General features: G+C 68.8%; 48 protein-coding genes and 1 pseudogene (2 of these 49 only partly in view). 16 read left to right on the forward strand and 33 right to left on the reverse strand.

Features of this window, described 5'->3' with window-relative positions; translation table 11 throughout:
• The 5 genes from purH to WJ12_RS03105 form a co-directional block, all read right to left on the reverse strand.
• Positions 1–566: the beginning of a bifunctional phosphoribosylaminoimidazolecarboxamide formyltransferase/IMP cyclohydrolase gene (gene purH / locus WJ12_RS03085; RefSeq protein ID WP_034187122.1), read on the reverse strand. The gene continues 1000 nt to the left of window position 1, outside the view; 566 of the gene's 1566 nt are visible here — the first part of the coding sequence; it begins with the start codon at positions 564–566; its stop codon lies off the left edge, out of view.
• A 44-nt stretch (positions 567–610) separates the two neighbouring features.
• Positions 611–844, reverse strand: coding sequence for a Fis family transcriptional regulator (locus WJ12_RS03090; protein ID WP_006476892.1), 234 nt, complete (start codon positions 842–844; stop codon positions 611–613).
• The gene (gene dusB, locus WJ12_RS03095; RefSeq protein ID WP_059557346.1) at positions 841–1908 is read right to left on the reverse strand and encodes a tRNA dihydrouridine synthase DusB; all 1068 of its coding nucleotides are present in this window, start codon (positions 1906–1908) and stop codon (positions 841–843) included. Before dusB ends, WJ12_RS03090 begins: the two co-directional genes overlap by 4 nt.
• Positions 1909–2046: 138 nt before the next feature.
• A complete protein-coding gene (locus tag WJ12_RS03100) occupies positions 2047–3234 on the reverse strand; it encodes a UbiH/UbiF/VisC/COQ6 family ubiquinone biosynthesis hydroxylase (protein ID WP_059557344.1) in 1188 nt (395 codons plus the stop codon).
• A gap of 37 nt (positions 3235–3271) precedes the next feature.
• Positions 3272–4657, reverse strand: coding sequence for an aminopeptidase P N-terminal domain-containing protein (locus WJ12_RS03105; protein ID WP_034187124.1), 1386 nt, complete (start codon positions 4655–4657; stop codon positions 3272–3274).
• Between the two features lie 181 nt (positions 4658–4838).
• On the opposite strand from WJ12_RS03105, the gene WJ12_RS03110 reads away from it, so the two are divergent.
• Positions 4839–5453 carry a glutathione S-transferase family protein gene (locus WJ12_RS03110; protein ID WP_034187125.1) on the forward strand — a complete coding sequence of 205 codons (615 nt, stop codon included), beginning with the start codon at positions 4839–4841 and terminating at the stop codon, positions 5451–5453.
• A 107-nt stretch (positions 5454–5560) separates the two neighbouring features.
• Here the strand turns inward: WJ12_RS03110 and WJ12_RS03115 are convergent, their stop codons facing one another.
• From WJ12_RS03115 to WJ12_RS03130, 4 genes are all read right to left on the reverse strand, one after another.
• A complete protein-coding gene (locus tag WJ12_RS03115) occupies positions 5561–7180 on the reverse strand; it encodes an FMN-binding glutamate synthase family protein (RefSeq protein ID WP_034187126.1) in 1620 nt (539 codons plus the stop codon).
• A 118-nt stretch (positions 7181–7298) separates the two neighbouring features.
• Positions 7299–8462 carry a tRNA 2-thiouridine(34) synthase MnmA gene (gene mnmA / locus WJ12_RS03120; protein ID WP_034187127.1) on the reverse strand — a complete coding sequence of 388 codons (1164 nt, stop codon included), beginning with the start codon at positions 8460–8462 and terminating at the stop codon, positions 7299–7301.
• The gene (locus WJ12_RS03125; RefSeq protein WP_049030822.1) at positions 8459–8968 is read right to left on the reverse strand and encodes an NUDIX hydrolase; all 510 of its coding nucleotides are present in this window, start codon (positions 8966–8968) and stop codon (positions 8459–8461) included. The genes mnmA and WJ12_RS03125 overlap by 4 nt, the downstream gene beginning before the upstream one ends.
• A gap of 247 nt (positions 8969–9215) precedes the next feature.
• Complete coding sequence (locus WJ12_RS03130) at positions 9216–10136, reverse strand: LysR family transcriptional regulator (protein ID WP_034187129.1); 921 nt, start codon at positions 10134–10136, stop codon at positions 9216–9218.
• A gap of 80 nt (positions 10137–10216) precedes the next feature.
• Between WJ12_RS03130 and WJ12_RS03135 the strand changes: the two genes are divergently transcribed.
• Positions 10217–11140, forward strand: coding sequence for a carbon-nitrogen hydrolase family protein (locus tag WJ12_RS03135; protein WP_059557342.1), 924 nt, complete (start codon positions 10217–10219; stop codon positions 11138–11140).
• Positions 11141–11242: 102 nt separating this feature from the next.
• Here the strand turns inward: WJ12_RS03135 and WJ12_RS03140 are convergent, their stop codons facing one another.
• Both WJ12_RS03140 and WJ12_RS03145 read right to left on the reverse strand, forming a co-directional pair.
• Positions 11243–11929: a helix-turn-helix transcriptional regulator gene (locus WJ12_RS03140; RefSeq protein WP_034187131.1), complete on the reverse strand. Its 687-nt coding sequence runs from the start codon at positions 11927–11929 to the stop codon at positions 11243–11245.
• Positions 11930–12002: 73 nt separating this feature from the next.
• Positions 12003–12407: a VOC family protein gene (locus WJ12_RS03145; protein WP_034187132.1), complete on the reverse strand. Its 405-nt coding sequence runs from the start codon at positions 12405–12407 to the stop codon at positions 12003–12005.
• Between the two features lie 130 nt (positions 12408–12537).
• On the opposite strand from WJ12_RS03145, the pseudogene WJ12_RS36705 reads away from it, so the two are divergent.
• Positions 12538–12931: pseudogene (locus WJ12_RS36705) on the forward strand (SRPBCC domain-containing protein).
• Between the two features lie 88 nt (positions 12932–13019).
• On the opposite strand, the gene WJ12_RS03155 reads toward WJ12_RS36705, so the two are convergent.
• The 6 genes from WJ12_RS03155 to WJ12_RS03180 all read right to left on the reverse strand — a co-directional run bounded on the left by WJ12_RS03155 (position 13020) and on the right by WJ12_RS03180 (position 20673).
• Positions 13020–14324, reverse strand: a complete 1305-nt coding sequence (locus WJ12_RS03155; RefSeq protein ID WP_034187133.1) for a THUMP domain-containing class I SAM-dependent RNA methyltransferase — start codon at positions 14322–14324, stop codon at positions 13020–13022.
• A 153-nt stretch (positions 14325–14477) separates the two neighbouring features.
• Positions 14478–16592 (reverse strand): site-specific recombinase, encoded by a 2115-nt coding sequence (locus tag WJ12_RS03160; protein WP_059557339.1) that lies wholly within the window; start codon positions 16590–16592, stop codon positions 14478–14480.
• 455 nt (positions 16593–17047) lie between these two features.
• On the reverse strand, positions 17048–17773 hold the full coding sequence (locus tag WJ12_RS03165; RefSeq protein WP_034187135.1) for a PqiC family protein: 726 nt from the start codon (positions 17771–17773) through the stop codon (positions 17048–17050).
• Positions 17770–19389 (reverse strand): PqiB family protein, encoded by a 1620-nt coding sequence (locus tag WJ12_RS03170; protein WP_034187136.1) that lies wholly within the window; start codon positions 19387–19389, stop codon positions 17770–17772. Before WJ12_RS03170 ends, WJ12_RS03165 begins: the two co-directional genes overlap by 4 nt.
• Entirely contained in the window at positions 19382–20011 is a 630-nt protein-coding gene (locus WJ12_RS03175; protein WP_049028430.1) for a paraquat-inducible protein A, read from the reverse strand. The genes WJ12_RS03170 and WJ12_RS03175 overlap by 8 nt, the downstream gene beginning before the upstream one ends.
• Positions 20008–20673 carry a paraquat-inducible protein A gene (locus tag WJ12_RS03180; RefSeq protein ID WP_034187138.1) on the reverse strand — a complete coding sequence of 222 codons (666 nt, stop codon included), beginning with the start codon at positions 20671–20673 and terminating at the stop codon, positions 20008–20010. Before WJ12_RS03180 ends, WJ12_RS03175 begins: the two co-directional genes overlap by 4 nt.
• 259 nt (positions 20674–20932) lie before the next feature.
• On the opposite strand from WJ12_RS03180, the gene WJ12_RS03185 reads away from it, so the two are divergent.
• From WJ12_RS03185 to WJ12_RS03200, 4 genes are all read left to right on the forward strand, one after another.
• Positions 20933–21493 carry a cytochrome b gene (locus WJ12_RS03185; RefSeq protein WP_034187139.1) on the forward strand — a complete coding sequence of 187 codons (561 nt, stop codon included), beginning with the start codon at positions 20933–20935 and terminating at the stop codon, positions 21491–21493.
• Positions 21494–21501: 8 nt separating this feature from the next.
• Positions 21502–22062 carry a YceI family protein gene (locus WJ12_RS03190; protein WP_034187440.1) on the forward strand — a complete coding sequence of 187 codons (561 nt, stop codon included), beginning with the start codon at positions 21502–21504 and terminating at the stop codon, positions 22060–22062.
• 65 nt (positions 22063–22127) lie between these two features.
• Entirely contained in the window at positions 22128–22709 is a 582-nt protein-coding gene (locus WJ12_RS03195; protein ID WP_034187441.1) for a YceI family protein, read from the forward strand.
• A gap of 187 nt (positions 22710–22896) precedes the next feature.
• On the forward strand, positions 22897–24174 hold the full coding sequence (locus WJ12_RS03200; protein ID WP_059557337.1) for an MFS transporter: 1278 nt from the start codon (positions 22897–22899) through the stop codon (positions 24172–24174).
• 12 nt (positions 24175–24186) lie between these two features.
• Here the strand turns inward: WJ12_RS03200 and WJ12_RS03205 are convergent, their stop codons facing one another.
• From WJ12_RS03205 to queA, 6 genes are all read right to left on the reverse strand, one after another.
• Positions 24187–25701 carry a S41 family peptidase gene (locus WJ12_RS03205; RefSeq protein WP_034187141.1) on the reverse strand — a complete coding sequence of 505 codons (1515 nt, stop codon included), beginning with the start codon at positions 25699–25701 and terminating at the stop codon, positions 24187–24189.
• A 220-nt stretch (positions 25702–25921) separates the two neighbouring features.
• A complete protein-coding gene (secF, locus tag WJ12_RS03210; RefSeq protein WP_034187142.1) occupies positions 25922–26872 on the reverse strand; it encodes a protein translocase subunit SecF in 951 nt (316 codons plus the stop codon).
• Positions 26873–26890: 18 nt separating this feature from the next.
• Positions 26891–28912 (reverse strand): protein translocase subunit SecD, encoded by a 2022-nt coding sequence (gene secD / locus WJ12_RS03215; protein WP_049028476.1) that lies wholly within the window; start codon positions 28910–28912, stop codon positions 26891–26893.
• 106 nt (positions 28913–29018) lie between these two features.
• The gene (yajC, locus tag WJ12_RS03220; protein WP_006476868.1) at positions 29019–29342 is read right to left on the reverse strand and encodes a preprotein translocase subunit YajC; all 324 of its coding nucleotides are present in this window, start codon (positions 29340–29342) and stop codon (positions 29019–29021) included.
• A gap of 232 nt (positions 29343–29574) precedes the next feature.
• On the reverse strand, positions 29575–30762 hold the full coding sequence (gene tgt / locus WJ12_RS03225; RefSeq protein WP_049028475.1) for a tRNA guanosine(34) transglycosylase Tgt: 1188 nt from the start codon (positions 30760–30762) through the stop codon (positions 29575–29577).
• A 261-nt stretch (positions 30763–31023) separates the two neighbouring features.
• Complete coding sequence (gene queA / locus WJ12_RS03230) at positions 31024–32091, reverse strand: tRNA preQ1(34) S-adenosylmethionine ribosyltransferase-isomerase QueA (protein WP_059557336.1); 1068 nt, start codon at positions 32089–32091, stop codon at positions 31024–31026.
• A 167-nt stretch (positions 32092–32258) separates the two neighbouring features.
• Between queA and recG the strand changes: the two genes are divergently transcribed.
• The 7 genes from recG to ubiA all read left to right on the forward strand — a co-directional run bounded on the left by recG (position 32259) and on the right by ubiA (position 40501).
• Positions 32259–34589, forward strand: coding sequence for an ATP-dependent DNA helicase RecG (gene recG / locus WJ12_RS03235; RefSeq protein ID WP_059557334.1), 2331 nt, complete (start codon positions 32259–32261; stop codon positions 34587–34589).
• 126 nt (positions 34590–34715) lie between these two features.
• Complete coding sequence (locus WJ12_RS03240) at positions 34716–35675, forward strand: hydrogen peroxide-inducible genes activator (protein ID WP_034187146.1); 960 nt, start codon at positions 34716–34718, stop codon at positions 35673–35675.
• A 396-nt stretch (positions 35676–36071) separates the two neighbouring features.
• On the forward strand, positions 36072–36200 hold the full coding sequence (locus WJ12_RS37015; RefSeq protein ID WP_257786210.1) for a hypothetical protein: 129 nt from the start codon (positions 36072–36074) through the stop codon (positions 36198–36200).
• Positions 36201–36301: 101 nt separating this feature from the next.
• Positions 36302–38488 (forward strand): catalase/peroxidase HPI, encoded by a 2187-nt coding sequence (katG, locus tag WJ12_RS03245; RefSeq protein ID WP_059557332.1) that lies wholly within the window; start codon positions 36302–36304, stop codon positions 38486–38488.
• A gap of 158 nt (positions 38489–38646) precedes the next feature.
• Positions 38647–38808, forward strand: coding sequence for a hypothetical protein (locus WJ12_RS36290; protein WP_167361864.1), 162 nt, complete (start codon positions 38647–38649; stop codon positions 38806–38808).
• 129 nt (positions 38809–38937) lie between these two features.
• Complete coding sequence (dpsA, locus tag WJ12_RS03250; protein WP_034187148.1) at positions 38938–39426, forward strand: non-specific DNA-binding protein DpsA; 489 nt, start codon at positions 38938–38940, stop codon at positions 39424–39426.
• A 211-nt stretch (positions 39427–39637) separates the two neighbouring features.
• Positions 39638–40501 carry a 4-hydroxybenzoate octaprenyltransferase gene (ubiA, locus tag WJ12_RS03255; RefSeq protein WP_034187149.1) on the forward strand — a complete coding sequence of 288 codons (864 nt, stop codon included), beginning with the start codon at positions 39638–39640 and terminating at the stop codon, positions 40499–40501.
• Positions 40502–40602: 101 nt separating this feature from the next.
• Here ubiA and proC read toward each other — a convergent pair whose 3' ends face one another.
• From proC to WJ12_RS03285, 6 genes are all read right to left on the reverse strand, one after another.
• Positions 40603–41415: a pyrroline-5-carboxylate reductase gene (gene proC, locus WJ12_RS03260; RefSeq protein ID WP_034187150.1), complete on the reverse strand. Its 813-nt coding sequence runs from the start codon at positions 41413–41415 to the stop codon at positions 40603–40605.
• Between the two features lie 52 nt (positions 41416–41467).
• A complete protein-coding gene (locus WJ12_RS03265; protein WP_034187443.1) occupies positions 41468–42166 on the reverse strand; it encodes a YggS family pyridoxal phosphate-dependent enzyme in 699 nt (232 codons plus the stop codon).
• Positions 42167–42286: 120 nt separating this feature from the next.
• On the reverse strand, positions 42287–43513 hold the full coding sequence (glcF, locus tag WJ12_RS03270) for a glycolate oxidase subunit GlcF (RefSeq protein ID WP_034187151.1): 1227 nt from the start codon (positions 43511–43513) through the stop codon (positions 42287–42289).
• A gap of 7 nt (positions 43514–43520) precedes the next feature.
• Positions 43521–44609 carry a glycolate oxidase subunit GlcE gene (glcE, locus tag WJ12_RS03275; RefSeq protein WP_034187152.1) on the reverse strand — a complete coding sequence of 363 codons (1089 nt, stop codon included), beginning with the start codon at positions 44607–44609 and terminating at the stop codon, positions 43521–43523.
• Between the two features lie 140 nt (positions 44610–44749).
• Positions 44750–46243, reverse strand: coding sequence for an FAD-linked oxidase C-terminal domain-containing protein (locus tag WJ12_RS03280; protein WP_059557330.1), 1494 nt, complete (start codon positions 46241–46243; stop codon positions 44750–44752).
• A gap of 41 nt (positions 46244–46284) precedes the next feature.
• Positions 46285–47694 (reverse strand): FAD-binding oxidoreductase, encoded by a 1410-nt coding sequence (locus WJ12_RS03285; RefSeq protein ID WP_049035160.1) that lies wholly within the window; start codon positions 47692–47694, stop codon positions 46285–46287.
• A gap of 136 nt (positions 47695–47830) precedes the next feature.
• On the opposite strand from WJ12_RS03285, the gene WJ12_RS03290 reads away from it, so the two are divergent.
• Both WJ12_RS03290 and hmpA read left to right on the forward strand, forming a co-directional pair.
• Complete coding sequence (locus tag WJ12_RS03290; RefSeq protein WP_034187155.1) at positions 47831–48382, forward strand: cob(I)yrinic acid a,c-diamide adenosyltransferase; 552 nt, start codon at positions 47831–47833, stop codon at positions 48380–48382.
• Between the two features lie 95 nt (positions 48383–48477).
• Positions 48478–49686, forward strand: a complete 1209-nt coding sequence (gene hmpA, locus WJ12_RS03295; RefSeq protein WP_059557328.1) for an NO-inducible flavohemoprotein — start codon at positions 48478–48480, stop codon at positions 49684–49686.
• A 248-nt stretch (positions 49687–49934) separates the two neighbouring features.
• Here hmpA and aroG read toward each other — a convergent pair whose 3' ends face one another.
• The 4 genes from aroG to WJ12_RS03315 all read right to left on the reverse strand — a co-directional run.
• Entirely contained in the window at positions 49935–51008 is a 1074-nt protein-coding gene (aroG, locus tag WJ12_RS03300; protein WP_034187157.1) for a 3-deoxy-7-phosphoheptulonate synthase AroG, read from the reverse strand.
• A 397-nt stretch (positions 51009–51405) separates the two neighbouring features.
• Entirely contained in the window at positions 51406–52872 is a 1467-nt protein-coding gene (gene tldD / locus WJ12_RS03305; RefSeq protein ID WP_034187158.1) for a metalloprotease TldD, read from the reverse strand.
• A gap of 85 nt (positions 52873–52957) precedes the next feature.
• A complete protein-coding gene (locus WJ12_RS03310) occupies positions 52958–53785 on the reverse strand; it encodes a carbon-nitrogen hydrolase family protein (RefSeq protein WP_059557327.1) in 828 nt (275 codons plus the stop codon).
• Positions 53786–53833: 48 nt separating this feature from the next.
• Positions 53834–57431, reverse strand: the 3' portion of a protein-coding gene (locus tag WJ12_RS03315) for a YhdP family phospholipid transporter (protein ID WP_059557325.1). The gene runs 608 nt beyond the window's last position; the window shows 3598 of its 4206 coding nt (coding positions 609–4206); the start codon falls outside the window, past its right edge — the gene reads right to left on this strand; its stop codon occupies positions 53834–53836.

Below are 57431 nucleotides of genomic sequence, written 5' to 3' on the forward strand. Positions count from 1 at the left end.
TTCGTGATCGCGCCGTCGTATTGCGCGGTGTGCGCGAACACCTTCGTCGCGAGGCGGAAGTTGGTCGGGTAGCCGACCGTATTGCCGTTCGCCTTCATTTCATCGAGCACGACCGCGTAGTCGGCCGGATCGACGACGACCGTCACGTCGCGGTGGTTCTTCGCGGCCGAGCGCAGCATCGTCGGGCCGCCGATGTCGATGTTCTCGATCGCGTCGGCGAGCGTGCAATCGTCCTTCGCGATCGTCGCGACGAACGGGTACAGGTTCACGACGAGCAGGTCGATCGTCGGGATGCCGTGCTGCTCCAGCGCCTGCATGTGCTCGGGCAGGTCGCGGCGCGCGAGGATGCCGCCGTGCACCTTCGGGTGAAGCGTCTTCACGCGCCCATCGAGCATTTCCGGGAAGCCCGTGTAGTCGGCCACTTCGGTAACGGGCAGGCCGGCGTCGGCGAGGAGTTTCGCGGTACCGCCCGTCGACAGCAGCTTGACGCCGAGGTCGGACAGCGACTTCGCGAAGTCGACGATGCCGGTCTTGTCGGAAACGGAAATGAGCGCTTGCTTGATCATGATGGAACCACCAATAGCCAGGGAAACGGGGACGGGACGGCCGGCTACAGCAGGCCGTGCTGCTGCAGCTTCTTGCGCAGCGTGTTGCGGTTGATGCCGAGGTACTCCGCGGCGAGCGACTGGTTGCCGCCCGCCTGTACGAGCACGACCTCGAGCATCGGCTTTTCGACGCAGGACATCACCATTTCATAGACGTCGTGCGGATTGGAGCCGTCTAGATCCCGGAAATACACGTCCAGGCTCTCGCGGACACATTGTTCGATGTTGTGCTTGCTCATGCTGCTAACTGGTTATGGTCGTCCGACTCGCCCTGGCTGTTTTCCTCTTCGTCATCGACGTAGACGAGGTGGTCCGACAGCGCCTTTTGCGCCTCGAAGAAGGCATTGACGGCGGCGAGCTGCTCGCGGGTGGAATCGAGCGTGTTCATCCTGTGCCGGAACCCGTTGGCGCCGGAAAGGCCGCGAGTGTACCAGCCGATGTGCTTGCGCGCAGTACGGACGCCCGTGAATTCACCATAGAAAGCGTAGTGGTCTTCCAGGTGTTCGTTCATCACGTGCTGGATCTCGTCGATCCGCGGCGGGGGCAGCAGCTCGCCGGTTTGCAGGAAATGATCGATTTCGCGGAACAGCCACGGCCGGCCTTGCGCGGCACGACCGATCATCAGCGCGTCGGCGCCCGTTGCATCGAGCACGGCCTTCGCCTTCGCGGGCGACGTGATGTCGCCGTTTGCGACGACCGGAATCCGAACGGCCGCCTTCACGGCCGCGATGGTGTCGTATTCGGCGTCGCCGCGGTACAGGTCGGCGCGCGTGCGGCCGTGCACGGTGAGCATCGAGATGCCGGCCGCTTCGGCGAGGCGCGCGACCGTGATCGCGTTCTTGTGCTCGCGGTCCCAGCCGGTGCGGATCTTCAGCGTGACGGGCACCGCATCGGGCCCCGTGCCGACCGCCGCGACGACGGCCTCGACGATCCGCTGCACGAGCGGCTCGTTCTGCAGCAGCGCGGAGCCGGCCGCGACGTTGCAGACCTTTTTCGCCGGGCAGCCCATGTTGATGTCGATGATCTGCGCGCCGTTGTCGACGTTGTAGCGGGCCGCCTCGGCCATCATCGCCGGATCGGCGCCGGCGATCTGCACCGCGATCGGTTCGACCTCGCCTTCGTGGTTCGCGCGCCGCATCGTCTTCGCGCTTTTCCACAGCTGCGCGTTGGACGCGACCATCTCGGACACGGCGTAACCGGCCCCCAGCCGCTTGCACAGCTGGCGGAACGGACGATCCGTCACGCCGGCCATCGGGGCGACGAACAGGTTGTTACGCAATACGTGAGGGCCGATAACGGGCATCGCAATGGCACCGCCCGCGACTGGCGCGGGCAGGGGAAGGGAAGACGGAAAACGAGCATTTTACCGTATTCCCATGCCCCGCCGATTTGACCCGGTTTGCCTGGCGTGGCCGCGCGCAACCGCGCGGTGCTGGGCGCGTCAGTTGCGCTGGCCGAACATCATCTGGCGCGCGATCGCCTTCTTGAGCGGCGGCACGAATTCGAGCGCGGTGAGGGCCGCGCCGCGCAGCAGCGGAAGCGGGCCCGAATCGATCGTAAACAGCCGCGCCAGCGTGTCGGTCGCGCCGATCGTGAAGCGCCGGTCGAGCGCGCGGCGCGCGTTGAAGGCCGCGAGCGCGGTTGCTTCGAAGCCTTGCGCGGACAGCACGTCGACGAGCGTATGCGCATCGCGCAGCCCGAGGTTGAGCCCCTGGCCCGCGACGGGGTGCAGGGTTTGCGCGGCGTTGCCGACGAACGCGACGCGGCCGCTGACCAGGGTCTGCGCGGCGTTCAGCCCGAGCGGGAACGACGCGCGTCCGGCGATCGCGACGAAGTCGCCCATGCGTTCGCCGAACACGCTGCCGAGCTCGCGCAGGAACGCGTCGTCGGGCAGCGCGGCACGTCGTGCCGCTTCGTCGGGCGTGCAGCACCAGACGAGCGAGTAGTCGGCCTGGCGTGGGCCGCCGAGCGGCAGCAGCGCGAGCGGACCTTCGTGCGTGAAGCGTTCCCACGCGACGTTCGGGCGCGGTGCCGATACCGTGACCGTGCCGACGAGCGCCGTCTGTCCGTAGTCGCGGCGGTGCTTGGCCGTATCGGCCTGCTGTTCGTGGAACAGCCCGCCTTCGGCATTGATCACGATGCGCGCGCGCAGCGTGCGCTCGCCCTGCGGGCCGTCGAGCGTCAGCGTGACGCCGTCGGCGTCCTGTTGCGGCGCGCGTGCGGTGGTCGACGTGAGCCAGTCGATCCGCGTGCCGCGCACGGCGCCGGCGAGCGCCTGCACGATCGAGCCGTAGCGCACGACATAGCCGAGCGCGGCGACATCGTGTTCGTCGCGGTCGATCAGCGTGCGGCCGAAATGGCCGCGCTGCGACACGTGGATATGTTCGATCGGTGTCGCATCGGCGGGCCACGCGAGCGTGTCGAGCAGCACGCGGCTGCCGTGCGACACGGCGATCGCGCGCGGGTCGTTCGCGGTCGCGGCCGGTTCGCGCGCATCGATCAGCGCGATCGATGCGCGCTGCGTCGCGCTGCGGCGCGCGAGCCAGCCGGCGAGCGCGAGCCCGACGGGGCCCGCGCCGACGATGGCGAGGTCGTAGTCCGGCGTGGCCGGGGGGGAAGCGGTCGTCATCTTGATTCGTGAAACGGTGGTATCGGTCGGCGGCCGGTCATGCGCCCGCGCGCATCAGCGCTTCGATCTCGTCGGCGTCGACCGGCACGCCGCGCGTGATCAGTTCGCAGCCGTGCTCGCGCACGATCGCGTCGTCCTCGATGCGGATGCCGATGTTCCAGTACTCGGGCGGCACGTCGTCGGCCGCGCGCACGTACAGGCCGGGCTCGACCGTCAGCGTCATGCCGGGCTTCAGCGTGCGCCACGGCAGCGCGCCGTTGGCGTCACGCGCGGCGAGCCGCTCGCGGTAGTCGCCGCAGTCGTGCACGTCCATCCCGAGCCAGTGGCCCGTGCGGTGCATGTAGAAGCGCGTGTACGCGCGCTCGGCGATCACGTCGTCGACGCTCGAGAAGCGGGCCTTCGGGATGATGCCGGTGTCGAGCAACCCCTGCGCGAGCACGCGCACGGCCGCATCGTGCGGCGCCTCGAACGGCACGCCCGCGCGCGTCGCATCGATCGCGGCCTGCTGCGCGGCGAGCACGATGTCGTACAGCGTGCGCTGCGCGGGCGAGAAGCGCCCGTTGGCCGGGAACGTGCGCGTGATGTCCGACGCATAGCCGTCGAGTTCGCACGCGGCGTCGATCAGGATCAGGTCGCCGTCCCGCGCGGCCGCGTTGCCGGCCGGGTAGTGCAGCACGCACGCGTTCGCGCCGGCCGCGACGATCGAGCCGTACGCGGGCGACTGCGCGCCGTGCTTGCGGAACAGGTACAGCAGCTCGGCCTCGAGTTCGTATTCGCGGATGCCGGGGCGGCACGCCTGCATCGCGCGGCGGTGCGCGAGCGCGGAGATGTGCGCGGCGCGCATCATGATCGCGAGTTCGTGTTCGTCCTTCACGAGCCGCATGTCGTCGAGCAGCGGCGTGAGGTCGAGCAGCGCGTCCGGCGCGGCGACGCCCGTGCGCGCCAGCGCGCGCACCGCGTCGATCCAGCCGGCGAGCTGGCGGTCGAAGTCGGCCGATGCGCCGAACCGGTAGTGCACGGTGCCCGCGTCGGCGAGCAGGCGTGGCATCTCGGTGTCGATCACGTCGACCGCGAATGCCGCATCGAAGCCGAACGCGTCGCGCGCGGCCTCGGGGCCGTAGTGAAAGCCTTCCCAGATCTCGCGGTCGATGTTCTTGCCGCGGCAGAACAGGATCGACTCCGGCGCGCCGTGCGGCGCGGCCGCGTTCAGCACGAGCACGGCATCCGGCTCGGTGAAGCCGGTCAGGTAATGGAAGTAGCTGTCGAACCGGTACGGGTAGGCCGTATCGCGGTTGCGCAGCAGTTCCGGCGCGGTGGGAACGATGGCGACGCCGCCGCCCGCGGCACGCAGTGCGGCAAGCACGCGTTCACGGCGCTGGCGGTAGACGTCGACGGCGATGGCGGTATCGATGGGCGCATTCATCGTGCGATTGTAGCGCCGCGCGACGCGGTGCGTGAGAGGGGCGCCCGAAGCCGCGCCGGAAGGCCGCGCGGCGGTTGTTGCAAACCATCCACAGGCCGGGCCGGCGATTTTCTACCCGGCCGCGCCGGCCGGTTATGATCGGCGACAACGTATACTCTCGGCGGTTCCCCAAAAAAGGCAGATGATGAAATTAATCGGTTCGCTCGGCAGCCCGTACGTCCGCAAGGCGCGGATCGTGCTCGCTGAAAAGAAGATCGACTACAAGCTGGAGCTCGAGAACGTGTGGGCGCCGGACACGAATATTCATGCATCGAACCCGCTCGGCAAGGTGCCGTGCCTCGTGATGGAGGATGGTGCCGCGGTGTTCGATTCCCGCGTGATCTGCGAATACGTCGACACGCTGTCGCCGGTCGGCAAGCTGATTCCGCCGTCGGGCCGCGAGCGCGTCGAGGTGCGCTGCTGGGAAGCGCTGGGCGACGGCGTGCTCGACGCGGCGGTCGCGATTCGCGTCGAACACACGATGCGCGACGAGGCGCAGCGCAGCGCGAGCTGGATCGCCCGCCAGCAGCGCAAGATCGACGACGGTCTCGTCGCGATGTCGCAGGGCCTCGGCGGCAAGACCTGGTGCGTCGGCAATCATTACACGCTGGCCGACATCGCACTCGGCTGCGCGCTCGGCTACCTCGATTTCCGGATGCCCGAGCTCAACTGGCGCGATCGCCACCCGAACCTCGACAAGCATTTCGTGAAGCTGCAGCAGCGGCAATCGTTCGCCGACACGCTGCCGCAGAGCTGAGCGGCCGGCCACGCAGTCACGCATTCGGCAGACAAAAGAAAAGCGCCCCGCGGGGCGCTTTTCTTTTTGCCGCGCCGGTCGCCGGCGGAACGGGGCGGCCGCGCGCGTCACTCGATCGACGCGTACACGGCCTCGCCGAGCGTGAACGAATCGCTGCGCGCGATCGGCCACCACTTGTCGTACAGCGTGAAGCCGCAGGTCCGGCCGTCGAGCAGCGCGCCGGGCTTCAGGTACTTCAGCAACTGCGACATCAGCCGCACCTCGTGCGGCGCGACCCGCTGCACGATGTGATGCGCGCGCAGCTCGGACGGATGGCCGAGGCCGGCCGCCTGCACGAGTTCCTGCAGCGCATGCAGCGTATTGCGGTGGAAGTTGTACACGCGCTCGGCCTTGTCGGGCACGACGAGCGCGCGCTGGCGCACCGGGTCCTGCGTCGCGACGCCGGTCGGGCAACGGTCGGTGTGGCAGTGCTGCGCCTGGATACAGCCGACCGCGAACATGAAGCCGCGCGCCGAGTTCACCCAGTCCGCGCCGATCGCGAGCGTGCGGGCGATGTCGAACGCGGTGATGATCTTGCCGCTCGCGCCGATCTTCACGCGGTCGCGCACGCCGATCCCGACGAGCGTGTTGTGCACGAGCAGCAGCCCTTCCTGCAGCGGCACGCCGACGTGGTCGGTGAATTCGAGCGGCGCCGCGCCGGTGCCGCCTTCCGCGCCGTCGACGACGATGAAGTCGGGCACGATGCCGGTCTCGATCATCGCCTTCGCGATGCCGAAGAATTCCCACGGATGGCCGATGCACAGCTTGAAGCCGGTCGGCTTGCCGCCCGACAGCGTGCGCAGCCGTTCGACGAATTCGAGCAGCCCGCGCGGCGTGGAGAACTCCGAGTGCGTCGCGGGCGAGATGCAGTCCTTGCCCATCGGCACGCCGCGCGTCTCGGCGATTTCCGGCGTGATCTTCGCGGCCGGCAGCACGCCGCCGTGGCCGGGCTTCGCGCCCTGCGACAGCTTCACCTCGATCATCTTGACCTGCGGATCGGCGGCCTGCTTCGCGAACTTGTCGGGGTTGAACGTGCCGTCTTCGTTGCGGCAGCCGAAATAGCCGGACGCGATTTCCCAGATGATGTCGCCGCCGTTCTCGCGGTGGTACTTGGACAGCGAACCTTCGCCGGTATCGTGCGCGAACCCGCCTTTCTTCGCGCCGAGGTTCAGCGAGCGGATCGCGTTCGCGGACAGCGAGCCGAAGCTCATCGCCGAGATGTTGAAGATCGAAATGTCGTACGGTTGCGCGCGATTCGCGCCGACGCGGATGCGGAAATCGTGGTTCGGCAGTTTCGTCGGCGCGAGCGAGTGGCTGATCCATTCGTGCGCGACGGCCTTCACGTTCAGCTCGGTGCCGTACGGGCGGTTGTCGGCGACGTTCTTCGCGCGCTGGTACACGAGGCTGCGCTGCGCACGCGAGAACGGTTTCTCGTCGGTGTCGTCCTCGACGAAGTACTGGCGGATTTCAGGTCGGATGAATTCGAACAGGAAGCGGAAGTGGCCCCAGAGCGGGTAGTTGCGCAGGATCGCGTGACGGTCCTGCTTCAGGTCGTACAGGCCGAGCGCGACGAGGGCGACGGGGATGATGATCCACAACCAGGACAGCACGTGGGCCGACGCGAGCGCGGCCGCCGCGACGAGCAACAGGACGGCACACCACATCGCCAGATAGCGTCGTGAAAGCATGGGGACTCCATAAGAATCTTGAAATGCCGCCATGCGTGCGCTGCGCGGCGGCGCGCCGGCCGCGGCGGAATCGTGTTCCGCCGGGCGCGGCGTGCCGCAAGTCTAAACCGAATACGTGTCAGCGTGCGTCGGCGAGCGCCGGTGCGTGGCCTTCCGCCGGTGCGGCCCGACCGGGCGCGTCGGTTGCCGCGAGCTCGATGATGCCGCCGCCGAGGCAGATCTCGCCGTCGTACAGCACGGCCGACTGGCCGGGCGTGACGGCCCACTGCGCGTCGTCGAACGCGAGCGAGAAGCGCGCTTCGCCTGCCGGGCCGGGCGCGGCCGCGCCGAACGCGCAGGCGGCGTCGGCCTGCCGGTAGCGCGTTTTCGCGCCGCACGCGAAGCCGTCGGCCGGCGGCTCGCCGGCGACCCAGCTCACGTTGCCGGCGACGAGCTGGCGCGACAGCAGCCACGGATGATCGTGGCCCTGCACGACGTACAGCGTGTTCGACGCGATGTCCTTCGCGGCGACGAACCACGGTTCGCCGCTGCCGCTCTTGCTGCCGCCCAGGCCGATGCCCTTGCGCTGGCCGAACGTGTAGAACGCGAGGCCGATGTGCTCGCCGACCACCTTGCCGTCGGGCGTCTTCATCGGGCCGGGCTTCGTCGGCAGGTAGCGGTTCAGGAAATCGCGGAACGGCCGTTCGCCGATGAAGCAGATGCCGGTCGAATCCTTCTTCTTCGCGTTCGGCAGCCCGATCTGCGCGGCGATCTCGCGCACCTTCGTCTTCGGGATCTCGCCGAGCGGGAACATCGTCTTCGACAGTTGCGCCTGGTTCAGCCGGTGCAGGAAGTACGACTGGTCCTTCGTATGATCGAAGGCCTTCAGCAGTTCGAAGCGTCCGTCGCGCTCGCGCACGCGTGCATAGTGGCCGGTCGCGATCATTTCCGCGTCGAGCGACATCGCGTGGTCGAGGAACGCCTTGAACTTGATCTCGGCGTTGCACAGCACGTCGGGGTTCGGCGTGCGGCCGGCCGAGTATTCGCGCAGGAACTCGGCGAACACGCGGTCCTTGTATTCGGCGGCGAAGTTGACGGCCTCCACGTCGATGCCGATCAGGTCGGCCACCGACACGACGTCGATCCAGTCCTGGCGCGTCGAGCAGTATTCGCCGTCGTCGTCGTCTTCCCAGTTCTTCATGAACAGGCCGACCACGTCGTAGCCCTGTTCCTTCAACAGCCACGCGGTCACCGACGAATCGACGCCGCCCGACATGCCCACTACTACACGGCGCTTGCTCATTTGTTGACCGCCTGACGTTCGAATGCTTCGGGGCGCGGCGCGACCGAATGCGTGTGCACGAAATCGAGCGGAATGCGCCGCCCGGCGAGATAGTCGTCGACGCAGCGCATCACGGCGGGCGAGCGATGACGCTCGCTGCACGCGCGCAGTTCGTCGGCCGTCATCCACAGCGTGCGGACGATGCCGTCGTCGAGCACGTGGCCCGCGACCGGTTCGCCGGCCGTGCCGCAGAACGTGAAGCGCAGGTAGGTCGCGCCGGCGGTGCCGGGGCGGTCGTAGTGCGCGAGATAGACGCCGACGAGCGCGTCGGGCGTGAACGGGTGCGCGGTTTCCTCGAGCGTTTCGCGGATCACGGCGTCGGCCAGCGTTTCGCCGGCCTCGAGATGGCCTGCCGGCTGGTTGATGCGCAGGCCCGTCGAGGTTTCTTCCTCGATCACGAGAAAGCGGCCGGCGTGCTCGACGAGCGCGGCGACCGTCACATGCGGGGTCCAGATTTCGGGTTTCATGGATCGGCATTTTACCGGTTGCGCCCGAACGCTGCCGGCCGTCTGGTCTGGCGAATCCGACCCCGTAAGCCGCGCGTCTTGCCGTCGAGGGGCGATGCGGTGCCGGCGGGCGCCGCGGCCGTGCGCGATCGATCGTGCGGAAGGTGCGGGCACGGCCGTCGTCCGGGTGGAAAGCGGCGCCAGCGCGGTTGCGGGTGGTGTGCGGCACGCGCCGGCGGCGCGGCCGGCAATCCCGACGCACGTGCATTCACGGCGCGACGAGGCGCGTGACGCACGCGGCGATCGTGTCGCGGACGCGCACGATCGCCGGGTCGCGCTGCGTGCTCGTGCGCCAGCCGATTTCGACCGGATAGCGCGGCAGGTCGACCGGGCAGGCAAGCGCGCGCAGCGGCGTGGAATGGGCGATCGCGCGCGCCGCGTGCGCGGGAATCGTCGCGACCGCGTCGGAGCCGGCGAGCAGGTACGGCAACGCGGCGAAATGCGTGGTCGACGCCGCGACGCGCCGCTTGTGGCCGAGCGCGGCCAGCGCCTCGTCGACGATCCCGATCACGCCGCCCGACGACACGAGCAGGTGGTCGCGCCGCAGGAAATCGGCGAGCGTCAGCGCGCGCGGCGGCTGCGCGCGGGCGGCCGGATCGATCAGGCAGGCGTACCCGCCCGTCGCGACCGCACGCCGGCTCAGCCCGTTCGCCGAGAACCCGCCCGACGCGATCGCGAGATCGACGCCGTGCCGCAGCAGCGCGTCGCCGGCGATGCCGCTGTGGGTCTGCCGGAAGATCAGCCGGATGCCCGCGGCTTCCCGCGCGACCGCATCGATCAACGCGCGGCCGAGCGCGATCTCGAAGTCGTCCGACAGCCCGACCGAGATCGTGCGGCCGACGCGGTCGCCGCTGTCGGCCGCGATCGCGAGGCTTTCGCGGCAGCGGTCGAGCGCGTCGGACAGGATCGGCTTCAGTTCGTCCGCGCGCGGCGTCGGCGCGAGCCCGCGGCCGGTGCGCACGAACAGCGGATCGGCGTAGATCACGCGCAGCCGCGCAAGCGCCGCGCTGACGGCCGACTGCGTGAGGTCGAGCCGCAGCGCCGCACGGCTCGCGCCGCCTTCCTCGTACAGCGCCTCGAACACCTTCAGCAGGTTCAGGTCGAGGCCGGCGATATCATCTGCATTCATGTCAGTTATCGTTGTATCGATTTGATCGATGAAATGATATCGATAAAGATGGCGTCACCTCATTCACCGGAGACGCCTTCATGTCCACGTCAGTCATCGCCGCGCTGCAGATCGGCGCATCGCCCGCCGGCACGCGCGCCACGCTCGACACGATCCTCGGCTACGAAACCGCGATCCGCGACAGCGGCGCGTCGCTCGTCGTGCTGCCCGAGGCCGTGCTCGGCGGTTATCCGAAAGGCGAGATCTTCGGCACGCGCCTCGGCTACCGGCTGCCCGAGGGCCGCGATGCGTATGCGCGCTACGCCGCGCAGGCGATCGACGTGCCGGGTCCGGAAACCGACGAGCTGGCCGCGCTGTCGCAGCGCACGGGCGCGAGCCTCGTGGTCGGCGTGATCGAGCGCGGCGGCAGCACGCTGTACTGCACGGCGCTGTTCTTCGATCCGCGCGACGGGCTCGTCGCGAAACACCGCAAGTTGATGCCGACCGGCACCGAACGGCTGATCTGGGGGCAGGGCGACGGCTCGACGCTGCCCGTCGTCGAGACGGCAGCCGGCCGCGCGGGCGCGGCGATCTGCTGGGAGAACCACATGCCGCTGCTGCGCTGCGCGATGTACGCGAAAGGCGTGCAGATCTGGTGTGCGCCGACCGTCGACGAGCGCGATCTGTGGCAGAACTCGATGCGGCACATCGCGCACGAAGGGCGCTGCTTCGTCGTGAGCGCGTGCCAGGTGCAGCCGTCGCCGCGCGCGCTCGGTATCGACGTGCCGGGCTGGGATCCCGAGCGGCCGCTGATCCGCGGCGGCAGCGTGATCGTCGGGCCGCTCGGCGACCTGCTGACCGAGCCGCTGATCGGCGAGGCCGGGCTCGTGACCGCGCGTATCGATACCGACGAACTCGTGCGGGCGCGTTACGACTTCGACGTCGTCGGCCACTACGCGCGGGCGGACGTGTTTTCGCTGCACGTGGACGAGCGGCCGAAGCGGCCGGTGGTGTTCGGCGGCTAATCGGCGAGTAATGAAGGCCGGACCGGGCGCCGGATGGCGCCCCGGGAAACGCGGGCGGCGGCGTGCGCCCCTTGCGCGGTGGACGCCCGCTGCCGTGCCGCGTCAGCGCATCGGCGCTTCCGCGATCCGCATGTAGTCGGCGATCCGCCGCCCTTCCATGTCCGGAAACTGCTCGTGCACGGTGATGTCGCCCATGCGCGCGATGTCGAAGGTGCGGAAATCGCCGCGCAGCTCGCACCACGCGCCGATCGTCCAGCGCCCGCCCCAGTACACGAGCCCGAGCGGCCAGACGCGGCGTTGCGAATGCGCGCCGAGCCGGTCGCGATAGTCGAAACCGACGACGTGGCGCGTGTCGATGGCCTGGTGGATCGCGTCGACCTTGGCGCAGAACGTCTCGTCGATGTGGAACGACGGCGCGAACACCGGCAGGCGGTCGAGCGCCGTGCGCTTGTCGGCCGGCATCGCCGACGCGATCTTCGCGAGCGCCGAGCGCGCGCCGCTCGCGAAACGCGCGCCGCCCCAGGTTTCGAGCATCCGCGCGCCGGTGGCGAGCGCCGCCAGCTCCTCGGCCGTGAACGTGAGCGGCGGCAGGCTCGCGTTGCGGTTCAGCCGGTAGCCGATGCCGGCCTCGCCTTCGATCGGCACCCCCGACAGTTGCAGGTCGCGCACGTCGCGATAGACCGTGCGCGGCGACACCGACAGCCAGTCGGCCAGCTGTTGCGCGGTCGTGAGACGACGCCCGCGCAACAGCTCGGCGATCTGGAACAGGCGGTCGGCACGGCGGGTCATGACAGCACCTCGATTCCTCTGGCTACGGGGATTTCGCGATGATAGCGCTGCGCCGGGCCGCCGGCCGGTGCGCTCAGTGGCATTTCGGCGCGTGCAGGCCGACGCGGTTGCCTTCGGTGTCGATCAGGTAGCCGACGTAGCCGTAGTTGTTCGGCAGCTCGACGACCGAGCCTTGCACGACGCCGCCCGCGCGCTTCGCGCGTTCGAGCGCCGCGACGACCGATTCGCCGGCGTTCAGGTAGACGAGCACGCCGTTCGCGCTCGGCTTGATCTGCTGCGGATCGAACACGATGCTGCCGCCGGTGCTCGACGCTTCGTGATCGAACGTGGCCATCGGCACGCCGCCGATGATCGCGCGCTGCAACGTGGTTTGCAGCACGGTTTCGTAAAAGCGGATCGCCCGTTCGAAATCGAGGGACGGGATGTCGAACCACGCGATTGCGCGTTCCAGGGTGGCGGTGGCCGTTGCGGACGTCATGACGAGCTCCTTGTTGCGTTGTTATTCGGGTTCGGTGTGGAAACCAGCCTGCATTGCGCCGGGATTGAAGTGTGAGCGCGGGCTGCTGACACCGTATTGTCAGTAGAGTTGTCACCCTTGACATGCAACCATGGGGTTGCGCAACGACGCCATTGACCCGGGAGCGGCATGGACCTCGTTTTGTTGGCGGCCGGGCTCGCGCTGGGAACGTCAGGACGACGACGATCCGTCGCGGGTCGACATCGTCGGCGAGGTAATCGAGAAAGGTCCGCCGCGCCGGCTGGTCGTCACATGGCGCACGCCGTCGGGGGGAGGGTGAAGAATCGCGCGTGATCTACCTCGTCGAGCCGCAGGCCGGCGTCGTGAAGCGGATCGTCACGCACGACGGGCTCGTGCCCGGTTCGGAGAGGGATCGCGGGATTCGCGGCGGTTGGCCGGTCGTGCTGTCGAGCCTGAAGACGCTGCTCGAGACCGGGCGTGCACTGCCATTCAGGATGGCGCGCGGGTCGGAGTCGAAGCGCTGAAACGAAACGCCGCCGTTGCCGCGGGTGCGGTAACGGCGGCGTTTGTCGGTGCCGCGGCGGCCGCACGGGCGGCCCCGATGGACGCGGATTACGCGTCGCCGCCTTCCGGCGCGGCCGGACGCGCCTTCACGCTGCCGGCGATCAGGTCGAAGCGGAACAGCCGGCATTCGAGCGCGCCGTTGAACAGCGGGGTCTTTGCCGATTCGCGCAGCCGCAGCTGGCCCGGCAGCGAACGGTCGGATGTCAGCAGGAACGCCTGCCAGCCCGTGAAGCGCTGCTTCAGCGCATCGCCCAGCACGTTGAAGAACTCGCTGTCCGGTGCGTCGGTGTGCGTGCGTCGGAACGCATCGTCGTTGCCGCGGTTGCGGCCGGTTTCGCGCACCTCGCCGCGCGCGCTGCGGCCGCGCACTTCGATCCGCTCGCCGTACGGCGGGTTCGCGAGGATGATGCCCGGCGCGTCGCACGGCGGCGTCATCCCGCGCGCGTCGACCTGCTTGAGCCACACCGACGGCACGCCCGCGCGCTCGAGGTTCGCGCGCGCCTTCTCGAGCATGTCGCCGGAGATGTCGCTGCCGTACACGCCGAGCGCTTCGTTGCGCTTGCCGCGCGCCGCGCGCTTCGCGTCCAGCGCCGGGACCTTCAGGCCCTGCCACGCGGTGATGTCGTACTGCTTGAGCTTTTCGAAGCCGAACCGGCGTTCGACGCCGGGCGCGACGCCGAGCGCGATCTGCGCGGCTTCCGCGAGGAACGTGCCGCTGCCGCACATCGGGTCGTACAGCGCGGTGCCGGGCGTCCAGCCCGTCAGGCGCAGGATGCCGGCCGCGAGGTTCTCGCGCAGCGGTGCCGCGCCCTTGTCGAGGCGCCAGCCGCGCTTGAACAGCGGCTCGCCCGACGTGTCGAGGTACAGCGTGCATTCGTTGGCCGTCAGGAACGCGAACACGCGCACGTCCGGCGCACCGGTGTCGATGCTCGGGCGCGCGCCGGTCTTGTCGCGCATCCGGTCGCAGATCGCGTCCTTCACGCGCAGCGTCGCGAACTCGAGGCTCTTCAGCGGCGACTTGATCGCGGTGATGTCGACGCGCAGCGTCTGCGTGGCGGCGAACCAGCGCTCCCACGGCTGCTCGAGCGCGAGCGCATAGACGTCCTGCTCGTTGCGGTACGCGCGGTGCGCGATCTTCAGCAGGATCCGGCTCGCGATCCGCGAATGGAGGTTCGCGGCCATGCCGGCGGCCCAGCCGCCGCTGAAATGGACGCCGCCCGGCACCTGCGCGCCCGCGGTGAACGGCGCACCGTTCAGGTGGCGGCCGGCGATTTCGGCCAGCTCGGCGGCAAGCGCCGCTTCGAGGCCGCGCGGGCAGGGGGCGAAGAATTCAAACAGGGTGGGCGAGGACATAAGGCGGTGAGGACGTGCAAAAGTCCACTATTGTACGCGGCGCGGGCGGCCGGGGCCGGCGTTTCGGCGCCGCACCGCCCGCGCGACGGCCGCGGGCGCGCACCGGGAGACCGGTGCGGCGCGGCCTGACGCGCCCGCCGCGGGTTCAGTGGGTCAGTGCGAGCCCGTGTGGCCGGCGCGCGCGGCCTGGCCGCCGGCCGGCCAGAACAGCGCGAGCGGATTCGACAGCATCGTGCGGACGATCGCGGCGACGAGCGCGCGCACCTTGGTCGGGCGCAGGCTGCGCGAGCGCACGGCCATCGTGAACGCGAGCGCGAAGCTCACGAGCACGTTGAGGATCGCCATGCTGAGCACGCCGGCGGCGGCCCACCACAGTTCGGGCGTGCTCAGCGCACCCTTGCCCAGCACGCCGAGCGCGACCCCGATCGAGCCGGCCGACAGCGTCACGTGACGCACCTCGAACGGGAACATGAACACGCTGACGATCGCCGGGATCAGGCCGAGCATCAGGCCGAGGCCGACGTTCGCGACCACGCCGGCGACGTTCGACCGGCAGAAATGCGCGAGCTTCGCGGCACCGGCCGCGCCGAGCGTGAGGCGCAGCCGGCGGTTGTAGGTGAGCGCGTCGCCGACGCGGTGCAGCACGAACCAGTTGTCGGCCCAGCCCGCGAGCAGGCTCGACGCCCACAGCAGCACGCCCGTGAGCGCCGCGTAGAACGGCGTCGGGCCGAGCAGCGAGAACGAGTGCAGCGTCGCATGCGCCTTCTCCGGCGAGATCACGTTCGTGTGCAGCACGTTGCCCGCGAACAGCTGCACGAGCAGGCAGACGGGCAGCACGACGAGCACGTTGCCGGAAATCGCGGCCGCCTGCGTGCGGATCAGTGCGATCACCGACGACACGAACGCCTTCACGCCTTCGTCGTGGCCGGTGTCGTCGAGTTCGCGCGCCAGCGTCGGCGCGGTCATCGCGGGCTGCTTGGTCGCGAGCGTGAAGTGCAGGAAGTGCATCAGCATGAAGCTGGCCGCGTAGTTGATGCCCGCGAGCAGCCCTTCGAGCATCGACTGCAGGTGCGCGCCCGTGATCGCGAACTTCACGCACACGGTCACGACGGTGACGAGGCCGCCGCCCGCGGCCATCCGCAGCATCTTCAGGTATTCGGCGCGGCCGCGCGAGATGTAGTGCTCGCCCGTGTCCGCGTTGGTCTCGACGAGCTTGCGCGCGAACAGCGAGAAGTTGCTGCGCACGAGGTGCGTGACGCTCTGGCTGTTCTGGTTCGCGTCGACCAGCTCGGCCGTCAGGCGGGCCATTCCGTGCAGGTCGTCGCGGGCCATCCACGCGTTCAGCAGCGTCTCCGCGCGCAGGATGCGCATGCGCATCCGCTCGACCTGGAACACGATGTCGACCGACACGCCGTTGCGGTACAGGTGCGAGAACACGTCGTCGACGGCGATCCGGCATTCGTCGAGCAGCACGCGCAGGTAGTTCACCTCGTGCAGCAGCTTGCTCGGGTCGCCGCCGTCCTCGACGGCCGCGTGCGCGGTCTCGACCGCGAGCATCGCGCGCGTGAGGCGGTAGAACGGCTGTGATTCGAGCGGCTTGCGCGCATCGTCGTCGGACAGCCGGCTGCGCACCGTCTGCGACAGGCCGGTCGAGCTGATCTGGCAGGTCAGGTTATGCAGCGCGGCCAGCAGGTCGCGCGAGAACGAGCCGGGCTCGTGGCGTTCCTCCTCGGTGACGTCGAACGAGATCAGCTCGGCGAGGCGCGCGAGCAGGTCGTCGGGCAGCGCGTCGATCCATTTCGCGTCCTCCGGTGCCGGGAACATCAGCGTGAACAGCGCCGACAGCTCGCGGCGGTTCGGCGCGGGCGGGATCAGCGACGAGTCGATCCGCTCGAACAGCGCGCCGAAGAAGCCCGAGTGCACGGGCATGCCGGCGTCGCACAGCAGCGAGATGCCGTCGCATTCGCGCAGGATGCCGCGCAGGATGCGCGCGGCGTGCGCTTTCCAGGCGGGGTTGCGATCGAGCACGTGGAACAGGTAGCGCAGCCGCGCATGGGCCGGATACGCGCGCGTGTCGGCGTCGCGCTCGGCCGGGGTCTCCTGCATCGTGCCGTTGCGGCGCAGCCAGTGCGCGAGCTCGATCAGCCATTCGCTGCGCTCGGCATACGATGCATCGGCGTCGGCGTGCGCGAGCAGCGCATCGAGCTGGTGACCGGCATTGCGCGACGCGCGCCACTTCTTGATCAGGGTCGTCAGGGAACGAAACATAAACGGAATAGCGAAAGCCCTGGACGGGCGGGTTCGGGATGCCGGCCGGGGAAGCGGCACGGCGCCGGGGAGAACGGGTGAGACGGGGCGGTGGCCGGACGATGCGCGGCAACCCGCGATGCGGCTGCCCCGCTGCGCTGCACGCCGATCGCGTGCGGGCGCCGGGAGGCACGGCGGTCGGGCCGAACGCGGCCCGGCGCCGCTGGCTGGCGCGCACGACGAACGGCGCGAGCCGGAAAGTGCGTAGGATCGTCAATCGGGCCGGAAAACGCAAGCCGACCGCGTTGGCCGGCGCCGGTTCCGGCCGATTTGACAAACAATGCAAACTCGCGGTTCGGCGCGATGCGCGGGGCCGGTCGCGGCGGCGTGATGCCGGCCGGTAACGGGCGGCGATCGCTATCGGATGCGCCGCGCGGGCCAGCGTCGCATCGAACGCTCGCCTGCGCGGCGCCCGCTCAGGCGCCGGACTTGCCCGTCGCGCCGGCGTCGCCGCCCGAGGTCGGGTTGGCCGGGCACGGCACGACCGGCGCGGCGGCCGTCTTGCTGCCGGACGCAGGCGCCGGCGTGGCCGCCGTGCCGCGGCGTGCGGCCATCGCGCGTACGCCGGCCGCGGCTTGCGTCGCAATCACGTCGAGCGCGCGCCGGTGGCCGGCGACGAGCGCGTCGTAGCCGTCGGCGACCGGTTCCGCGACGCTCGTGCGGCACGTCATCACGGCCTGCGTGGCGAGCGAGCGCACGCTCCACACCGCGTCGACCGCCGCGCGCTTGCCCGGCCACGACTCGAAGCGCTGCACGTTCACGCTGATGCGATACACGGGCACACCGGGCGGCGTCGCGGAATTTGCGACGTCGATCGTGCCGAGCTGCGCGGCGAGATCGTCCGACAGCGCGCGGCGGATCTCGTCGGCGGGCGGCGACGCCCAGCGCTCCTGCTCGAGCACGTCGACCTGCGCGGCGTTCTTCTGCACGACCAGCTGGTTCTTCGCGACCTGCTCGGGCACGCCGACGGACGGCACCTCGATCAGGAACGCCGGGTTGGCCGGCGCGGTGCGCAGCGGCGCCGCGGCGTCGGCCGGGCTGAGCGTGTAGAACCGGGCGGGCGGCGAGCTGCACGCGGCGAGCGCGAGGGCGGCGAGGGCCGCCGCCGCGCTGCGCGCGAAACCGTTCACGCGTGTCGTCATTGCTTGTCTCCTGGCTTGCCCTTGAGCAGCGATTCGGGGTGACGCTCGAGATAGTCGGCGAGCGCGTTCAGCGATTGCAGCGTGCGCGTGAGTTCCTTCAGCGCGCCGCGCACGTCGGACTGCAGCGGCGAATCCTGCTGCAGCGTCGCCTCGGCGGTCGAGAAGGTCTGCTTGGCGGCCGACAGCGTGTCGCGCGCTTCCGGCGCGACCTGCGTGTCGAGCTGCTTGAACAGCTTGTCGGCGTTTGACAGCGCGCTGTTCAGGTTCGCGCCGATCTGGTCGAACGGCACCTTGTCGAGCTTCTTCGCGATGTCGGCGACCTGCAGCTGCAGTTCATCGAGCGTATTCGGCACGGTCGGCAGCTCGAGCGGCTGGCGTGCCGTGTCGATCTTCACGACCGGCGCCTTCGGGAAGAAGTCGAGCGCGACGTACAGCTGGCTCGTCAGCAGGTTGCCGGTGCGCAGCTGGCCGCGCAGCCCGTGCTGGACGAGCCGCTCGACGATCTCGCGGCGGGCCGGTTCGCCCTTGCTCTCGATCGATTCGCGGAAGCGGCGGCCGAGGCGTTCCGGATACACGTTCATCGTCACCGGCATCAGGAAGTTCTTCGTCTTCGGATCGAAGTCGATGCCGATGTTCGTCACTTCGCCGAGCACGATGCCGCGGAAGTCGACCGGCGCGCCGACGGCGAGCCCGCGCAGCGACTGGTTGAAGTTCATCACGACCTGCAGCGGCTGGCCGTCCGGGTCGCGCATCGCGTCGCCTTCGTCGGAGCCGAGGCGGAACGTCGTGTTGTTCGGCGCCGTCGCGCCGCTGCCCTGGTTCGGCGGCGTCTGGAACGCGATGCCGCCGAGGATCACCGTCGCGAGCGACTGCGTGTTCAGCTTCAGGCCGCTCGAATCGAGCCGCAGGTCGACGCCGCTCGCCTGCCACCAGCGCGAGTTGACGCCGACGTACTGGTCGTACGGCGCATTGACGAACACGTTGAACGTGACGCCCGTGCCGTCCTTGTCGAGCGAGAACCCGACCACCTGGCCGACCTGCACGCGGCGGTAATAGACCGGCGAGCCGATGTCGACCGAGCCGAGCGAATCGCCGCGCAGCACGTACTGCGTGCCTTTCTGGTCGCCCGTGACGGCGGGCGGCGTCTCGAGGCCCGTGAAGTCGGTCAGCGTATCCTGCCCGTGGCCGGCGTCGACGCCGATGTACGCGCCGGACAGCAGCGTACCGAGCCCCGACACGCCGGTCGCGCCGACGCGCGGCCGCACGATCCAGAAGCGCGAGCCCTTGACCGCGAAGTCCTCGGCTTCCTTCTTCAGCTGCACCTGGACGAGCACGCGCGACAGGTCCTTCGACAGCTTGATCGTCTTGACCGTGCCGATCTCGACGTCCTTGTACTTGACCTGGGTCTTGCCGGGCTCGAGCCCTTCGGCGCTGTGGAAGCTGATCGTGATTTCCGGGCCGCGTTCGCGCACGGACTTGATCACGAGGCCGATGCCGATCAGCGCGGCGATCAGCGGCACGAGCCAGACGAGCGACGGCAGCCAGCCGCTTTTCGTCGAGATCGTCGGATCGGGCGGCCGGGGCGCGTCGTGCTGCGGGCCTTGTGGACTATTCATGGTGATTCCCTGAGTTTTCGACTGGATCCCAGATCAGGCGGGGATCGAACTGCATCGACGCGAGCATCGTCAGGATCACGACGGAACCGAACGCGAGCGCGCCGGGGCCGGCCGTGATGACGGCGAGCGAACGGAAATGGACGAGCGCGACGGTCAGCGTCACGACGAAGATGTCGAGCATCGACCAGCGGCCGATGCGCTCGACGATCCGGAACAGCCGCGTGCGCTGCTGCGGCCGCCACGCGGTGCGGCGCTGCGCGCTGATCACGAGGATCAGCAGCACGCCGAGCTTGAGCATCGGCACGAGGATGCTCGCGACGAACACGACGACGGCGAGCGGCCAGTCGCCCGACACCCAGAAATAGATGACGCCGCTCATGATCGTGTCTTCCTGCGAGCCGACGATCGACGCGGTGCGCATGATCGGCAGCAGGTTCGCGGGAATGTAGAGGATCGCGGCCGCGAGCAGCAGCGCCCAGGTGCGCATGATGCTGTTCGGGGTACGGAAGTGCAGTGCGGTGCCGCAGCGCGCGCAGTGCGCGTGCGGCCGGTCGAGCGTCTGTACGAGCCCGCACGTGTGGCAGCTCGCGTAGCCTTCGCGTGCGGCGGTCGGTGTCGTCATCGGCGGGCGGCTTCCGGCAGCGGGGCGGCCGAGTCGGGTTGCCCGGGCGAGCGCCCGGCGCGCAGGTCGTCGGCGATGTCCCACAGCGTGCGCGGATCGAACATCAGCACGACCGCGATCATCAGCGTGAGTGCGGCGAACGCGAACAGCGCGGCGTCGGGCACGACGCGCGCGAGGCTCACCATCTTCACGATCGTGACCAGAATGCCGAGCATGAACACCTCGATCATGCCCCACGGCCGCACGAGCTCGATCGCGCGCAGGACCAGGTTGAAACCGGGCGGCACGACGCCGCGGCGGATCGGCAGCAGCAGGTACAGCAGCGCGGCCATCTCGACGAGCGGGAACAGCACGGTCGAGCAGAACACCATCACGCCGACGATCGCCATGTCCTGGTGCCACAGCGAATCGATCGCGCCGATCAGCGTGGTCTGCACGCGGTTGCCGTTCACGTCCATTTCGAGGATCGGGAACGCCTGCGCGATCGTGAACGTGATCAGCGCGGCGAGCGCGAGCGCGCAGATCCGCTCGATCTGCGCGGCGCTGTTGCGGTACAGCAGCGCGTCGCAGCGCGGGCAGCGCGCGATTTCGCGGCCGCTCAGGCGTGGTTTGTGCAACAGTGCGTCGCACTCGTGACAGGCAATCAGGTCGTTTCGTTGCATGGAAAAGGCAGTTGTGCGACGGCTGGGGGAACGCGTCGACGGGGCCGGAACCCGCGCCAATCTTACCAAAAGGCCTTTTTCGGTGTGTCAAGGATCGTGCGCGTCGTGACCGATCGGTAACATGGCGGGAAGCCGTCAGCCGGCTGGCACGCCTGTCCTCAGAGTCCGCGCGCGTCAAAAGGTTGCGGTAGCATGGCGCCCTTGACAAGCGTCGGACTCCTGGCCGGCGCGGCCGTTCGCTGAACTGAGGAACTCCAAGATGGCATCGAATTCGCTGCCGGCCCGGCCGGTGCGCTACACGCAGACCGCAATCGCGCTGCACTGGCTGATCGCGCTGCTGATCGTCTGCGGCTTCGCGCTCGGCTGGGTGATGACCGACATCCCCGGCTTCACGCCGACGAAGCTGAAGTACTTCTCGTGGCACAAGTGGATCGGCGTGACGGTGTTCGCGCTGGCGGTGATCCGCGTGCTGTGGCGGGCGACCCACCTGCCGCCGTCGCTGCCCGGCGATACGCCCGCGTGGCAGCGCGCGGCGTCGCACGGCGTGCACATGCTGCTCTACGCGCTGATGATCGTGATCCCGGTGACGGGCTACCTGTACAGCTCGGCATCGAACATCCCGGTCGTGTACCTCGGCATCGTGCCGCTGCCGCGGCTGATCGACCCCGATCCGGCGCTCAAGGAAACCTTCAAGACGCTGCACGTGTCTTTGAATTACATTCTGCTTGCACTCGTCGCGATGCACGTGCTCGCGGCGCTCAAGCACCAGGTGTTGGACCGCGACGGCCTGCTGTCGCGAATGCTTCCCTTTGCCAAATGAAGGATCCCATGAAAGTGTCTTTCTCCCGCTCCATGCTGACCGCGTTCGCCGCGGCGGCACTTGTCGCGTCGGGCGCGGCGCACGCCGATGTCGATCTCGCGAAGAGCAAGGTGTCCGCCGTGTCGAAGCAGATGAACGTGCCGACCGAAGGCGCGTTCAAGAAGTTTTCCGCGCAGGTGAAGTTCGATCCGGCGAAGGCCGCGCAGGGCAGCGCGCAAATGACCATCGACATCGCGAGCTTCGACCTCGGCGACAAGATGTACAACGACCAGGTCGCCGGCAAGGACTGGTTCGACGCGAAGGCGTATCCGCAGGCGACGTTCGTGTCGTCGGCGATCGCGCCGGCGGGCGGCAACAAGTACAACGTGACCGGCAAGCTGACGATCAAGGGCAAGTCCGAGACCGTCACGGTGCCCGTCACGGTCGCGCAAAGCGGCGCGACGCAGACGTTCGACGGCGTGCTGCCGATCAAGCGTTCGGCCTTCAACGTCGGCACCGGCGAGTGGAAGGACACGTCGATCGTCGCCGACGAAGTGCAGATCAAGTTCCATCTCGTCGCCACGAAGTAAGCGGCGGGCTGTCGCTTCACCCGAATGCCGCGCGAGGGCGCGGCGCCGTTCCAAGGAGAATGAGTTTGAAAAAGCATCTGATCATCGCCGCGGGCGCGCTGGCTGCGTCCCTGTCGTTCTCGGCCTTCGCCGAAAGCGCGACGTACCAGTTCGACCCGAGCCACACGTACCCGAGCTTCGAGGCCGACCACTTCGGCGGCCTGTCGGTCTGGCGCGGCAAGTTCGACAAGTCGAGCGGCACCGTGACGCTCGACCGCGCGGCGAAGACCGGTACGGTTGACGTGACGACCGACATCGCGTCGATCCACACGGGCAGCGCGAAGCTCGACGAGCACCTGCAGACGGCCGAATTCTTCGACGTGGCGAAGTTCCCGCAGGCGAACTACAAGGGCACGATCAAGTTCGACGGCGACAAGCCGGTGTCGGTGGTCGGCAACCTGACGCTGCACGGCGTCACGAAGCCGCTCACGCTGAAGATCGACTCGTTCAAGTGCATGCCGCACCCGATGCTCAAGCGTGAAGTGTGCGGCGTCGACGCGGTCGGCGAATTCAGCCGCGACGACTTCGGCCTCGACTACGGCAAGCAGTACGGCTTCAAGATGAAGACGAAGCTGCTGATCACGGCCGAAGCGGTCAAGCAGCAGTAAGGCTTCCGGCGAGGCCGGCCGCCGTGCCGGCCTGCCGCGGGCCCGACCGCCGCGCTCCCGTTACCGGGGGCGCGGCGGTTTTTTTTGCGCGCCTATAATCGCCCGAGCGCCGCGTGCGGCGCCGGGCAGGCCGACGGCGCGACAGCGGCTGCCTCGAACAGAACGTACAACGACAAGGAGATCGCCGATGCATGCCGTCACGCCGTCCCGTTCCATTGCCTCGTCGCCGCGCGTATGGCGCGCGGTGGTCGCCGCGTCGATCGGCAATGCGCTCGAGTGGTTCGATCTCGTCGTCTACGGCTTCTTCGCGGTGACGATCGCGAAACTGTTCTTCCCGGCCGGCAACGACACCGTGTCGCTGCTGCTCACGCTCGGCACGTTCGGCGTGTCGTTCTTCATGCGGCCGCTCGGCGCGATCGTGCTCGGCGCGTATGCCGACCGCGCGGGCCGCAAGGCCGCGCTCACGCTGTCGATCCTGCTGATGATGGCCGGCACGCTGATCATCGCGGTGCTGCCGACCTACGAGACGATCGGCGTCGCCGCGCCGGTGATCCTCGTCGCCGCGCGGTTGATGCAGGGCTTCTCGGCCGGCGGCGAGTTCGGCAGCGCGACCGCGTTCCTCGCCGAACACGTGCCGGGCCGGCGCGGCTTCTTCGCGAGCTGGCAGGTCGCGAGCCAGGGGCTCACGACGCTGCTCGCCGCCGGCTTCGGCACCGTGCTGAATGCGCAGCTCTCGGCCGCGCAGATGGCGTCGTGGGGCTGGCGCGTGCCGTTCTTCTTCGGGCTGCTGCTCGGGCCCGTCGCGTACTACATCCGCACGAAGGTCGACGAGACGCCCGAATTCCTCGCGGCCGAAGGCACCGCGAACCCGCTGCGCGACACGTTCGCCTCGCACAAGGCGCGCCTGGTTGCCGCGATGGGCGTGGTCGTGCTCGGCACCGTCGCCACCTATCTCGTGCTGTTCATGCCGACCTACGGCGTGAAGCAGCTCGGCCTCGCGCCGTCCGCCGCGTTCGCGGCGATCCTCGTCGTCGGCGTGATCCAGATGGCGTTCGCGCCGCTCGTCGGCCACTGGTCGGATCGATACGGCCGCGTGCGCCTGATGATCGCGCCGGCCGTCGGCATCCTCGTGCTGATCTATCCGGCGTTCGCGTACCTCGTCGCGCATCCGGGCTTCGGCACGCTGATCGCGCTGCAGGTGCTGCTCGCGTTCCTGATGACGGGCTACTTCGCGGCGCTGCCGGGCCTGTTGTCCGAGGTGTTTCCGGTGCAGACGCGCACGACCGGGATGTCGCTCGCGTACAACGTCGCGGTGACGATCTTCGGCGGCTTCGGGCCGTTCATCATCGCGTGGCTGATCCGCGCGACCGGGATGAAGACCGCGCCCAGTTTCTACCTGATGTTCGCGGCCGTGCTGAGCCTCGCGGCGCTGGCCGTGCTCCGTCGACGGTTCGGTTTCCGGTAGCGGGGCGGCGCGTCAGTTGTCGGCGCGCTCGCATACCGGCTGCGCCGGCATCAGTTGCGCGGGCGCGTCGACGGTCCGCACCGGACGCCCCGCGAGCGCGGCGAGCGCCTGCCGAAGCTGCCAGTCGCCGGCCGTGCCGAACGCGCGCTGCGGCAGCGCCGTGCTCCTCGCCGTATCGACCTTCGCGCGCACGCGCTGCTCGCGCAGCGCCTGCCGCGCCTTGCGCACCTGCGCGAACGGGTCGGGCGCCAGCCGGTCCGCATACGGCGCCCGCGCGAGATCGGCTTCCCGGTACCACAGCAGCACGCCGTCGACGTCCGAGTCGCGGCGCGGTGGCACGAGCCAGTCCGGCACGACGCCGTAGCCGTCCATCGGGCAGCCGTTCGGCCGCAGGTTGCGCGCATACGTGAAATTCAGGCGCGTGCCGTCGATCAGGTCGACGCCCGTCTGCGCGAGGCCCTTCCCGTAGGTCGGCATGCCGAGCAGTTTCGCGCGGCCGAGATCCTTCAGCGCGGCCGCGGTCGCCTCGGCGGCCGACGCGCTCTGTCCGTCGACGAGCACGACGAGCGGCACGGTGCGCCACCAGTCGTCGGCCTGCAGCGGTGCCAGCGGATCCTGCCCGTGCATGACGGGCAGCGCGTAGTCGGGCCAGTTGGTCGTGTAGCGGCGGCGCTGCGTGTCGCCGCGCTCGACCGTCACCATCGCGGTGCGGTCGCGTCCCGCGAACAGCGCGGTGATGCCGATCGCCGCGTTGAGCGCGCCGCCGCCGTTGATGCGCAGGTCGAGGATCATGCCTGTCACCGGCGGGCCCGTGCGCCGCGCGGCCTGCACCGCGTCGATGTAATCGCCGACCGCCGGCTCCGGAAAGCTCGACAGCCGCGTGTACAGGATGTCGCCGTCGAGCCGCTTGGCGATCGCCGGATGCGGCTTGACGATCGCGCGCACCGGCGCGAAGGTCAGCACCGCATGCTTCGGGCCGCGCTGCACCGTGAGTTTCAGCGGCACGCCCGCGTCGCCCTTCGCGAGTTTCAGGAGTTCGCCGCTGTCGATGCCGACGACGCTCCGGTCGTTCATCGCGACGACGAGATCGTCCGGCCGCACGCCGGCTTTCTCGGCCGGTGCGTCGGGAATCACGTCGATGATGTGCAGCCCGTCGGGCCGCGTCTCGAACACGATGCCGATGCCCGGTGTGCCGTTGCGCGCGCGCTGCTCGTCGTCGCGCCGCTCCTGCTCCTCCTTCGCGTTGAAGAAGCGCGCGTACGGCAGCGTCTTGATCCCGTCGTGGGTGGCGGCGTCGAGCAGCGCGCCGATGTCGACATCGGTCAGGTGCTGCTTCTTCAGTACTTCGACGGCCGCCTTCAGTTCGCAGAGCTGCGGTTCCCAGTCGGGCGGGCAGGGCGACGGCGTCGGGGTGGCGGCCGATGCCGCGGCGGGCGGCGCGGATGCCGCTTGCGCGACGGCGAGCGGCGCATGCGGGAGCCCGACCGCGACGGCTGCGCAGGCGGCAAGGCGACGAACGGCACGCATGGGAGGCATCATCGGGACCGCACGTTGGGACGGGTGGCGAGTGTGCTTGCCCGGCCAGCGCGCGGCCGGCATGCAAGCGGGGCAGGGTGGTGACGATTGTAGCCGACGCCCGCGACGGCGCTGCTCGTGTCGCCCGCGCGCCGTGTACCGCGGCGGCCCGCGCATAAAAAAACCGGCCCGAATGGGCCGGCTTGGGTGCGATGCCGAAACGGCGCGGCGCTTAAACCTGCGCGCCCGCGTTCGGATCGTCCGGATCGTGCGCGGTCTTCTTTTCCTTGATCAGGTCTTCGCGCTTGATGCCGAGCCACATCGCGAGCGAGCCCGCGACGAACACCGACGAGTAGATGCCGAACATGATGCCGACCGTCAGCGCGAGCGCGAAGTAGTGCAGCGTCGGGCCGCCGAAGAAGAACATCGACAGCACCATCATTTCCGTCGACGTGTGCGTGATGATCGTGCGCGACATCGTGGTCGTGATCGCGTGGTTGATCACTTCCTGCACGTTCATCTTGCGTTCGCGGCGGAACGTCTCGCGGATCCGGTCGAAGATGACGACCGACTCGTTGACCGAGTAGCCGAGCACCGCGAGGATCGCCGCGAGCACCGCCAGCGAGAACTCCCACTGGAAGTAGGCGAAGAAGCCGAGAATGATCACGACGTCGTGCAGGTTGGCGATGATGCCGGCCACTGCGTACTTCCATTCGAAGCGGAACGACAGGTAGATCACGATGCCGATCACGACGCACGCGAGCGCGAGCAGGCCGTCGGTCGCGAGCTCCCGGCCGACCTGCGGGCCGACGAACTCGACGCGTTGCAGCGTGACGTCGGGGTTCTGCGCCTTCAGCGCGCCCATCACCTGGTCGCTCTGCTGCGCGGACGTGAGGCCTTCCTTCAGCTGCAGGCGGATCAGCACGTTGCGCGACGTGCCGAAGTTCTGCACCTGCGCGTCGGCATAACCGAGCTTGCCGAGCGTCGCGCGCACGGGTTCGAGTTCCGCGGCCTGCTGGTACTGCACCTCGATCACCGTACCGCCGGTGAATTCGACGGACAGGTGCAGCCCGCGGTGGAACAGGAAGAACACGGCGGCGAGGAACGTGACCAGCGAGATCACGTTGAACACCAGCGCGTGCCGCATGAACGGAATGTCTTTACGGATGCGGAAAAATTCCATGGTCTCGTCTCCGGGGCCTTATTGGGTCGAGCCCGGTTTCTTCGGCGACACGCCTTGCTGCGCGCGGTTGCGCAGCTGCGGCTTGCCGGCGCGCGGCGCGTTGCCCTTCGCCGGGGCGGCGAGCTTCGCGGCGCGCGCGGTGTCGGTCGATTCGTCCGCGTCGGTGAACGATGCGGCGGCAGCGGCGCCTTCCGGCTTCCACACCTGGCCGATCGCGAGCGACTTCAGCTTCTTGCGGCCGCCGTACCAGAGGTTGACGATCCCGCGCGAGAAGAACACCGCGGAGAACATCGACGTCAGGATGCCGAGGCAGTGCACGATCGCGAACGCGCGAACCGGGCCCGAGCCGAACGCGAGCAGCGCGAGACCGGCGATCAGCGTCGTGACGTTCGAGTCGAGAATCGTCGCCCAGGCATGCGCGTAACCGGCCTGGATCGCGAGCTGCGGCGGCTGGCCGGCGCGCAGTTCCTCGCGCACGCGCTCGTTGATCAGCACGTTCGAGTCGATCGCCATGCCGAGCGCGAGCGCGATTGCCGCGATGCCGGGCAGCGTCAGCGTGGCCTGCATCAGCGACAGCACGGCGACGAGCAGCAGCAGGTTCACCGACAGGCCGATCACCGACACCACGCCGAACAGCATGTAGTACGCGATCATGAACACGGCGATCGCGCAGAAGCCCCAGATCACCGAGTGGACGCCCATCTTGATGTTGTCCGCGCCGAGGCTCGGGCCGATCGTGCGTTCCTCGATGATGTCCATCGGCGCGGCGAGCGAACCGGCGCGCAGCAGCAGCGCGAGGTCGGCCGCGGCCTGCGGCGTCGGCTGGCCCGTGATCTGGAAGCGGTCGCCGAGCTCGGACTGGATCGTCGCGACCGTCAGCACTTCGCCCTTGCCCTTCTCGAACAGCACCATCGCCATCGGCTTGCCGATGTTGTCGCGCGACACCGTGCGCACCGCGCGGCCGCCGGCCGAGTCGAGGCGGATGTTGACCGACGGACGCTGATGTTCGTCGAAACCGGCCGATGCGTCGATGATGCGGTCGCCGGTGAAGATCACGTCCTTCTTCAGCAGCACGGGCGCCTGGTTGCCCTGCGTGAACAGCTCCTCGCCCGGCGGAACGGGGTCGTTCGGGTTCGGGTGCGTGTTGATCGGGTCGGCGAGGCGTGCCTCGAGCGTCGCGGTGCGGCCGATGATGTCCTTCGCCTTCGCGGTGTCCTGCACGCCCGGCAGTTCGACGACGATGCGGTCGCTGCCTTGCTGCTGCAGGATCGGCTCGGACACGCCGAGTTCGTTCACGCGGTTGTGGAGCGTCGTCAGGTTCTGCTTGAGTGCCGCGTCCTCGACGGCCTTCTGCACGGCCGGCGTGAAGGTGCCGACGACTTGCGTGCCGCCGCCGCCGGGCTGGGTCGCCCATTGTAGTTCGGTGATCGACGCGGCGAGCACCTTGCGGGCGTCTTCCGCCGTCTGCGCATCGCTGAAGTTGACGACCACGGACTGGTCGACGCGGCTCACGCCGCCGTCACGGATGTTCTTGTCGCGCAGCAGCGAGCGTGCGTCGGACGCGTCGGAGTCGAGCTTCTTCGTGAGCGCGCCCGTCATGTCGACCTGCAGCAGGAAGTGGACACCGCCGCGCAGGTCGAGGCCGAGATACATCGGCAGCGCGTGCAGGGCCGTCAGCCAGCGCGGCGACGCGCTCTGCAGGTTCAGGGCGACGACGTACTGCGGATCGTTCGGGTCGGCGTTCAGCGACTTCTGCAGCAGGTCCTTGACGCGCAGCTGCGTATCGGTGTCCTTCAGGCGCACGCGGATGTTCGCGTTGGTCGCCGTGTTCTCGAAGGTGACGTCGTCCGGCGTGATCTGCGCGGACGCGAGCGCCGCTTCGACCTGGGTCAGCGTGGTCGAGTCGAGCTTGACCGTGGCCTTGCCGCTCGACACCTGCACCGCCGGCGCTTCGCCGAAGAAGTTGGGCAATGTGTACAGAAGGCCGATGGCGAGCGCCACGACCATCACGACATATTTCCAGAGTGGATAACGATTCATGAGGGGGCCGAACGGGTGGTTGGCGTGAAAGCGTCGCGTCCGGCGCCGCGGCGGCCCGCTCTCTCAGGCGGGCACGGCGCGGGGAGCCGGACGCTCGGTGAAGGGCTTACAGAGACTTGATCGTGCCCTTCGGCAGAATGGTCGTGACCGCAGCCTTCTGCACGGTGATTTCAGTGCCTTCGGCGATTTCGACGCCGATGTAGCCTTCGGTGACCTTCGTCACCTTGCCGACGAGGCCGCCGCTCGTGACGACTTCGTCGCCCTTCGCCATGGCCGCGAGCATGTTGCGGTGTTCCTTCTGGCGCTTCATCTGCGGACGGATCATGATGAAGTAGAGCACCGCGAACATCAGGATGAGCGGCAGGAAGCTCATCAGGCTCGATTCGGCGCCACCGGCGCCTTGCGCGAAGGCATTGGAAATGAACGGCACGTTGGTCTCTCCGTAGGGGAAGATCGAAAAATAAGCCGGTTATTCTACCACCGGCCCCATGTGCAAACGGATCGGCAAATGCGCTTTCGGATCAAGCTGTTAAAGCGCGAACCGATACCGTTGCGACTTGTTTGGAAAGGCAATTGTAATATTTGGCGGTCGCGACGGGCCATCGAAACGCGTTATTTAGTACGCGTCCTATGCGACTGGCGCGGTATGGCCCGCCGGCCGGTCAGTCGACCCCTCTGGCACGGTCCTCCGCGAAGCGCTGGCGGAACGCGTCGAACGTATGCGTTTCGATCGCCTCGCGGATCTCGCTCATCAGCTGCAGGTAGTAGTGCAGGTTGTGGATCGTGTTGAGCTGCGCGCCGAGGATTTCGCCGACGCGGTGCAGGTGATGCAGGTAGCCGCGCGAGAAGTTCTGGCACGTGTAGCACGTGCAGCTCGCGTCGAGCGGCTTCAGCGAGTTCTTGTGCGTCGCGTTGCGGATCTTCACGTCGCCGAAGCGCGTGAACAGCCAGCCGTTGCGCGCGTTGCGGGTCGGCATCACGCAGTCGAACATGTCGACGCCGTTCGCGACGCCCTCCACCAGATCCTCCGGCGTGCCGACGCCCATCAGGTAGTGCGGCTTGTTGGCCGGCAGCTTCGGGCCGACGTGGCGCAGCACGCGCATCATGTCTTCCTTCGGCTCGCCGACCGACAGCCCGCCGATCGCGAGGCCGTGGAAGCCGAGCTCCGCCAGGCCCGCGAGCGATTCGTCGCGCAGGTCCTCGAACATCCCGCCCTGGACGATCCCGAAGAGGGCGTTCGGGTTGCCGAGCCGGTTGAATTCGTCGAGCGAGCGCTTCGCCCAGCGCAGCGACATGCGCATCGAGTCGGCCGCTTCCTTGTGCGTCGTCGGCACGCCGTCGGTCGCGTACGGCGTGCACTCGTCGAACTGCATCACGACGTCGGAGTTCAGCACCTTCTGGATCTGCATCGACACTTCCGGCGACAGGAACAGCTTGTCGCCGTTGATCGGCGACGCGAACGTGACGCCGTCCTCGGTGATCTTGCGCAGGTCGCCGAGCGAGAACACCTGGAAGCCGCCCGAGTCGGTCAGGATCGGCTTGTTCCAGCCCATGAAGCCGTGCAGGCCGCCGTGCGCGTCGATCGTGTCGAGGCCCGGACGCAGCCACAGGTGGAACGTGTTGCCGAGGATGATCTGGGCCTTGATCTCGTGCAGTTCGCGCGGCTGGATCGCCTTCACGGTGCCGTAGGTGCCGACCGGCATGAAGATCGGCGTCTCGACCACGCCGTGATTGAGCTTCACACGGCCGCGGCGCGCATGGCCGTCGGTCGTCAGCAGTTCGAATTCGAGCCCGTTCGCCGGGCGGTCCTGCACGGGCGCGTGCGTATCGTGGGATGAACCTTCGGTCATCGCGTCATTCTCCTTGCCACCGGAAATGCGTTGCATGGGACCGGAGTATGCGCTGAAGCGCTGACTCCGGATCGCAAGTCCGGCGCATGTTGGAAACGCCGCCGGGTAACCGGCGGCGGGAAAAAGCGGGTGCGCGCCATCGTAGCGCGTACCGCAGGAAAACGGGGCAACAGCGCGGGGACACCGGCGCGGCGCGCGACAGCGCGAAGCGTAGCGGCCGTTGCGCAGTCGCGCGCCGGCGCGCCATCGCACCTGCCGCGCTTACGCGCCCGGCGCCTCCGGCGTGTCGCGCCGCGTCAGCAGCATCGCGTCGCCGTAGCTGAAGAAGCGGTAGCGTTCTTCGATCGCGTGCCGGTACGCGGCGCGGATCGTCTCGACGCCCGCGAACGCGGACACCAGCATCAGCAGCGTCGATTTCGGCAGGTGGAAATTCGTGACGAGCCGGTCGACCACGCGGAACCGGTAGCCGGGCGTGATGAAGATGTCGGTCTCGGCCTGCGTCGCCGCGAGCGGTCGGCCCGCTTCGTCGGCCGCGCGCGCGGCGGCTTCGAGCGCGCGCATCGACGTCGTGCCGACCGCGATCACGTTGCCGCCGCGTGCGCGGGCCGCGGCGATCTTGTCGACGAGCGACTGCGGCAGGTCGTACCACTCGCTGTGCATCTTGTGCTCGGCGATGTTCTCGACGCGCACCGGCTGGAACGTGCCGGCGCCGACGTGCAGCGTCAGCGTCGCGCGCTCGACGCCCATCGCGTCGAGCTTCGCCAGCAGCGGCTGGTCGAAATGCAGCCCGGCCGTCGGCGCGGCGACCGCGCCCGGGTTGCTCGCATAGACGGTCTGGTAGCGCGTCTCGTCGGTCGCGTCGGCGTCGTGCTCGATATACGGCGGCAGCGGCAGGCGGCCGAACTGCTCGATCAGGTCGAGGCACGGCGCGGGGAAGTGCAGCGTGAAGAACGGCTCGACGCGCTCGCCGACCGTCACGTCGAATGCGTCGGCGAGACGCAGCGTCGTGCCGGCGCCCGGCGACTTGCTTGCGCGGATCTGCGCGAGCGCCGTGTGCGTGCCCGTCAAGCGCTCGATCAGCACCTCGATCTTGCCGCCGCTGGCCTTCTGGCCGAAGAAACGCGCCTTCAGCACCTTGGTATCGTTGAACACGAGCAGGTCGCCGGGCGCGATGCACGACGGCAGCTCGGTGAAACGGCGGTCGACGAGGCGCGCGGGCTCGGCGGTATTGTCGACCTCGAGCAGGCGGCTCGCGGTGCGATCGGGCAGCGCGGTTTGGGCAATCAGCTCGGGCGGCAGATTGAAATCGAAATCGGAAAGCGTGAACATGCGGGCTGGTTCGAAGCGGCCGGCGGGCGTCGCCGGCAGGGCGGAAACGCGTAAATGGGGCGCGCGAGCCGCTATGATGGCGGGATGCGCGGCCTGGCCGGCGTCGTTCGTTCGGACGACGTGAAAGCCGCTATTGTACTTGCCTTGCGAAGCACCCTGACGATCCGATGCCTGTGTCACCACGCCGTTCCGCCGCCGCCGTTGCCGATTCCGCCGATCCGTTCGACGCGGACGATGCCGCCACGCCCGCGCCGCCCGCGCCGCCCGCATCGGCCGCCGGCGCGCGCCGCGCCGGCCCGAAGCGCGGCGCCGACGGCCGGCTCGCGCAGCCCGCTGCCGCCGCGCCCGACGTCGAACCGGGCGCGGGCGGCGACGACGCCGACGCGCCCGGTGCATCGGGCACGAAGCGCAAGAAGAAGCCTGCCGCCGACAAACCGGTGAAAACCGCCGACAAGCTCGCGAAACTCGGCCTCACGCGTTCGATCGATCTCGTGCTGCATCTGCCGATGCGCTACGAGGACGAAACCACGCTCACGCCGATCGGCGAGTTGCTGCCGGGCGGCATCGCGCAAACCGAAGGCGTCGTGTTCGACAACGAAGTCGCCTATCGGCCGCGCCGCCAGCTCGTCGTGAAGATCCAGGACGACGACGGCGAGCAGCTCGTGCTGCGCTTCCTGAATTTCTACGGGTCGCAGGTCAAGCAGATGGCCGTCGGCCAGCGGCTGCGCGTGCGTGGCGACGTGCGCGGCGGTTTCTTCGGGATGGAGATGGTGCATCCGGCCGTGCGCGTCGTCGAAGCGGACGCGCCGCTGCCGCAGGTGCTCACGCCCGTCTACCCGAGCACGGCCGGCGTGTCGCAGGCCTACCTGCGCAAGGCGATCGAGAATGCGGTCGAGCGCACGCCGCTGCCCGAGCTGCTGCCGCCCGAGATCCAGCGCGACTACCTGAAGCCGCTCGACGTGCCGACGCTCGAGCAGGCCGTGCGCATCCTGCACCACCCGCGCGTCGATTCCGACGAAGCCGCGTTGATGGACGGCTCGCATCCGGCGTGGACGCGCATCAAGTTCGAGGAGCTGCTCGCGCAGCAGCTGTCGCTCAAGCGGGCGCACGAGGAGCGCCGCACGCGTGCCGCGCCCGCGATGCCGCGCCGCACCGCGAGCGACGCCGATGCGCTGACGACGCGGCTCTACGCGGCGCTGCCGTTCACGCTGACGGGCGCGCAGGCGCGCGTCGTCGACGAGATCGCGCACGACCTCACGCTCGCGCACCCGATGCAGCGCCTGCTGCAGGGCGACGTCGGCAGCGGCAAGACGGTCGTCGCGGCGCTGGCCGCCACGCAGGCGATCGACGCCGGCTACCAGGCCGCGCTGATGGCGCCCACCGAAATCCTCGCGGAACAGCACGCGCGCAAGCTGCGCGCATGGCTCGAGCCGCTCGGCGTGTCGGTCGCGTGGCTCGCGGGCAGCCTGAAGGCGAAGGAGAAGCGCGCGGCGATCGAGGCGGCCGCGCTCGGCACCGCGCAGCTCGTGATCGGCACGCACGCGATCATCCAGGACACGGTCGAATTCGCGCGGCTCGGCCTCGTGATCGTCGACGAGCAGCACCGCTTCGGCGTCGAGCAGCGTCTCGCACTGCGCGCGAAGGCCGCGAACGCGGCCAACGGCGCGCGCGATTTCCAGCCGCACCAGCTGATGATGTCGGCCACGCCGATCCCGCGCACGCTCGCGATGACGTACTACGCGGATCTCGAGGTCTCGACGATCGACGAGCTGCCGCCGGGCCGCACGCCCGTGCTGACGCGCCTCGTCGGCGACGCGCGGCGCGACGAGGTGATCGCCCGCGTGCGCGAGGCCGCGCTGACCGGGCGCCAGGTGTACTGGGTGTGCCCGCTGATCGAGGAAAGCGAGACGCTGCAGCTGCAGACGGCCGTCGAAACCTACGAGACGCTGGCGGCGGCGCTCCCCGAACTGAAGGTCGGGCTCGTGCACGGCCGGCTGTCGCCGGCCGACAAGGCCGCCGTGATGGAGGCGTTCACGCGCAACGAAGTGCAGCTGCTCGTCGCGACGACCGTGATCGAGGTCGGCGTCGACGTGCCGAACGCGTCGCTGATGGTGATCGAGCACGCGGAGCGTTTCGGCCTCGCGCAGCTGCACCAGCTGCGCGGCCGCGTCGGGCGCGGCACCGCGGCGTCGGTGTGCGTGCTGCTGTACACGGGACCGCTGTCGCTGACCGGCCGCGAGCGGCTGAAGACGATGCGCGAGACGACCGACGGCTTCGAGATCGCGCGGCGCGACCTCGAAATCCGCGGCCCCGGCGAATTCCTAGGGGCGCGCCAGTCGGGCGCGGCGATGCTGCGCTTTGCCAACCTCGAGACCGACGGCTGGCTGATCGACCCGGCCCGCGAGGCCGCGACGCGGCTGATTGCCGCGTACCCCGACATCGTCACGCAGCATCTCGCCCGTTGGCTCGGTGCGCGGGAACAGTACCTGAAGGCTTGATTCGGCAGCTCGGGGCCGGATCGGAAAGCCGTCGATCGATGCATCGGATGTCGAGAAACTTGGCGAACCGGTGCCGGAGGGTGTATAAATTAAACCTATCGCCTGTATATACCTGATTGACCCACAATGACGCTGACTGAATTGAAATACATCGTCGCGGTCGCGCGCGAACGGCATTTCGGCCGCGCGGCCGAGGCCTGCTTCGTGAGCCAGCCGACGCTGTCGGTGGCGATCAAGAAGCTCGAAGACGAGCTCAACGTGCAGATTTTCGAGCGCGGCGCGAGCGAAGTGAGCGTGACGCCGATCGGTGACCAGATCGTCACGCAGGCGCAGCGCGTGCTCGAGCAGACCTTCGCGATCAAGGAGATCGCGAAGCAGGGCAAGGACCCGCTGGTCGGCCCGTTCCGCCTCGGCGTGATCTACACGATCGGGCCGTACCTGCTGCCGACGCTCGTCAAGCAGATGATCCAGCGTGTTCCGCAGATGCCGCTGATGCTGCAGGAGAACTACACGCTGAAGCTGCTCGAACTGCTCAAGCAGGGCGAGATCGACGCCGCGATCATGGCGCTGCCGTTCCCGGAAACCGGCCTGATGGTGCGTCCGCTGTACGACGAACCGTTCGTCGTCGCGCTGCCGGCCGGCCATCCGTGGGAGAAGCGCGAGGAAATCAATGCCGAGGACCTGAAGCAGGAAACCATGCTGCTGCTCGGCAACGGCCATTGCTTCCGCGATCACGTGCTCGGCGTGTGCCCGGAGCTGATGCGCTTCTCGCAGACGGCCGACGGCATTCAGAAGACCTTCGAGGGCTCGTCGCTCGAAACCATTCGCCATATGGTCGCGAGCGGTGTCGGCATCACCGTGCTGCCGCGGATGTCGGTCGCCGAGGTCGGCCCGCGCGCGAACGGCCCCGATGCGGAGCTGCTGTCGTACGTGCCGTTCAACGAACCGGTGCCCGACCGCCGCGTGGTGCTCGTGTGGCGCAAGAGCTTCACGCGGATGCCCGCGATCGACGCGATCAGCGACGCGATTTCCGCGTGCGAACTGCCGGGCGTCGCGAAGCTCGACATGCCGGCCACGATGAACTGAGCGCGTAGGTCGCCTGCGCGTATGGCAGCATGATGAACGGGGTCTTGCGACCCCGTTTATTTTTCCCTATCGAATAGATGAAATTTATTAAATTCAAATAATCAATAGATATAGATAGAATCCTCTACATGGATCGGCGTCGTCGCCGACGCGCGACATGCACGTTGGATGCAAGCGTCAAAGGAGGATGTCATGATGCGGTCGGTATTGCAGCACGCGCAGCGGAACATCCCGTCGCGCGACACGGTCGTACATCGCGCCAGGGCCGCGGTTCGCAGCCTGCGTCCGATTGCGTTCGCGTACCTGGCGGATCGCGTGTATGGCGGATGAGTGCCGCCGCGCGCCGGTCCGGTGTTCCCCCGATTCACCCGCCATCAAGCCATGAGGGAGCATTGCATGCCCGACAGCATGACCACCGCACGCATCGCCGGCATGACGACTGCCGGCAGTGGCTTCCCCGAGCGCCCCGCCTGCGGCGCGTTGCAGCGGGAACGCGAGCCGAAGGCCGCGCACGACATCCCGTAGTACGGCAGGAGGATCTGCCTGTTCCGTTTCTTATCCCCCGCAATGCTCCACGAACCGCGCCCGGCACGTGGGGGCCTACGAGCAAGTAAAGGAGAAAAAGCATGTCGAACGAAGCGAAGTGTCCGTTCAACCACACCGCAGGCAGCGGCACGACGAACAAGGACTGGTGGCCGAATCAGCTGAACCTGAATGTCCTGCACCGGCATTCGGCGCTGTCCGATCCGATGGACCAGGATTTCGACTACGCCGAGGCGTTCAAGAAGCTGGATCTCGCGGCGGTGAAGCAGGACCTGCACGCGCTGATGACGACGTCGCAGGACTGGTGGCCGGCCGACTTCGGCCACTATGGCGGCCTGTTCGTGCGCATGGCATGGCACAGCGCCGGCACGTACCGCACGGCCGACGGCCGCGGCGGCGCGGGCGGCGGGCAGCAGCGCTTCGCGCCGCTCAACAGCTGGCCGGACAACGTGAGCCTCGACAAGGCGCGCCGGCTGCTGTGGCCGATCAAGCAGAAGTACGGCCGCAACATCTCGTGGGCCGATCTGCTGATCCTGACGGGCAACGTCGCGCTCGAATCGATGGGCTTCAAGACGTTCGGTTACGCCGGCGGCCGCGTCGACACGTGGGAACCGGACGACGTGTACTGGGGCTCGGAAAAGATCTGGCTGGAACTGAGCGGCGGCCCGAACAGCCGCTACTCGGGCAAGCGTGAGCTCGAAAGCCCGCTCGCCGCCGTGCAGATGGGCCTCATCTACGTGAACCCGGAAGGCCCGGACGGCAACCCGGACCCGGTCGCCGCCGCGCACGACATCCGCGAGACGTTCGCGCGGATGGCGATGAACGACGAAGAGACGGTCGCGCTGATCGCGGGCGGCCACACGTTCGGCAAGACGCACGGCGCCGGTCCGGCGTCGAACGTCGGCCCCGAGCCGGAAGCCGCGGGCCTCGAGGAGCAGGGTCTCGGCTGGAAGAGCACGTTCGGCACGGGCAAGGGCAAGGACGCGATCACGAGCGGCCTCGAAGTCACGTGGACCTCGACGCCGACGAAGTGGAGCAACGACTTCTTCAAGCACCTGTTCAGCTATGAGTGGGAGCTCACGAAGAGCCCGGCCGGCGCGCACCAGTGGGTCGCGAAGGACGCCGGCGAAGTGATTCCCGATGCGTTCGACGCGTCGAAGAAGCATCGCCCGACGATGCTGACGACCGACCTGTCGCTGCGTTTCGACCCGGCCTACGAAAAGATCTCGCGCCGTTTCTACGAGAACCCGGCCGAGTTCGCCGATGCGTTCGCGCGTGCGTGGTTCAAGCTCACGCACCGCGACATGGGCCCGCGCTCCCGTTATCTCGGCCCGGAAGTGCCGGCGGAACACCTGCTGTGGCAGGACCCGATCCCGGCAGTCGACCACCCGCTGATCGACGCCGCCGACGTTGCCGCGCTGAAGGCGAAGGTGCTGGCGACCGGCCTGTCGGTGTCGCAGCTCGTGTCGACGGCATGGGCGTCGGCAGCGACGTTCCGCGGGTCGGACAAGCGCGGCGGCGCGAACGGTGCGCGCATCCGCCTCGCGCCGCAGAAGGACTGGGAAGTGAACCGCCCGGCCCAGCTCGCGAAGGTGCTGGAGACGCTCGAAGGCGTGCGGAAGGCGTTCAATGATGGGCAGACGGGCGGCAAGAAGGTGTCGCTCGCCGACCTGATCGTGCTGGCCGGTGCCGCCGGCGTCGAGCAGGCCGCGAAGAACGCGGGTATCGCGGTGACGGTGCCGTTCGCGCCGGGCCGCGCGGATGCGACGCAGGAAGAGACCGACGTCGAGGCGATGGCCGTGCTCGAGCCGCTCGCCGACGGCTTCCGTAACTACCTGAAGGCCGCGTACAAGACGCCGGCCGAGGCGCTGCTGGTCGACAAGGCGCAACTGCTGACGTTGACGGCGCCGGAGATGACGGTACTCGTCGGCGGCTTGCGCGTGCTCGGCGCGAACGCCGGCGACTCGAAGCACGGAGTGTTCACCGATCGTCCGGAAACGCTGACGAACGACTTCTTCGTGAACCTGCTCGACATGGGCACGGAGTGGAAGCCGGTGTCGGCCGCGAACGACGTGTTCGAGGGGCGCGACCGCGCGACGGGCGCGGTCAAGTGGACGGGCACGCGCGTCGACCTGATCTTCGGCTCGCACTCGCAGTTGCGCGCGCTGGCCGAGGTGTACGGCAGTGCGGATGCGAAGGAGAAGTTCGCGCGCGATTTCGTCGCCGCCTGGAACAAGGTGATGACCCTCGACCGCTTCGACCTCGCATGAAACCGGCCGCATGCTCATGCGGTCATGCAGTGACGCAGTGACGCAGTGACGCAGTGACGCAGTAACGCAGTAACGCAGTAACGCAGTAACGCGGAACGGCCGGTCGAACGACCGGCCGTTTCTTCTCGGAACGATGTCTTGTCAAGGGAGTAACGACCATGACGCAAATGATGCTCAACATGCGTGCGGCGGCGTCGCCCGTTCTGCGATCGCCGGTCGAACTGGCGCGCTACGTCGTCGGCTTCGCGATCGTCATCGGCGGGGCGGCGGAACTGGTCTCGCAGGCGCTGCACGCGCTCGCGCCGGTCGCAGGCGGTTGACGGCAGCGACGGCAGCGACGGTTTCGCGACGCCAGACGTGCGAGTCGCGAACGGATGCCGTGCGACGCGGCATGCGGATTGCTCGACGCATTTTCACCGGTTCAACATTTCGAACGAGGAGTCCCGAAGATGGCCAGGAAAGGCAACGCCACGCCGATCAACATCGGCATCAGCGACAAGGACCGCAAGAAGATCGCGGACGGCCTGTCGCGCCTGCTCGCCGATACGTTTTCGCTGTACCTGAAGACCCATAATTTCCACTGGAACGTGACCGGGCCGATGTTCAACACGCTGCACCTGATGTTCGAGGAGCAGTACAACGAGCTATGGCTCGCGGTCGATTCCGTCGCGGAGCGCATTCGCACGCTCGGCGTCGTCGCGCCGGGCACGTTCGCCGAGTTCGCGAAACTGTCGTCGGTGCCCGAAGCGAAGGGCGTACCGGCCGCCGAGGAGATGATCCGCCAGCTCGTCGAAGGGCACGAGGCGGTCGTGCGCACCGCGCGCGACATCTTCCCGATCGCCGACGCGGCCAGCGACGAGCCGACCGCCGACCTGCTGACGCAGCGCCTGCAGACGCATGAAAAGACCGCATGGATGCTGCGGTCGCTGCTCGCGTAAGCGCGGTGCGGCCGTGCAGGGGCGCCGATCGGCCCGATCCGCGATGAGGTCGACTCTGTCCCTTGATTGACGCGCGATGCGGCACAGCCGCGCGCAGCGGGCCTGGGCGGCGTGTGCGCGCCCGCCGGTAGCCGTCTGCGGGCCGCTCCCGACATGACGCGGAGCGCCGCTCGGCTCTAAAATGCCGGGGTTATCTTCCCGGTGCTTCGCCATGCTTGCCCGTTTTCCGCTGTATCTGCGGCTCGTCCGGATGGACAAGCCGATCGGCAGCCTGCTGCTGCTGTGGCCGACGCTCAACGCGCTGTGGATCGCGTCGGACGGCCACCCGCGCTGGCCGCTGCTCGTGATCTTCGTGCTCGGCACGCTGCTGATGCGCTCGGCCGGCTGCGCGATGAACGACTACGCCGACCGCGATTTCGACCGTCACGTGAAGCGCACGGCCGACCGGCCGCTGACGTCGGGCAAGATCCACGCGTGGGAAGCCGTCGCGATCGCGGTTGGGCTGTCGTTCGTCGCGTTCCTGCTGATCCTGCCGCTCAATACGCTGACGAAGGAACTGTCCGTCGTCGCGCTGTTCGTCGCGGGCTCGTATCCGTTCATGAAGCGTTTCTTCGCGATTCCGCAGGCGTATCTCGGCATCGCGTTCGGCTTCGGCATCCCGATGGCGTTCGCGGCCGTGCAGGACACGGTGCCGGCGATCGCGTGGGTGATGCTGGTCGCGAACATCTTCTGGTCGGTCGCATACGACACCGAGTACGCGATGGTCGATCGCGACGACGACATCAAGATCGGCATCCGCACGTCCGCGCTGACGTTCGGCCGCTTCGACGTCGCGGCCGTGATGGCGTGCTACGCGGCGACGCTCGGCATCTACGTGTGGGTCGGCGTGACGCTCGGCTTCGGTCTCGTGTACTGGGCCGGCTGGGCCGCCGCGGCCGGCTGCGCGCTGTATCACTACACGCTGATCAAGGATCGCGAACGGATGCCGTGCTTCGCGGCATTCCGGCACAACAACTGGCTCGGCGGCGTGCTGTTCGCGGGCATCGCCGCGCATTACCTGCTGGCCGGCAACTGAACGACGAAGCCGCGCGCCCGGCGCGCGCCGCCAATGAAAAAGCGACCTGACGGTCGCTTTTTTTACATCGGGCGCCGGTAATCCGGCAAGCGCTCCCGCGCTTACGCGCGGCCGAGTTCGTCGCCCATTTCCTTCGCACGCGCTTCCGCCGCGAGCGCGCCGCGCACGATCGCTTCCTTCACGCCCTGCGCGTCGAATGCCGCGAGCGCGGCGGCCGTCGTGCCGCCCTTCGACGTCACGCGCTCGCGCAGCACGCTTGCCGGCTCGCCCGATTGCGCGGCCAGTTGCGCGGCGCCCGTAAACGTCGCGACCGCGAGCGCGCGGCCCTGTTCGTCGTTCATGCCGAGGCGGCGCGCGGCTTCCTGCAGCGCTTCGATGAAATAAAACACGTACGCGGGGCCGCTGCCCGAAATGGCCGTGACGGCGTCGAGTTGCGACTCGTCGTCGAACCACACGATCTCGCCGACCGCGCCGAGTACGTTCGACGCGAGTTCGCGGCCCGCCGCGTCGACCGCGGGCAGCGCGGCGAGGCCCGTCACGCCCATGCCGACCAGCGCGGGCGTGTTCGGCATCGTGCGCACGACGCGCGGGTAGTCGCCGAGCCAGCGCGCGAGATCCGTGCCGCGGATGCCGGCCGCGATGCTGATCACGAGCTGCGACGTCAGGTGCGGCGCGAGCGCCTGCGCGACGTCCTTCAGCACCTGCGGCTTCACCGCGAGCACGATCGCGTCGTAGCCGGCGAGCGTCGCGTCGACGGCCGCGCCGGTGCGGATGCCGAATTGCTGCGCGGCGCGCGCGCGGACGTCCTCGTTGACGTCGATGGCATACAGGCCGTCGGCGGCGACGCCGCGCTTGATCAGGCCGCCGATCAGGGCCGCGGCCATGTTGCCGCCGCCGATGAATGCGATTTTCATGATGTCCGAATGAGCGAGTGAGTGAACGGAAAGGCGGAAAAGGGCGTGGCGTTCAGTGCGAATAATCGCGCGCGCCGAAGATCGCGGTGCCGACGCGTACGATCGTCGCGCCTTCGAGCACGGCCGCGTCGAGGTCGGCGGACATGCCCATCGACAGCGTGTCGAGCGGCAGGCCGTCGGCGCGCAACGTGTCGAACAGCGCGCGCAGCGCGCGGTGCGGCACGCGTTGCGCGTCGGTGTCGCCGGCCGGTTCGGGAATCGCCATCAGGCCGCGCAGCCGCAGCGACGGCAGCGCGGCGACCGCGCGCGCGACCTCGGCCACGTCGGCCGGCGCGACACCGCTCTTCGACGCCTCGCCGCTGATGTTCACCTGCACGCACACGTTGAGCGGCGGCAGGTGCGCGGGGCGCTGTTCCGACAGGCGCTGCGCGATCTTCAGGCGGTCGACCGAATGGACCCAGTCGAAGCGTTCGGCGACGGGGCGCGTCTTGTTCGATTGCAGCGGCCCGATGAAATGCCATTCGAGCGACGCGCGCAGGTCGGCGAGCGCATCGATCTTGTCGATCGATTCCTGCACGTAGTTTTCGCCGAATGCACGTTGCCCGGCCGCGTGCGCGGCGCGCACGTCGTCGGCGGGAAACGTCTTCGACACGGCGAGCAGCGAGATGGTGGCGGGATCGCGGCCGGCCGCGCGGGCGGCGTCGGCGATGCGGCGGTGAACGGATTCGAGACGGGCGGCGAGATCGGACATGACGGGCGCGAAAGCAGGCACGAAAGCGGGCATGAAGCCGATGCGCCGCGACACGCGGCGCATCGATCCGCTCATTATACGGACGCCGCGCGCGGACGCCGGCCGCGGCGGCGCGTCACGTCAGCCGTACAGCAAATGCTCGACGAGCTGGACCCAGTGGGTGACCGGAATCTGCGTGCCGCTCTGCAGGTGCGCGATGCAGCCGATGTTGCCGGACACGATCATCTGCGGTTCGAGCGCCTGCAGTTTCAGCAGCTTCTGCTTGCGCAACCGGTACGACAGCGACGGCTGCGTCAGCGAATAGGTGCCGGCCGAGCCGCAGCACAGATGACTGTCGGCCGGTAGCCGCACGTCGATGCCGAGCGTCTCGAGCAGCCGCTCGACCTTGCCGCGCGACTGCTGGCCGTGCTGCAGCGTGCACGGCGGGTGGTACGCGACCGTATGGACCGCGCGGCGCCGCGCGAGCGTCGCGAGTTCGGCCTCGAATGCGAGCAGCACGTCGGAGATGTCGCGCGTCAGCGACACGATGCGCTGCGCCTTCTCCGCGTAAGCCGGATCGTCGCGCAGCAGGTGCGCGTATTCGAGCACCGTCGCGCCGCAGCCCGATGCGTTCATCACGATCGCCTCGGCGCCCTGTTCGACGTGCGGCCACCACGCGTCGATGTTGCGGCGCGCGTCGTCGAGCGCTTCGTCGTGATAGTTCAGGTGCAGGCGGATCGCGCCGCAGCAGCCCGCGTCGGGCGCGACGACCGTCTCGATGCCGAGCGCATCGAGCACGCGCGCGGTCGCGATGTTGATGTTCGGCAGCATCGACGGCTGCACGCAGCCGCCGAGCATCAGCATCTTGCGCGGATGCGTGCGGTGCGGCCATTCGAGCAGCCGCGTGCGCGGCGGCACCTTGTCGCGCAGCCGCTTCGGCAGCAGCGGCCGCACATGCTGGCCGAGCCGCATCACGGGCGAGAACAGCGCGGCATTCGGCACGAGGCTCGCGAGCATGCGGCGCACGAGCCGCTGCTGCGCCGGGCGCTGCACCTGCGCCTCGACGTGCTTGCGGCCGATCTCGACGAGCCGGCCGTACTGGACGCCGGACGGGCAGGTCGTCTCGCAGCTGCGGCACGTGAGGCAGCGGTCGAGGTGCTGCTGCGTGCTGCGCGTGACGGGCGCGCCTTCGACCATCTGCTTGATCAGGTAGATGCGTCCGCGCGGGCCGTCGAGTTCGTCGCCGAGGAGCTGGTAGGTCGGGCAGGTCGCGGTGCAGAACCCGCAGTGCACGCACTTGCGCAGGATCGCGTCGGCCTCGTCGCCGTCGGGCGTGTTGCGGATGAAATCGGCGAGGTTCGTTTGCATCGAGCCCTCAGAGGTCGGGGTAGAGCCGGCCGCGGTTGAAGATGCGCGCGGGATCGAAGGCGGCCTTCAGCCCGCGGTGGATTTTCATCATCGGAGCGGGAAGCGGCGTGAACACCCCCGCGCTGCGGTCGTACGCGTCGCCCGCGCGGAACAGCGTCGCGTGGCCGCCGGCCTGCTTCGCGCTCATGCGGACGGTCTGCGCGTCGGCGTCGGTGATCCACCAGCGCTGCGCGCCGCCCCATTCCATCAGCTGGGTGCCGGGCAGGTGCATCGGCTCGGTGATCGACGGCAGCGCGAGGCGCCACAGCGCGTAGCCCGGCGGGATGCCGTTGAAGAACGGGTCGGTATGCTCGCGCAGGCCGGCCCAGAAGCGCTCGGCTTCGACCGCGTCGACGACTTCGCCGCCGAGCAGCGTCTTCGCGGATTTCACGGCCGCCTCGGCGCCCGACAGGCGCAGCACCAGCGTGCCGTTGCGCCAGGCGCTCGCACTGACGGGCAGCGGGTGGCCGCCCCATTCGTTGAGCTTGCGCACCGCGTCGGTCGCGGTCATCTCGAACTTCAGCGTGACCTCGGCGACGGGCATCGGCAGCACCTTGATCGACAGGTCGAGCATCAGCCCGAGCGTGCCGAGCGCGCCGGCCATCAGGCGCGACACGTCGTAGCCGGCGACGTTCTTCACCACCTGGCCGCCGAAGCGCAGCATTTCGCCGCGGCCGTTCATCAGCGTGACGCCGAGCACGAAATCGCGCGGTGCGCCGCAGGTGGCGCGGCGCGGGCCCGCGAGGCCGGCCGCGACGCAGCCGCCGACGGTGGCCGCGCGGCCGAAGTGCGGCGGCTCGAACGGCAGCATCTGGCCGCGCTCGGCGAGGACGGTTTCGAGCTGCGCGAGCGGCGTGCCCGCGCGGACCGTGACGACGAGCTCTGCCGGGTCGTACGACACGATGCCCTGAAACGCGCGCGTGTCGAGTATTTCGCCCTCGAGCGCCTGGCCGTACCAGTCCTTGGTGCCGCCGCCGCGAATCCGCAGCGGCCGGCCGTCGGCACTGGCCGCGCGGATACGCTCGGCCCATTCGGCGACGATGTCGTCCTCTTCCATGTTCTGTTGCTGCCTCGACTTGTTGTTCGGTCGATTGTACCGGGGTGGCGCGATTCCACATCGCGACTATCCCTAAGCCCCGTATCGCGGATCGCATGCCCGCGTCGCCGCGCGAACGGGCCGCGACCCGCGCGCGCCGCTCAGAAGCGTGGCAGGTCGGGGTGCGGCAACAGCCCGCCGCGCACGTGCTGGCGGCCGTACTCGGCGCAGCGCGCGCGGGTCGGGATGCCCTTGTCCGGGTTCAGCAGGCCGGCCGGATCGAATGCGCGCTTGACCGCGAAGAACGCGTCGCGCTCCTGCGGCGAGAACTGCACGCACATCGAATTGAGCTTCTCGATGCCGACGCCGTGCTCGCCCGTCACGCTGCCGCCGAATTCCACGCAGCATTCGAGGATTTCCGCGCCGAACTGCTCGGCGCGGTGCAGCTCGTCCGGATCGTTCGCGTTGTACAGGATCAGCGGATGCATGTTGCCGTCGCCCGCATGGAACACGTTGATGCAGCGCAGCCCGTAGCGCGTTTCGAGCTGTTCGATGCGCGCGAGCAGCGGGCCGATCGCACGGCGCGGCACGGTGCCGTCCATGCAGTAATAATCCGCGGAAATGCGGCCGGCGGCCGGAAACGCATTCTTGCGGCCCGACCAGTAGCGCAGCCGCTCCTGTTCGTTGCGCGACACCTGGATGCGCGTCGCGCCGTGTTCGCGCAGCACGGCCGTCATCCGCACGATCTCCTCGGCGACTTCCTCCGGCGTGCCGTCCGATTCGCACAGCAGGATCGCCTTCGCGTCGAGGTCGTAGCCCGCGTGCGTGAACGCCTCGACGGCCTGCGTGGCCGGCTTGTCCATCATCTCGAGCCCGGCCGGGATGATGCCCGACGCGATGATCGCCGCGACGGCCTCGCCGCCCTTGACGACGTCGTCGAAGCTCGCCATCACGAGCTGCGCGGTCTGCGGTTTCGGAATCAGGCGCACCGTCACCTCGGTGACGATCGCGAACATCCCCTCGCTGCCGATCATCACGGCGAGCAGGTCGAGACCCGGCATGTCGAGCGCGAGCGAGCCGAATTCGACGATTTCGCCGTCGATCGTCACCGCGCGCACGCGCATCACGTTGTGCACGGTCAGCCCGTATTTCAGGCAGTGGACGCCGCCCGAGTTTTCCGCGACGTTGCCGCCGATCGTGCACGCGATCTGCGACGACGGGTCGGGTGCGTAATACAGGCCGTACGGCGCGGCGGCTTCCGAGATCGCGAGGTTGCGCACGCCGGGCTGCACGGTCGCCGTGCGTGCGTACGGATCGACCTCGACGATGCGCGTGAAGCGCGCGAGCGACAGCACGACGCCGAGCGCGATCGGCAGCGCGCCGCCCGACAGGCTCGTGCCGGCGCCGCGCGGCACGATCGGCACTTCCATGCGGCGGCAGATCTGCACGATCCGCTGGACCTGCGATTCCGTTTCCGGCAGCGCGACCGCGAGCGGCAGGCGGCGGTACGCGGACAGGCCGTCGCATTCGTACGGTGCGGTGTCTTCGTCGCGATACAGCAGGCAGTGCGTCGGCAGCACGGCCATCAGCGCCTGCACGACTTCGCGCTGGCGCTGCGCGCGGGCAGCGCTCGGCAGTTCGACGGGGGCGTTCATGAGGTCTCCTGCAGCGGGCGGCGCGCGGTCGCGCCGCCGTGTCAGCACGTGAAAATCTTGCCCGGATTCATCAGGTTGCGCGGGTCGAGCGCGAGCTTGATCGCGCGCATCGTGTCGATCGCGTTGTCGCCGTGCTCCTTCGGCAGGAAACGCATCTTGTGCAGCCCGACGCCGTGCTCGCCCGTGCAGGTGCCGCCGAGGCGCAGCGCGCGCTCGACGATCCGGTCGTTGATGTGTTCGGCTTCGGCGAGCTCCTCGGGCTTGTCGGGATCGATCAGGATCGCGACGTGGAAATTGCCGTCGCCGACGTGGCCGACGATCGGGCAGGGCAGCGACGACGCACGCAGGTCGACTTCGGTTTCCTCGACACACGCGGCGAGCTGCGAGATCGGCACGCACACGTCGGTCGTCACCGCGCGGCAGCCCGGCTTCAGCTGCAGCATCGCGAAGTACGCGTTGTGGCGCGCGGCCCAGAGCCGGCTGCGGTCTTCGGGACGTGTCGCCCATTCGAAGCCCTGGCCGTGGTTCTGGCCGGCGAGCGCCTGCACGAGTTCGGCCTGCTCCTTCACGCCGGCCTCGGTGCCGTGGAATTCGAAGAACAGCGTCGGCGCTTCGGTGAGCGTCAGGTTCGAATGGCGGTTGATCGAGCGCACGGCGAGCGCATCGACGAATTCGACGCGCGCGATCGGCACGCCGATCTGGATCGTCTCGATCACGGTGCGCACCGCGTCGCCCATCGTCGGGAACGTGCAGATCGCGGCCGATACGGCTTCCGGCAGCGGGTGCAGGCGCAGCGTGATCTCGGTGATCACGCCGAGCGTGCCTTCGGAGCCGACGAACAGGCGCGTGAGGTCGTAGCCGGCCGACGACTTGCGCGCGCGCGAGCCGGTTTTCACCACGCGGCCGTCGGCGAGCACCGCGGTCAGGCCGAGCACGTTCTCGCGCATCGTGCCGTAGCGTACGGCGTTGGTGCCCGATGCGCGGGTCGCGGTCATTCCGCCGATGCTGGCGTCGGCGCCGGGATCGATCGGGAAGAACAGGCCGGTGTCGCGCAGCGCGTCGTTGAGCGCCTTGCGCGTGATGCCCGGCTCGACCGTCACGGTCAGGTCTTCGGCGTTGATCGACAGCACGCGGTTCATTTCCGACAGGTCGAGCGACACGCCGCCGCGCACCGCGAGCAGGTGGCCCTCGAGCGACGAGCCGGCGCCGTACGGGATCAGCGGCACGCTGTGCAGCGCGCACAGCGACACGACTTCGCGCACGTCGTCGGGACTGTGCGCGAACACGACGGCGTCGGGCAGTTGCGGATCGAACGGCGATTCGTCGCGGCCGTGGTGCGCGCGAACCGCGTCGGCGGTTGACACGCGCTCGCCGAAGGCGGCGCGCAGCGCATCGAGCATGGCGGGGGGCAGCGGGCGGCGCGCGGCGGCCGGCGGGGCAGGGTGATTCACGAACGTCTCCTGACGGCTTGTCGAACTTTCGGCCCATTCTACGCCGTAACACCCGCTGCGCCTGCCGCCGCGGGCTGCGATAATCGCGTTCCAGCCAACCGGGCCGCATCACGGCCGCGCACGAGAGGACATTCGCATGGGCAACCGCTTGAGCAAGATCGCCACGCGCACCGGCGACGACGGCACCACCGGTCTCGGCGACGGACGGCGCATTGGCAAGGACGACGCGCGGATCGCGGCGATCGGCGACGTCGACGAACTGAATTCGAACCTCGGCGTGCTGCTCGCCGAGACGCTGCCGGACGACGTGCGCACGGCGCTCGTCACGATCCAGCACGACCTGTTCGATCTCGGCGGCGAGCTGTGCATTCCCGGCCACGCGGTGCTCGACGACACGCATCTCGCGCGCCTCGACCAGTGGCTCGCCGACTACAACGCGACGCTGCCGCCGCTGAAGGAATTCATCCTGCCGGCCGGTTCGCGCGCGGCGTCGCTCGCGCACGTGTGCCGGACGGTGTGCCGCCGTGCCGAGCGCTCGATCGTCGCGCTCGGCCGCCACGACACGCTCAACGATGCGCCGCGGCGCTACGTGAACCGGCTGTCCGATCTGCTGTTCGTGCTGGCGCGCGTGCTGAACCGCGCCGGCGGCGGGACGGACGTGCTGTGGGAGCGCGGGCGCGTCCGCTGACGCGCGGTCGGGTTGTTGCGCACTGCGACAATTTGCCAGAGGGAGCGTGTATTTTTAAAGATGTATTGTGTGTGCATGTTTAACGGAGAACGAACATGACCCACATCACCGCTGACCAGATGGCTCGCGTGAAGGCCACTGCCCCTGTCCTCGCCGTTCACGGCGCGACGATCACGAAGCACTTCTACCAGCGCATGTTCGCGCGCCATCCGGAACTGAAGAACCTGTTCAACCAGACGCACCAGAAGACCGGCAGCCAGCCGGAAACGCTCGCGAAGGCCGTTTATGCGTACGCCGCGAACATCGACAATCTCGGTGCGCTGGGCGGCGCGGTGTCGCACATCGCGCACAAGCACGCAAGCCTGAACATCCGCCCCGAGCATTACCCGATCGTCGGCGAGAACCTGCTCGCGTCGATCGTCGAGGTACTCGGCGACGCGGTCGACGCCGAGACGCTCGAGGCGTGGCGCGTCGCGTACGGCCAACTCGCGCGGATCCTGATCGGCGCCGAGGCCGATCTGTATGCGGGTGCCGCGTGGAGCGGCTTCCGCCCGTTCAAGGTCGCGCGCAAGGTGCGCGAGAGCGACGAGATCACGTCGTTCCACCTGATGCCCGCCGACGGCGGCGCGGCGCCGGCCTTCGAGCCGGGCCAGTACGTCACGGTGAAGCGTTTCGTCGGCGAACTCGGTGCCGATCAGCCGCGCCAGTACAGCCTGTCCGACGCGCCGCACGGCAAGTGGCTGCGCATCTCGGTGAAGCGCGAGGCCGGCCGGCCGGAAGCGATCCCGGCCGGCAAGGTGTCGACGCTGATGCACGACGGCGTGGAAGAGGGCGCGATCGTCGAGGTGACCGCGCCGATGGGCGAATTTTCGCTGAAGCGCGGCGTCGCGACGCCGGTCGTGCTGATCTCCGGCGGCGTCGGCCTGACGCCGATGGTGTCGATGGCGTCGACGCTGGTCGAGGAACGCAGCCCGCGTGAAGTGCGGTTCGTCCACGCGTGCCGCTCGGGCGCGGTGCACGCGTTCCGCGACTGGCTGAACGAGACGGTGCGCACGCACGCGAACGTCAAGCGCACGGTGCTGTACGAACGGGTTGGCCTGCAAGACCGGGCCGGGGTCGATCACGACCTCGAAGGGCGCTTGACGCCGGAGCGCGTGCAGCAATACGCGCTGGTGCCGGATGCCGACTACTACGTTTGCGGCCCGATCGCATTCATGCAGGCGCAACGCGATGCGCTGATCGCGCTCGGCGTCGCGCCGGAACGCATCCATACCGAGATCTTCGGGTCGGGCGCGCTCGAGTGAGGCCCGCGCGCGAGACCTGCGCTTCATGAAAAAGCCCGGCGTGAGCCGGGCTTTGATTGGGGGGCGGGCACGGCGTCGTGCGTGGCGCTTCGGCCTCGCGTGACCGCGCCACACTTCGGCATCGGCGCTGACCGGTCGCATGCCTTCGGGCTTGCGCGACGGTCACGCGGTCGAACGCATCGGCATGGTCCGGACAATCCGGCAATGCCGTCGCCGGGCGGGCCATACGGCCAGCCGGTTCGCGTCCGTCAGTTGCCGCTGCCGCGCGCGACGCGGCGTGCCTTGACCGATTCCGCGAGGCCTTCGAGTACCTTCACGCTGTCGTCCCACGCGATGCATGCGTCGGTGATGCTCTGGCCGTAGGTCAGCGCGCAGCCTTCCTTCAGGTCCTGCCGGCCCTCGACGAGGTGCGACTCGATCATCACCCCGACGATGCGCGCGTCGCCGGCCGCGATCTGGCGGCCGATGTCCGCGCAGACGGGGATCTGGTTCTCGTGCTTCTTCGAGCTGTTCGCGTGGCTCGCGTCGATCATCAGGCGTGCGGCGAGGCCGGCCTTGCCGATGTCCGCGCAGGCGGCGTTCACGCTGTCCGCGTCGTAGTTCGGCGTCTTGCCGCCGCGCAGGATCACGTGGCAGTCCTCGTTGCCGGCCGTCGACACGATCGCCGAGTGGCCGCCCTTCGTCACCGACAGGAAATGGTGCGGCTGCGACGCGGCCTTGATCGCGTCGACCGCGATCTTCACGTTGCCGTCGGTGCCGTTCTTGAAGCCGACCGGGCACGACAGCCCCGACGCGAGCTCGCGGTGTACCTGCGACTCGGTCGTGCGCGCGCCGATCGCGCCCCACGAGATCAGGTCGGCGATGTACTGCGGGCTGATCATGTCGAGGTATTCGGTCGCGGCCGGCAGCCCCATCTCGTTGATCTGCAGCAGCAGCTCGCGTGCGGTGCGCAGCCCTTCGTTGATCTTGAAGCTGTTGTCGAGGTGCGGATCGTTGATGAGCCCCTTCCAGCCGACCGTCGTGCGCGGCTTCTCGAAGTACACGCGCATCACGACTTCCAGTTCGCCCTTGAAGCGCTCGCGCTCCTTCACGAGCCGGCCCGCGTATTCGATCGCCGCCTTCGTGTCATGGATCGAGCACGGCCCGATGACGACGATCAGCCGGTCGTCCATCCCGTGCAGGATGCGGTGCATCGACTGGCGCGAGTTGTAGATCAGCTCGGACGCGGCTTCGGAGCACGCGAATTCGCGGATCAGGTGGGCGGGCGGCGTCAGTTCCTTGAGTTCGCGAATGCGGACGTCGTCGGTATTGTGCGGGGGCATGCTGTTTCTCCTAGGTTCCGGGCGCCGTTCGATCAGTGGGCGTGCGGCGGATTCATCAATTCAAGCGATTCAGTGATTTCGGTCGAGGGCCGCGGGACCGCTGCGGCGGCGACCGGGTGGCGAAGGGCGAAAAAAAACCGCCGGGTTCGCCGGCGGTTTTTTCGGGAATTTCGGTTGCGCTTTACGCGCCATCAACCCTCTCGATCCGCCAGCGGTCTGAGATACCAAAAAAAGTAAAAGTAAAACTTGGCGGACATGACGGGAATGGGGTTCGTCAAAAAAGTTGATTCGGAATTTATACCGCGTCGCCGGGCGGCTGGCAACCGGCAGCGGTCAAAAATGCGGACAATCCGCGCGTTTCACCCGAAATGCGCGGATTGTCTGCGCCGCGATGCGGTTATGCCGTACCGCCGACCGTCATCTTGTCGATCCGCAGGGTCGGCTGGCCGACGCCGACCGGCACGCTCTGGCCTTCCTTGCCGCACACGCCGACGCCCGTGTCGAGCGACATGTCGTTGCCGATCATGCTCACGTACTTCAGCGATTCGGGGCCGCTGCCGATCAGCGTCGCGCCCTTCACCGGGTAGGTGATCTTGCCGTTTTCGATCATGTACGCCTCGGACGCCGAGAACACGAACTTGCCGTTCGTGATGTCGACCTGGCCGCCGCCGAAGTTCACCGCGTACAGGCCGTTCTTCACCGACGCGATGATTTCCTGCGGATCCTTGTCGCCGTTCAGCATGTACGTGTTGGTCATGCGCGGCATCGGCAGCGCCGCGTACGATTCGCGCCGCGCGTTGCCCGTGACCGGCATCTTCATCAGGCGTGCGTTCAGCGTGTCCTGGATGTAGCCCTTCAGGATGCCGTCCTCGATCAGCGTCGTGCACTGCGTCGGGTTGCCTTCGTCGTCGATGTTCAGCGAGCCGCGGCGGTTCGGCAGCGTGCCGTCGTCGACCACCGTCACGCCCTTGGCCGCGACCTGCTCGCCGATCCGGCCGGCGAACGCGGACGAGCCCTTGCGGTTGAAGTCGCCTTCGAGGCCGTGGCCGATCGCTTCGTGCAGCAGCACGCCCGGCCAGCCCGGCCCGAGCACGACCGTCATCGCGCCGGCCGGCGCGGGGCGCGCGTCGAGGTTGACGAGCGCCGCATGCACGGCGTCGTCGACGTAGCGCGACAGGACTTCGTCGGTGAAGTAGCCGTAGTCGAAGCGGCCGCCGCCGCCGCCGGAGCCGATTTCGCGGCGGCCGTTCTGCTCGGCGATCACCGTGACCGACACGCGCACGAGCGGGCGGATGTCGGCGGCGAGCGCGCCGTCGCTGCGTGCGACCAGCACGACGTCGTATTCGCCGGCGAGGCCGGCCATCACCTGCGTGACGCGCGGGTCGCGCCCGCGCGCCATCTGCTCGATGCGCTCGAGCAGCTTGACCTTGGCCGTCGCGTCGAGCGACGCGAGCGGATCGGACGGCAGGTACAGGTCGCGGCCCGAGATGCCCTTCAGCGAGCTGGCCGCCTTGATCTTCTGGCGGCCGCCGCCGGCTGCCGCGATCGCCTTGGTGGCGGCAGCGGCTTGCGCGATCGCCTCCGGCGACAGGTCGTCCGAGTACGCGAACGCGGTGCGGTCGCCCGCGACCGCGCGCACGCCGACGCCCTGGTCGATGCTGAAGCTGCCCGATTTGACGATGCCTTCCTCGAGGCTCCACGCTTCGCTGCGGGTCGCCTGGAAGTACAGGTCCGCGTAGTCGACGCGATGCGTGAAGATGTCGGCGATCGTGCGCGTGAGCAGGCTTTCGTCGAGGCCGTACGGCGTGAGCAGGATGTCCTTCGCCAGCGCGAGGTTGCGGATGCCGGGTTCGATGATGTTCATGCGGATATCGGGGGTTCTCAAAAAGTTGTCGGGTGCTGCTGGGCAGATGGGTGGGCCGCGCGGCGTTTCAAGCGGCGCGGCGGATTCAGGTCAGTACGCGGTGCCGCCATGCGGGCAGGCTCTGGCGCACCTCGGCAATGCGTTGCGGATCGATCGTGCCGGGCACGACGCTGGCGCCGACATCGCGGACCGCGACGATCTCGCCCCACGGATCGATCAGCATGCTGTGGCCCCAGGTGCGCCGGCCGTTCTCGTGCTTGCCGCCCTGCGCGGCCGCGAGCACGTAGCACTGGTTCTCGACGGCCCGCGCGCGCAGCAGCGTTTCCCAGTGCGCGCGGCCCGTCGTATACGTAAATGCCGACGGAACGACGATCAGCGCGCAGTCGCCCATCCGGCGATACAGCTCCGGAAAGCGAAGATCGTAACAGACCGACAGGCCGACCCGCCCGAACGGCGCGTCGAACGCGACGACCGTGTCGCCCGCGCGGATCGTGCGGGCCTCGTCGAACGATTCGTCGCCTTTCTCGAAGTTGAACAGGTGGATCTTGTCGTAGCGCGCGGCTTCGCTGCCGGACGGATCGAATACGAGCGTCGTGTTCAGCACGCGATCGGGCTCGGGCGCCTTCAGCGGCAGCGTGCCGCCGATCACCCAGATGCCGTGGCGGCGCGCGGCGTCCGCGAGGAAGCGCTGGATCGGGCCGTCCCGGTACGGTTCGGCGAGCGCGAGCTTGTCGGTGTCGCGGTGGCCCATGAAGCAAAAATATTCGGGCAGCAATACGAGCTGCGCGCCTTCGCCGGCGGCTTCCGCGATCAGGCGGCCCGCTTCGGCGAGATTGCGTGTGACGTCCGGCGTGCTCACCATCTGCAGCGCGGCGACCCGGAAGGGTGTGGCGGAACGGGTGTGGTCGGTCATCGCGGGATCGGTTGCGTCATAAATGGGGTGCGGCCCGGCGCCATCGGCTCACTGACCCGGATGCGCCGGATCGGCCGGACCGTGATTCATCTTACCCTGATCGCCCCGCACCCGCTCGATGTGCGGGTGCGCCCACGAGCCGGTGATCGCGTAGTCGAGCGCGAATGCGCGCGACAGCGTCTCCGACAGCGCGTAGTTCGCGGCCAGCACGCCGACGCCGAGCAGCGGGTTGATGACGGCCGCCCCGATCGCGGCCGCACCCGCGCTGATTTTCGGCGCGACGTGCGCATGGAGGTCCTGCGTCTCGGTGCCGAGATCGACCGCGCCGCGTACGGTGACGTTGGCGGGGCCCGTCATCATCGAGAAATCGTCGGTGCGCGCGATCCCGTTCGAGATCCGGCTCGTGCCGGTGATCTTGTCGAACGGCAGGCCCTTGCCGATGACGTCGCGGAAGTTCAGCGTCAGGAAGCGTGCGAGGCTCTGCAGGCTCAGCACGCCGAGCAGTTTGGCCGCGCCCGGATCGACCTTCAGGATCTGGCCGTGTTCGAGATCGAGCGCGACCTGGCCGCCGAACGTCGGGAAGTCGACCGCGGTCGGGCCGCCGCGCCAGCCGACCTTGCCCGTCACCGTGCCGTGGCCGCGCTCGAGCGTGCGCGGCAGGCCGACGCGATCGAGCAGCGCGCCGGCGTCGTCGATGGCGAGCTTGAAATCGAACACGCTGCGGCGCGGCGCTTCGCTTTCGTCGGCGCCGCGGGCGAGCGCGCGGCGCGACGTGCGCCAGTTGCCGGTCGCCGTGAGCTTCGCGGCCGGGTTCGACAGCTCCAGCTTGTCGAGCTGCCACACGGGCGTGCCGTCTTCGTCGATGTTGCGCGCGTTGACGACGAGACGGCCGATGTCGTGGTCGCGCGCGACGACCTGGTCGACGATCAGGTCGATCGACGGCATCGGGCGGTCGGTCGGCGTCGGCAGGTTCATCGCGCGGCCGACGAGGTCGTGCTGCGAACTCTGCGGCACCACGAGCTTCGCGAGGCGCGCATTCAGCACGCCCGCGCCGTTGTGGCCGCCGCCCGGCGCCCACGACAGGTAGCCCGATACCTGGTTCGACGCGATGTTCGCCTGCCAGAGATCGTCGACGTGCGACGCGCCGACGATCACGTTTTCCCAGTTGCGCTTGAGCAGTTTCAGCGTGCCGAAGTGGAGCGCGAAGCGCTTCGGCGCGAAGCTCGCGAAATCGACGCGCGGCGCGCCCTGCGGCTCCGGTGCGCGCGGCGTGTCGGGCTGCAGCGTGTGGGCGAGCGCGAGCCACGCGTCGGCGTCCAGTTCGCCGACGTCGACGGCCGCGCTCACGCCGTCCTGCGGCATGTCGGGCATCCGGTGGATGCCCATCGCGCCGCGCACCGCGCGCAGCGGCTGGCCACGCGTCGCGTCGAGCAGGTAGGTCGCGGACACCGGGCCGAGCGTCAGGTCGGCATGTTCGAGGCGCTTGCCGTCCGCCTGCGGCGCCGGCTGCAGCGTGAAGCTGAACGGCATCGGCGTGCCGGCCGGCTTCGCGAACGGCGCGGGGAAATTCAGCGCCACGCCGGTCAGGTCGGATTGCGCGTGGATGTCGGGCAGGCGGCCCGGCGCGCCGCGCACGGCGACCTTGTACGGCGCGTCGCCGACCACGTGCTCGAGCAGCGCGGCGGCCGCGCCGTGCAGGTTCAGGCCGCGTGCGGCGTCGAGCGCGAGGCGGCCGTCGACGTCCACCGTGTACGGGCCGTGCGACCGGAAGTTGCCGTTCGCGCGCACCGGGCCGCCGAGGAACCGCCCCGACAGGCCGTGCAGCGACGCGCCGGCCTCGGTGAAGCGGACGCTGCCGCGCAGCGCCGACAGCGGCGGCACGCCGCTGGTCGACAGCGTGTTGCCGCCGAACGCGAGCGCGCCTTCGACGTGCGTATGCGGATGCGCGACGTGCTGCGGAATCGTGATCTTGAGCCCGAGCGATGCCGGCCCCTGCGCGTCGATCCGCTGGCCGATATGGCCGCTCATCGTGCCGAGCGAGCTGTTGTCCGCGTAATCGATCAGGTCGGCGAGCGGGCCCTGCGCATGGCCGTCGATGATCAGCGGCGAGTGCGACGGATTGCCGAGATCGTCGATGCGGCCCGCGACCTTCGTCAGCGCGACGCGCTTGTAGTGCGCGCGGTCGATGTCGAAGCGCAGCTTGTTCTGCTTGAGCTCGAACACGCCGTCGATTCCGTCGAGCGCGGGCCAGACGCTCGGCGTGCCGTTCGCGAGCTTGCGCGGCGGGTAGGGCGTCGGCTCGAAGCGCCCGCCGGTGAACGGCGCGACGATATGGAACACGCCGGCGTCCGGCTCGTGCTCGAACGGGAATTTCTCGAGCGGGCCGCGCGCGACGATCGACGCGCCCTTGGTTACCTTGCCGTCCTGCAGCGCGTGGCCAAGATAGTCGCGCAGGTGCTCGGACATCCCGGTCGGCAGGTAGCGCGGAATGCGCGCCACCGACGCGCGCGCGAAATCGGCGCGCAGGTCGAGCGTGCCGCGGCCGTGGCCGGGGTTCGAGTACGAGCCCGACACCGCGATTTCGGCATCGGGGTTCGACACGAGCAGGTCGGGCAGCGATACGTCGACGCGCGCGTGTTTCTCGCCGGGCGCGGGCGTGATCGTCCATTTTGCGTTGCCGCGCAGCCGGTCGAACGTCAGGCGCGGCTCGTCGAATTCGCCGGGCACGGTGACGGCCGCTTGGACCGTGTCGAAATGCGCGTTGCCGCCCGTTTCGTTCGCGTCGACGCGGCCCCACAGGTTCTCGATACCCGGCCAGCCGGCGCGCGGGTGGCCGCGCGGCGAGAGTCCGGGCGGCGGCTCCTGGGCCGCGAAGCTGATGCCCTGCAGATCGCCGAGGAAGCGGTAGCGGACGATCGGCGCGGCGCCCATGCGCCGCTCTTCGTCGGCGAGGTCGGGCCGCGCGGGTTTCGCGCGCTCGACCTCGATGTGATAGTTCGACACCATCCCGCGCGGGTCGATCTTGATCAGCTCGTTGCGCAGGCGCGCCGGCAGCGGCAGCCCGCGGATGAACTCGCTGAGGATGCCGAGATCGACGCGGTCGCCCACGACGCTGATCAACTGGCCCTGCGTCGCGGTCGGCACGCGGTAGCGCGCCGTCAGCGTCGACAGCGCGAGCGAACGCGCGAGCGGCGTGCCGTCCGGCAGCGGCGGCTGGCCGAGCTCCGCGTTGAAGCGCGTCAGGTGCAGCGTGTAGTCGTGACCGGCGTCGAGCACCATGTCCCAGCCGAAGCCGACCGTCGGCACGTCGAGCCGCGGCTGCGTCGGGCGCACCCGCAGCGCGACGTCGGCGCCCTGCAGGTCGCCGCCCGCGGCGCGCAGGTGGCCGTCGCCGAAGGTCGCCCAGATCGCATTGTCGATCCGGCCCGCGTGAATCGTCAGCGGCACGTCGAGGTAGCGCGTCAGCGTCTGCAGGTCGACGGGGCCCGTCGACAGGTACGCGTCGCCGGTCCAGTTCGACGGCTTGCCGATCGGCGCGAGCGGCTTGTGCCTGAAGCGCGCGCGGAAATCGAGCGGACCGAGCAGCAGCGTGCCGTTCGCGGGCGCCTGCAGCGCGGCCTTGTGCACGCGGCCGCTGTTGAGCACC

The organism is Burkholderia seminalis, from assembly GCF_001718535.1.
Taxonomy (GTDB): domain Bacteria; phylum Pseudomonadota; class Gammaproteobacteria; order Burkholderiales; family Burkholderiaceae; genus Burkholderia; species Burkholderia seminalis.

What these genes read in the sequence shown, in the direction of transcription:
- tgt (WP_049028475.1), bottom strand. Translation starts at nt 30,762, where the DNA reads ATGACCGAAGGTTCATCCCACGATACGCACGCGCCCGTGCAGGACCGC.
- recG (WP_059557334.1), top strand. Translation starts at nt 32,259, where the DNA reads ATGCCTGTGTCACCACGCCGTTCCGCCGCCGCCGTTGCCGATTCCGCC.
- WJ12_RS03165 (WP_034187135.1), bottom strand. Translation starts at nt 17,773, where the DNA reads ATGACGACACGCGTGAACGGTTTCGCGCGCAGCGCGGCGGCGGCCCTC.
- tldD (WP_034187158.1), bottom strand. Translation starts at nt 52,872, where the DNA reads ATGAACATCATCGAACCCGGCATCCGCAACCTCGCGCTGGCGAAGGAC.
- WJ12_RS03125 (WP_049030822.1), bottom strand. Translation starts at nt 8,968, where the DNA reads ATGAAACCCGAAATCTGGACCCCGCATGTGACGGTCGCCGCGCTCGTC.
- WJ12_RS03200 (WP_059557337.1), top strand. Translation starts at nt 22,897, where the DNA reads ATGCATGCCGTCACGCCGTCCCGTTCCATTGCCTCGTCGCCGCGCGTA.
- glcF (WP_034187151.1), bottom strand. Translation starts at nt 43,513, where the DNA reads ATGCAAACGAACCTCGCCGATTTCATCCGCAACACGCCCGACGGCGAC.
- WJ12_RS03310 (WP_059557327.1), bottom strand. Translation starts at nt 53,785, where the DNA reads ATGACCGACCACACCCGTTCCGCCACACCCTTCCGGGTCGCCGCGCTG.
- WJ12_RS03190 (WP_034187440.1), top strand. Translation starts at nt 21,502, where the DNA reads ATGAAAGTGTCTTTCTCCCGCTCCATGCTGACCGCGTTCGCCGCGGCG.
- WJ12_RS03105 (WP_034187124.1), bottom strand. Translation starts at nt 4,657, where the DNA reads ATGAATGCGCCCATCGATACCGCCATCGCCGTCGACGTCTACCGCCAG.
- WJ12_RS37015 (WP_257786210.1), top strand. Translation starts at nt 36,072, where the DNA reads ATGCCCGACAGCATGACCACCGCACGCATCGCCGGCATGACGACTGCC.
- WJ12_RS03140 (WP_034187131.1), bottom strand. Translation starts at nt 11,929, where the DNA reads ATGACCCGCCGTGCCGACCGCCTGTTCCAGATCGCCGAGCTGTTGCGC.
- WJ12_RS03155 (WP_034187133.1), bottom strand. Translation starts at nt 14,324, where the DNA reads ATGTCCTCGCCCACCCTGTTTGAATTCTTCGCCCCCTGCCCGCGCGGC.
- WJ12_RS03145 (WP_034187132.1), bottom strand. Translation starts at nt 12,407, where the DNA reads ATGACGTCCGCAACGGCCACCGCCACCCTGGAACGCGCAATCGCGTGG.
- secF (WP_034187142.1), bottom strand. Translation starts at nt 26,872, where the DNA reads ATGGAATTTTTCCGCATCCGTAAAGACATTCCGTTCATGCGGCACGCG.
- dpsA (WP_034187148.1), top strand. Translation starts at nt 38,938, where the DNA reads ATGGCCAGGAAAGGCAACGCCACGCCGATCAACATCGGCATCAGCGAC.
- WJ12_RS03290 (WP_034187155.1), top strand. Translation starts at nt 47,831, where the DNA reads ATGGGCAACCGCTTGAGCAAGATCGCCACGCGCACCGGCGACGACGGC.
- mnmA (WP_034187127.1), bottom strand. Translation starts at nt 8,462, where the DNA reads ATGAGCAAGCGCCGTGTAGTAGTGGGCATGTCGGGCGGCGTCGATTCG.
- WJ12_RS03090 (WP_006476892.1), bottom strand. Translation starts at nt 844, where the DNA reads ATGAGCAAGCACAACATCGAACAATGTGTCCGCGAGAGCCTGGACGTG.
- glcE (WP_034187152.1), bottom strand. Translation starts at nt 44,609, where the DNA reads ATGGAAGAGGACGACATCGTCGCCGAATGGGCCGAGCGTATCCGCGCG.
- WJ12_RS03185 (WP_034187139.1), top strand. Translation starts at nt 20,933, where the DNA reads ATGGCATCGAATTCGCTGCCGGCCCGGCCGGTGCGCTACACGCAGACC.
- ubiA (WP_034187149.1), top strand. Translation starts at nt 39,638, where the DNA reads ATGCTTGCCCGTTTTCCGCTGTATCTGCGGCTCGTCCGGATGGACAAG.
- WJ12_RS03160 (WP_059557339.1), bottom strand. Translation starts at nt 16,592, where the DNA reads ATGTTTCGTTCCCTGACGACCCTGATCAAGAAGTGGCGCGCGTCGCGC.
- WJ12_RS03280 (WP_059557330.1), bottom strand. Translation starts at nt 46,243, where the DNA reads ATGAACGCCCCCGTCGAACTGCCGAGCGCTGCCCGCGCGCAGCGCCAG.
- WJ12_RS03170 (WP_034187136.1), bottom strand. Translation starts at nt 19,389, where the DNA reads ATGAATAGTCCACAAGGCCCGCAGCACGACGCGCCCCGGCCGCCCGAT.
- WJ12_RS03180 (WP_034187138.1), bottom strand. Translation starts at nt 20,673, where the DNA reads ATGCAACGAAACGACCTGATTGCCTGTCACGAGTGCGACGCACTGTTG.
- WJ12_RS03110 (WP_034187125.1), top strand. Translation starts at nt 4,839, where the DNA reads ATGATGAAATTAATCGGTTCGCTCGGCAGCCCGTACGTCCGCAAGGCG.
- WJ12_RS36290 (WP_167361864.1), top strand. Translation starts at nt 38,647, where the DNA reads ATGACGCAAATGATGCTCAACATGCGTGCGGCGGCGTCGCCCGTTCTG.
- proC (WP_034187150.1), bottom strand. Translation starts at nt 41,415, where the DNA reads ATGAAAATCGCATTCATCGGCGGCGGCAACATGGCCGCGGCCCTGATC.
- WJ12_RS03240 (WP_034187146.1), top strand. Translation starts at nt 34,716, where the DNA reads ATGACGCTGACTGAATTGAAATACATCGTCGCGGTCGCGCGCGAACGG.
- queA (WP_059557336.1), bottom strand. Translation starts at nt 32,091, where the DNA reads ATGTTCACGCTTTCCGATTTCGATTTCAATCTGCCGCCCGAGCTGATT.
- WJ12_RS03175 (WP_049028430.1), bottom strand. Translation starts at nt 20,011, where the DNA reads ATGACGACACCGACCGCCGCACGCGAAGGCTACGCGAGCTGCCACACG.
- dusB (WP_059557346.1), bottom strand. Translation starts at nt 1,908, where the DNA reads ATGCCCGTTATCGGCCCTCACGTATTGCGTAACAACCTGTTCGTCGCC.
- katG (WP_059557332.1), top strand. Translation starts at nt 36,302, where the DNA reads ATGTCGAACGAAGCGAAGTGTCCGTTCAACCACACCGCAGGCAGCGGC.
- WJ12_RS03115 (WP_034187126.1), bottom strand. Translation starts at nt 7,180, where the DNA reads ATGCTTTCACGACGCTATCTGGCGATGTGGTGTGCCGTCCTGTTGCTC.
- WJ12_RS03135 (WP_059557342.1), top strand. Translation starts at nt 10,217, where the DNA reads ATGTCCACGTCAGTCATCGCCGCGCTGCAGATCGGCGCATCGCCCGCC.
- WJ12_RS03265 (WP_034187443.1), bottom strand. Translation starts at nt 42,166, where the DNA reads ATGTCCGATCTCGCCGCCCGTCTCGAATCCGTTCACCGCCGCATCGCC.
- WJ12_RS03130 (WP_034187129.1), bottom strand. Translation starts at nt 10,136, where the DNA reads ATGAATGCAGATGATATCGCCGGCCTCGACCTGAACCTGCTGAAGGTG.
- aroG (WP_034187157.1), bottom strand. Translation starts at nt 51,008, where the DNA reads ATGCCCCCGCACAATACCGACGACGTCCGCATTCGCGAACTCAAGGAA.
- hmpA (WP_059557328.1), top strand. Translation starts at nt 48,478, where the DNA reads ATGACCCACATCACCGCTGACCAGATGGCTCGCGTGAAGGCCACTGCC.
- secD (WP_049028476.1), bottom strand. Translation starts at nt 28,912, where the DNA reads ATGAATCGTTATCCACTCTGGAAATATGTCGTGATGGTCGTGGCGCTC.
- WJ12_RS03205 (WP_034187141.1), bottom strand. Translation starts at nt 25,701, where the DNA reads ATGCGTGCCGTTCGTCGCCTTGCCGCCTGCGCAGCCGTCGCGGTCGGG.
- WJ12_RS03100 (WP_059557344.1), bottom strand. Translation starts at nt 3,234, where the DNA reads ATGACGACCGCTTCCCCCCCGGCCACGCCGGACTACGACCTCGCCATC.